49 protein-coding genes and 1 tRNA gene (1 of these 50 running past the window's edge) are annotated in these 57,671 nt (G+C 49.4%); 13 read left to right on the top strand and 37 right to left on the bottom strand.

What is annotated here, in order from left to right; all coding sequences use genetic code 11:
* Positions 1-1,298, top strand: partial view of a family 20 glycosylhydrolase gene (locus tag Q0V82_RS02630; RefSeq protein ID WP_297572395.1) — the 3' portion only. It extends 1,336 nt beyond the left edge of the window; 1,298 of the gene's 2,634 nt are visible here — the last part of the coding sequence; its start codon lies off the left edge, out of view; it ends in the stop codon at positions 1,296-1,298.
* 121 nt (positions 1,299-1,419) lie between these two features.
* Here the strand turns inward: Q0V82_RS02630 and nagZ are convergent, their stop codons facing one another.
* From nagZ to mltF, 3 genes are all read right to left on the bottom strand, one after another.
* Positions 1,420-3,018, bottom strand: a complete 1,599-nt coding sequence (gene nagZ, locus Q0V82_RS02625; RefSeq protein WP_297572392.1) for a beta-N-acetylhexosaminidase — start codon at positions 3,016-3,018, stop codon at positions 1,420-1,422.
* Positions 3,019-3,123: 105 nt separating this feature from the next.
* The gene (gltX, locus tag Q0V82_RS02620; RefSeq protein ID WP_297572391.1) at positions 3,124-4,512 is read right to left on the bottom strand and encodes a glutamate--tRNA ligase; all 1,389 of its coding nucleotides are present in this window, start codon (positions 4,510-4,512) and stop codon (positions 3,124-3,126) included.
* Between the two features lie 132 nt (positions 4,513-4,644).
* Positions 4,645-6,102 carry a membrane-bound lytic murein transglycosylase MltF gene (gene mltF, locus Q0V82_RS02615; protein WP_297572389.1) on the bottom strand — a complete coding sequence of 486 codons (1,458 nt, stop codon included), beginning with the start codon at positions 6,100-6,102 and terminating at the stop codon, positions 4,645-4,647.
* A gap of 404 nt (positions 6,103-6,506) precedes the next feature.
* Between mltF and Q0V82_RS02610 the strand changes: the two genes are divergently transcribed.
* Positions 6,507-6,596, top strand: a tRNA-Ser gene (locus tag Q0V82_RS02610).
* A gap of 51 nt (positions 6,597-6,647) precedes the next feature.
* Here Q0V82_RS02610 and Q0V82_RS02605 read toward each other — a convergent pair.
* From Q0V82_RS02605 to Q0V82_RS02590, 4 genes are all read right to left on the bottom strand, one after another.
* Positions 6,648-8,333 (bottom strand): GGDEF domain-containing protein, encoded by a 1,686-nt coding sequence (locus Q0V82_RS02605; protein ID WP_297572387.1) that lies wholly within the window; start codon positions 8,331-8,333, stop codon positions 6,648-6,650.
* Between the two features lie 196 nt (positions 8,334-8,529).
* Positions 8,530-9,789, bottom strand: coding sequence for a PTS ascorbate transporter subunit IIC (locus tag Q0V82_RS02600; RefSeq protein ID WP_297572385.1), 1,260 nt, complete (start codon positions 9,787-9,789; stop codon positions 8,530-8,532).
* Positions 9,790-9,804: 15 nt separating this feature from the next.
* Positions 9,805-10,074: a PTS sugar transporter subunit IIB gene (locus tag Q0V82_RS02595; RefSeq protein ID WP_297572384.1), complete on the bottom strand. Its 270-nt coding sequence runs from the start codon at positions 10,072-10,074 to the stop codon at positions 9,805-9,807.
* An 11-nt stretch (positions 10,075-10,085) separates the two neighbouring features.
* Positions 10,086-10,535 (bottom strand): PTS sugar transporter subunit IIA, encoded by a 450-nt coding sequence (locus Q0V82_RS02590; protein ID WP_297572381.1) that lies wholly within the window; start codon positions 10,533-10,535, stop codon positions 10,086-10,088.
* Positions 10,536-10,840: 305 nt separating this feature from the next.
* Here Q0V82_RS02590 and Q0V82_RS02585 point away from each other — a divergent pair, with 305 nt between their 5' ends.
* On the top strand, positions 10,841-11,875 hold the full coding sequence (locus Q0V82_RS02585; RefSeq protein WP_297572379.1) for a hypothetical protein: 1,035 nt from the start codon (positions 10,841-10,843) through the stop codon (positions 11,873-11,875).
* A 2-nt stretch (positions 11,876-11,877) separates the two neighbouring features.
* On the opposite strand, the gene Q0V82_RS02580 is transcribed toward Q0V82_RS02585, so the two are convergent.
* From Q0V82_RS02580 to Q0V82_RS02530, 11 genes are all read right to left on the bottom strand, one after another.
* The gene (locus Q0V82_RS02580) at positions 11,878-13,086 is read right to left on the bottom strand and encodes an acetate/propionate family kinase (RefSeq protein ID WP_297572376.1); all 1,209 of its coding nucleotides are present in this window, start codon (positions 13,084-13,086) and stop codon (positions 11,878-11,880) included.
* A complete protein-coding gene (locus tag Q0V82_RS02575) occupies positions 13,083-14,021 on the bottom strand; it encodes a phosphate acetyltransferase (protein WP_297572374.1) in 939 nt (312 codons plus the stop codon). The genes Q0V82_RS02580 and Q0V82_RS02575 overlap by 4 nt, the downstream gene beginning before the upstream one ends.
* An 85-nt stretch (positions 14,022-14,106) precedes the next feature.
* Positions 14,107-16,329 (bottom strand): DUF3141 domain-containing protein, encoded by a 2,223-nt coding sequence (locus Q0V82_RS02570; protein WP_297572372.1) that lies wholly within the window; start codon positions 16,327-16,329, stop codon positions 14,107-14,109.
* A gap of 137 nt (positions 16,330-16,466) precedes the next feature.
* Positions 16,467-17,249, bottom strand: coding sequence for an enoyl-ACP reductase FabI (fabI, locus tag Q0V82_RS02565; RefSeq protein ID WP_297572369.1), 783 nt, complete (start codon positions 17,247-17,249; stop codon positions 16,467-16,469).
* 245 nt (positions 17,250-17,494) lie between these two features.
* Positions 17,495-18,640: a glycerate kinase gene (locus tag Q0V82_RS02560; RefSeq protein ID WP_297572367.1), complete on the bottom strand. Its 1,146-nt coding sequence runs from the start codon at positions 18,638-18,640 to the stop codon at positions 17,495-17,497.
* Positions 18,641-18,738: 98 nt separating this feature from the next.
* The gene (locus Q0V82_RS02555; RefSeq protein ID WP_297572364.1) at positions 18,739-20,004 is read right to left on the bottom strand and encodes a GntP family permease; all 1,266 of its coding nucleotides are present in this window, start codon (positions 20,002-20,004) and stop codon (positions 18,739-18,741) included.
* Between the two features lie 209 nt (positions 20,005-20,213).
* Complete coding sequence (locus tag Q0V82_RS02550) at positions 20,214-21,365, bottom strand: sugar diacid recognition domain-containing protein (RefSeq protein ID WP_297572363.1); 1,152 nt, start codon at positions 21,363-21,365, stop codon at positions 20,214-20,216.
* A gap of 140 nt (positions 21,366-21,505) precedes the next feature.
* Positions 21,506-21,814 carry a hypothetical protein gene (locus tag Q0V82_RS02545; RefSeq protein WP_297572361.1) on the bottom strand — a complete coding sequence of 103 codons (309 nt, stop codon included), beginning with the start codon at positions 21,812-21,814 and terminating at the stop codon, positions 21,506-21,508.
* A 90-nt stretch (positions 21,815-21,904) separates the two neighbouring features.
* Positions 21,905-22,162, bottom strand: a complete 258-nt coding sequence (locus Q0V82_RS02540; protein WP_297572359.1) for a hypothetical protein — start codon at positions 22,160-22,162, stop codon at positions 21,905-21,907.
* Positions 22,159-22,992 (bottom strand): aminodeoxychorismate lyase, encoded by an 834-nt coding sequence (pabC, locus tag Q0V82_RS02535; protein ID WP_297572356.1) that lies wholly within the window; start codon positions 22,990-22,992, stop codon positions 22,159-22,161. The genes Q0V82_RS02540 and pabC overlap by 4 nt, the downstream gene beginning before the upstream one ends.
* Before the next feature lie 25 nt (positions 22,993-23,017).
* The gene (locus Q0V82_RS02530; RefSeq protein ID WP_297572354.1) at positions 23,018-24,331 is read right to left on the bottom strand and encodes an aminodeoxychorismate synthase component I; all 1,314 of its coding nucleotides are present in this window, start codon (positions 24,329-24,331) and stop codon (positions 23,018-23,020) included.
* Positions 24,332-24,380: 49 nt separating this feature from the next.
* On the opposite strand from Q0V82_RS02530, the gene Q0V82_RS02525 reads away from it, so the two are divergent.
* Entirely contained in the window at positions 24,381-24,905 is a 525-nt protein-coding gene (locus Q0V82_RS02525) for a lipocalin family protein (RefSeq protein WP_297572351.1), read from the top strand.
* A gap of 79 nt (positions 24,906-24,984) precedes the next feature.
* On the opposite strand, the gene Q0V82_RS02520 is transcribed toward Q0V82_RS02525, so the two are convergent.
* The 10 genes from Q0V82_RS02520 to Q0V82_RS02475 all read right to left on the bottom strand — a co-directional run bounded on the left by Q0V82_RS02520 (position 24,985) and on the right by Q0V82_RS02475 (position 33,415).
* Positions 24,985-25,296: a hypothetical protein gene (locus Q0V82_RS02520; protein ID WP_297572349.1), complete on the bottom strand. Its 312-nt coding sequence runs from the start codon at positions 25,294-25,296 to the stop codon at positions 24,985-24,987.
* A 311-nt stretch (positions 25,297-25,607) separates the two neighbouring features.
* Positions 25,608-26,768 (bottom strand): AAA family ATPase, encoded by a 1,161-nt coding sequence (locus tag Q0V82_RS02515; RefSeq protein WP_297572347.1) that lies wholly within the window; start codon positions 26,766-26,768, stop codon positions 25,608-25,610.
* A 137-nt stretch (positions 26,769-26,905) separates the two neighbouring features.
* The gene (fabF, locus tag Q0V82_RS02510) at positions 26,906-28,147 is read right to left on the bottom strand and encodes a beta-ketoacyl-ACP synthase II (RefSeq protein WP_297572343.1); all 1,242 of its coding nucleotides are present in this window, start codon (positions 28,145-28,147) and stop codon (positions 26,906-26,908) included.
* Between the two features lie 181 nt (positions 28,148-28,328).
* On the bottom strand, positions 28,329-28,568 hold the full coding sequence (acpP, locus tag Q0V82_RS02505) for an acyl carrier protein (protein ID WP_173532304.1): 240 nt from the start codon (positions 28,566-28,568) through the stop codon (positions 28,329-28,331).
* A 184-nt stretch (positions 28,569-28,752) separates the two neighbouring features.
* Positions 28,753-29,496 carry a 3-oxoacyl-ACP reductase FabG gene (gene fabG, locus Q0V82_RS02500; protein ID WP_297572341.1) on the bottom strand — a complete coding sequence of 248 codons (744 nt, stop codon included), beginning with the start codon at positions 29,494-29,496 and terminating at the stop codon, positions 28,753-28,755.
* An 81-nt stretch (positions 29,497-29,577) separates the two neighbouring features.
* The gene (fabD, locus tag Q0V82_RS02495; RefSeq protein ID WP_297572338.1) at positions 29,578-30,504 is read right to left on the bottom strand and encodes an ACP S-malonyltransferase; all 927 of its coding nucleotides are present in this window, start codon (positions 30,502-30,504) and stop codon (positions 29,578-29,580) included.
* A 69-nt stretch (positions 30,505-30,573) separates the two neighbouring features.
* Positions 30,574-31,530: a beta-ketoacyl-ACP synthase III gene (locus Q0V82_RS02490; RefSeq protein ID WP_297572336.1), complete on the bottom strand. Its 957-nt coding sequence runs from the start codon at positions 31,528-31,530 to the stop codon at positions 30,574-30,576.
* 18 nt (positions 31,531-31,548) lie between these two features.
* Positions 31,549-32,589 (bottom strand): phosphate acyltransferase PlsX, encoded by a 1,041-nt coding sequence (gene plsX / locus Q0V82_RS02485; RefSeq protein ID WP_297572334.1) that lies wholly within the window; start codon positions 32,587-32,589, stop codon positions 31,549-31,551.
* Positions 32,590-32,710: 121 nt separating this feature from the next.
* On the bottom strand, positions 32,711-32,890 hold the full coding sequence (gene rpmF / locus Q0V82_RS02480; protein ID WP_173532309.1) for a 50S ribosomal protein L32: 180 nt from the start codon (positions 32,888-32,890) through the stop codon (positions 32,711-32,713).
* A gap of 27 nt (positions 32,891-32,917) precedes the next feature.
* The gene (locus Q0V82_RS02475) at positions 32,918-33,415 is read right to left on the bottom strand and encodes a DUF177 domain-containing protein (protein WP_297572328.1); all 498 of its coding nucleotides are present in this window, start codon (positions 33,413-33,415) and stop codon (positions 32,918-32,920) included.
* Between the two features lie 94 nt (positions 33,416-33,509).
* Here Q0V82_RS02475 and Q0V82_RS02470 point away from each other — a divergent pair, with 94 nt between their 5' ends.
* Positions 33,510-34,115, top strand: a complete 606-nt coding sequence (locus Q0V82_RS02470) for a Maf family nucleotide pyrophosphatase (protein WP_297572326.1) — start codon at positions 33,510-33,512, stop codon at positions 34,113-34,115.
* A gap of 108 nt (positions 34,116-34,223) precedes the next feature.
* Positions 34,224-34,931 carry an SAM-dependent methyltransferase gene (locus Q0V82_RS02465; protein ID WP_297572325.1) on the top strand — a complete coding sequence of 236 codons (708 nt, stop codon included), beginning with the start codon at positions 34,224-34,226 and terminating at the stop codon, positions 34,929-34,931.
* Positions 34,932-34,980: 49 nt separating this feature from the next.
* On the opposite strand, the gene Q0V82_RS02460 is transcribed toward Q0V82_RS02465, so the two are convergent.
* The gene (locus Q0V82_RS02460) at positions 34,981-36,819 is read right to left on the bottom strand and encodes a sensor domain-containing diguanylate cyclase (RefSeq protein ID WP_297572324.1); all 1,839 of its coding nucleotides are present in this window, start codon (positions 36,817-36,819) and stop codon (positions 34,981-34,983) included.
* A 329-nt stretch (positions 36,820-37,148) separates the two neighbouring features.
* Here Q0V82_RS02460 and Q0V82_RS02455 point away from each other — a divergent pair, with 329 nt between their 5' ends.
* Positions 37,149-37,763 carry a hypothetical protein gene (locus tag Q0V82_RS02455; RefSeq protein ID WP_297572323.1) on the top strand — a complete coding sequence of 205 codons (615 nt, stop codon included), beginning with the start codon at positions 37,149-37,151 and terminating at the stop codon, positions 37,761-37,763.
* Positions 37,764-37,843: 80 nt separating this feature from the next.
* Here the strand turns inward: Q0V82_RS02455 and Q0V82_RS02450 are convergent, their stop codons facing one another.
* The 3 genes from Q0V82_RS02450 to Q0V82_RS02440 form a co-directional block, all read right to left on the bottom strand.
* Positions 37,844-40,894, bottom strand: coding sequence for an efflux RND transporter permease subunit (locus Q0V82_RS02450; protein WP_297572320.1), 3,051 nt, complete (start codon positions 40,892-40,894; stop codon positions 37,844-37,846).
* A gap of 132 nt (positions 40,895-41,026) precedes the next feature.
* On the bottom strand, positions 41,027-42,151 hold the full coding sequence (locus tag Q0V82_RS02445) for an efflux RND transporter periplasmic adaptor subunit (RefSeq protein ID WP_297572318.1): 1,125 nt from the start codon (positions 42,149-42,151) through the stop codon (positions 41,027-41,029).
* Positions 42,152-42,209: 58 nt separating this feature from the next.
* A complete protein-coding gene (locus Q0V82_RS02440) occupies positions 42,210-43,631 on the bottom strand; it encodes an efflux transporter outer membrane subunit (protein ID WP_297572316.1) in 1,422 nt (473 codons plus the stop codon).
* Positions 43,632-43,780: 149 nt separating this feature from the next.
* On the opposite strand from Q0V82_RS02440, the gene Q0V82_RS02435 reads away from it, so the two are divergent.
* The gene (locus tag Q0V82_RS02435; protein ID WP_297572315.1) at positions 43,781-44,398 is read left to right on the top strand and encodes a TetR/AcrR family transcriptional regulator; all 618 of its coding nucleotides are present in this window, start codon (positions 43,781-43,783) and stop codon (positions 44,396-44,398) included.
* Here the strand turns inward: Q0V82_RS02435 and Q0V82_RS02430 are convergent.
* Positions 44,395-44,838 carry a hypothetical protein gene (locus tag Q0V82_RS02430; RefSeq protein ID WP_297572314.1) on the bottom strand — a complete coding sequence of 148 codons (444 nt, stop codon included), beginning with the start codon at positions 44,836-44,838 and terminating at the stop codon, positions 44,395-44,397. The genes Q0V82_RS02435 and Q0V82_RS02430 overlap by 4 nt on opposite strands.
* A 153-nt stretch (positions 44,839-44,991) precedes the next feature.
* On the opposite strand from Q0V82_RS02430, the gene Q0V82_RS02425 reads away from it, so the two are divergent.
* Positions 44,992-46,590: an NAD+ synthase gene (locus tag Q0V82_RS02425; RefSeq protein ID WP_297572313.1), complete on the top strand. Its 1,599-nt coding sequence runs from the start codon at positions 44,992-44,994 to the stop codon at positions 46,588-46,590.
* A 172-nt stretch (positions 46,591-46,762) separates the two neighbouring features.
* The gene (locus Q0V82_RS02420; RefSeq protein ID WP_297572312.1) at positions 46,763-48,511 is read left to right on the top strand and encodes an EAL domain-containing protein; all 1,749 of its coding nucleotides are present in this window, start codon (positions 46,763-46,765) and stop codon (positions 48,509-48,511) included.
* 152 nt (positions 48,512-48,663) lie between these two features.
* Here Q0V82_RS02420 and Q0V82_RS02415 read toward each other — a convergent pair whose 3' ends face one another.
* Entirely contained in the window at positions 48,664-49,788 is a 1,125-nt protein-coding gene (locus Q0V82_RS02415; protein WP_297572311.1) for a diguanylate cyclase domain-containing protein, read from the bottom strand.
* Positions 49,789-49,936: 148 nt separating this feature from the next.
* Between Q0V82_RS02415 and Q0V82_RS02410 the strand changes: the two genes are divergently transcribed.
* Positions 49,937-50,302, top strand: a complete 366-nt coding sequence (locus Q0V82_RS02410) for a hypothetical protein (protein ID WP_226764774.1) — start codon at positions 49,937-49,939, stop codon at positions 50,300-50,302.
* A gap of 104 nt (positions 50,303-50,406) precedes the next feature.
* Here the strand turns inward: Q0V82_RS02410 and rpsT are convergent, their stop codons facing one another.
* The gene (gene rpsT, locus Q0V82_RS02405) at positions 50,407-50,676 is read right to left on the bottom strand and encodes a 30S ribosomal protein S20 (protein ID WP_226764775.1); all 270 of its coding nucleotides are present in this window, start codon (positions 50,674-50,676) and stop codon (positions 50,407-50,409) included.
* 156 nt (positions 50,677-50,832) lie between these two features.
* On the opposite strand from rpsT, the gene murJ reads away from it, so the two are divergent.
* Entirely contained in the window at positions 50,833-52,368 is a 1,536-nt protein-coding gene (murJ, locus tag Q0V82_RS02400; protein ID WP_297572310.1) for a murein biosynthesis integral membrane protein MurJ, read from the top strand.
* A 154-nt stretch (positions 52,369-52,522) separates the two neighbouring features.
* Here murJ and Q0V82_RS02395 read toward each other — a convergent pair whose 3' ends face one another.
* A complete protein-coding gene (locus Q0V82_RS02395) occupies positions 52,523-55,465 on the bottom strand; it encodes an HD domain-containing phosphohydrolase (RefSeq protein WP_297572309.1) in 2,943 nt (980 codons plus the stop codon).
* A 208-nt stretch (positions 55,466-55,673) separates the two neighbouring features.
* Between Q0V82_RS02395 and Q0V82_RS02390 the strand changes: the two genes are divergently transcribed.
* On the top strand, positions 55,674-56,876 hold the full coding sequence (locus Q0V82_RS02390; RefSeq protein WP_297572308.1) for an amino acid aminotransferase: 1,203 nt from the start codon (positions 55,674-55,676) through the stop codon (positions 56,874-56,876).
* 60 nt (positions 56,877-56,936) lie between these two features.
* Here the strand turns inward: Q0V82_RS02390 and Q0V82_RS02385 are convergent, their stop codons facing one another.
* Positions 56,937-57,500, bottom strand: coding sequence for a hypothetical protein (locus Q0V82_RS02385; RefSeq protein ID WP_297572307.1), 564 nt, complete (start codon positions 57,498-57,500; stop codon positions 56,937-56,939).
* Positions 57,501-57,671 lie beyond the last annotated feature (171 nt).

Here is a 57,671-nt window from a genome sequence, read left to right as displayed (position 1 = left end):
CACGCGCCGCCGTCGTTTCAATGGAAGCACGTTACAATAATCTAATGAAAGCCGGTAATAAAAAAGCCGCCGAGCAATATCGTTTATTAGATCCAAGCGACACTTCGCAAGTGACCACGGTGCAGTTTTATGACAAGAAAGGCTTTATGAATGTTTGCCTGCCTTCATCCAAAGACTTTGCTAAAAAAGTGATTGCTGAAGTTAATGCCATGTATACCGAAGCCGGTGTGCAATTAAGCACTTGGCATTACGGTGGCGATGAAGCGAAAAACATTATGCTTGGCGGTGGTTATGCTGGCGCAGCAGAGGCGAAACCGCACCAAGGTATTATTGATAAAAAAGCACAAAATTTCCCTTATGAGAAATCACCGGCTTGCCAAGCTTTGGTTAAAAACGGCACTGTAGGCTCATTTGATGAATTAACCACTTGGTTTGGTAAAGAGATTAATAAAGAGCTCGTGCCACACAAAATTAATTCATTCCAAAGCTGGCAAGATGGTTTGTCGCATTTAAAGAGCGCCAGCGAAATGACGGTTAAACCAACTGTTAACGTTTGGGATACTTTATTCTGGGGTGGTACTGAGGTTGTTTCTAAATTTAGTCAAAAAGGATTTGATATTGTTTTATCCAATCCAGATTATTTATACCTCGATATGCCCAATGAAATCGATCCTGCTGAGCGCGGTTATTACTGGGCAGCGCGGGCTAATCCATTGAAAAAGATTTTCTCTTTTGCTCCGGGTAATTTAGCGCAAAACGCTGAAACCAGCGTGGATCGCGATGGCAAGGCGATGAGTATTACTTCACCCGCCACCGCACCAAGCATTAAAGGGATTTCCGGTCATTTATGGTCAGAAACGCAAAGAACCGATGCGCAAGCTGAATACATGATGTATCCACGTATCTTTGCCATTGCCGAACGCGCGTGGAATAAACCAAGCTGGGAAAACTTTAAAGCCAACACAGTTTATTCAAACGAAAGCAAGCATGTGAACAAACAAGCACTCGATAATGATTACAATCATTTCGTGAATGCCGTTGGCGCGCGTGGTTTAGAAAAACTCGATGCGTATCAAATTCAATATCGTTTGCCAAAAGTCGGGGCGAAAATCATTAATGGCGTGTTAAATGCCAATACTGAAATTCCCAATGTGCAAATTCAGTATTCAAACGATGGTAAGCAATGGCTAGTTTACGATGCCAATAAAAAACCAGCGGTTACGGGCAGCGTTTGGGTGAGAACCAGCAACGCTGACCAGAAAAACCCACGTTTTGGTCAAGCGTCTAAAGTGCAATAAACAGTCAGCAAAACAAAACGCCCGCAAGGGCGTTTTTTTTTGTGCTGTAAAAATAGTCTTCGCTATCCGGTGGCATGCACTGTGTTTATTCCCCCCGACTTTGACTCCCGTAGTTTTATTGCTAGCCGCCCAATAATTTTTTTGCAATTAGCGCCAATACGGCGGGACGATTGCTGCAAGCGGCGATGCGAGTTTTGGCTTGCGGGGCGAGTTCAAGGTCATACGGATTACGTCCGGCGATCAGCAGTAATTTATCGGCCGCAATATGGCGGACTAATTCACTTTGCCGCGCAAAGCGAGTGGCGTTATAGCTTTGAAAAATCACTTGCGCTGCGCTCGCTTGTGCCGCGATCACTCGCGCCCATTCGCTATCGTTCACCTGCGGGGAAATAATCATTTCGCTGACATCAACGCCCGCTGCTTGTAGCGAGGGCAATAAAGTCCCGCGCGTGCTGCGCGAGGCGCCCAGAGCGACTTCGTCAATCTCGGTGCGCTGCATTAATTCAACCGTAACCAGTAAAGTCGCCGCGTGTTGATCCAGCGGCAAACCGTGCATTTCAATCGCTTGTTCTTGCACTTGCTGCGCCAATGCCATCGCGGCGGGCGCTTGCAACTGGGCTGGCGGCTGCACTAGATCACGCCATTGCGTCATTGCTGCGGATTGCTTAAGTAGGGTAATTCGATCTAGGCTTTGCTGTATCTGCTCTACATTGATATACCCTGTCTCTACGGCTTTAAGTAAAGCCTCGACGGCCGCTGCTTGGCGTGAATAGCTATGCGAAATCAAAGCAATATCGGCCCCAGCCGCAATCGCTTGCACTGCACCTTGTACGGTACCGGCAGCGCCGGGGCAGTCGCTGACCAGTGGGCGCGCGGCAATCGCATCCATTTCTAGGCAATCGGTAATAATCAGTCCGCCAAAGCCCAACTGTTGGCGCAGCAAACCTGTGAGTACTTTGCGCGATAAAGTCGCTGGCAAGGTGGTATCGGGTTCGATGGCAGGAAACACGACATGCGCCGTCATCACTGCATCCACGCCTGCAGCAATCGCCGCCTTAAATGGCAGCAGTTCTACCGCATTTAAGCGCGCTAAATCGTGTGCAACCAGCGGTAAAGCGTAGTGTGAATCAGTGGCGGTGTCGCCGTGGCCGGGGAAATGCTTGGCGGTTGCCGCAATGCCTGCGGCATGAATGCCGCGCAGCGCTGCTAGGCCATATTGCGTGACCGTTGCGGCGTCTTCACCAAACGAGCGAATGCCAATCACCGGATTGGCGCGGTTATTATTTATGTCTAAGCAAGGGGCAAAATTAATATTGATGCCCATTTGTCGCAATTCATCGGCGGCGATTTGGTGCAAAGCTTGGCAGGCCGCTATCGCATTCGCTTGCTGGGCTGGGCTGCTCACTGCGCGAGCGTAGGCCATCGCCGAAGGCATCGGGGTCACGCCTTCTTCGATGCGCATTACCATTCCGCCTTCTTGATCAATCCCAATCAACAGTGGCAAATCGCTGACCTGAGCATTAATCATTTGCAATTGCTGGCAAAGCGCCGCAACTTGCGCTGGCGTATCGATATTGCGGCGAAACAAAATCACCCCACCGATGCGCTGCTGGCGAATCAGGCTTTCGATCTCTGGATTCACCACAAAACCATCAAAACCGACCATCAGCAATTGGCCGATTTGTTCCCGTAATTGAATATGCGAAACAGCAATAGACATCCAAACATCCTTTGGCAATCGGCCCATGGCGATTGTTCAATCAGCAAAAAAAAAGGCCAAGATGGGCTTGGCCTTTTAACACTCAGTTAGCAAATCATTGCGGGTTTAAGCCACCAAACGACGCAGTACTTCTTCGCGACCGATCAAGGCCAATACCGCGTCCACCGATGGGGTATTGGTGATGCCACACACTTTGGCGCGAATCGGCATGCCCACTTGCGGCATTTTTACGCCTTGTTGCTTCACAAACTCTTTAATCAACGCGCCCAAACTCGCTGCATCCCATGTTTCAAGCGCAGCAGCCGCTTCGGCGAATAACTTCAGGCGTTCTTCATCGGTCGGCGTCAGATGTTTATCAGCGATCTCTTGCGTTGGCGTTAATGCGCTATAGAAATACGCCGCTTGATCGGCCATTTCAAGCAAGGTTTGGCAACGATCTTTTAGCAAGGCGCACACGTCAGCGAGCGCGGGGCCGCCTGCGATGTCCACGCCTTTATCGGCCAAAAAGCCAGTAACGCGCGCAGCGAGTTGCGCTGGATCGGCAGCTTTAATGTATTGCGCATTGGTCCACAGCAATTTGTCGCGATCCATCCGGCTTGGGCTACCGCTCACATCGTTTAAATCAAACCATTCAACAAATTGCTCTAACGAGAAAATCTCATCGTCGCCATGGCCCCAACCTAAGCGTGCCAAATAATTGAGCAGCGCTTCTGGCAAAATACCTTGCTTATCGTAATCAACCACCGACACCGCATCGCGGCGCTTAGACAATTTAACGCCCTGATCATTATGAATCATCGGTAAATGGGCAAACAAAGGCACCAAGGCGTCAAGCGCTTGGTAAATGACAATTTGACGTGGGGTGTTGTTCACATGATCGTCGCCGCGAATAACGTGGGTAATTTGCATATCCCAATCGTCAACCACTACGCAAAAATTATACGTTGGCGTGCCATCAGGGCGCGCCAAGATTAAATCATCGAGTTCATCATGGCTGATTTCGATCCGACCTTTCACTTGGTCGTACCACACCACCGAGCCGCCCATTGGGGTTTTAAACCGCACCACGGGGGTGATATCGCTCGGAATCGCTGGCAAGGTTTTGCCAGTCTCTGGTCGCCAAGCGCGGTTGTAACGGGGTTTTTCACCCCGGCTTTCGGCTTCAGTACGTTGCGCGTCGAGCTCTTCTTTACTGCAATAGCAGTAATAAGCATGCCCTGAATCGAGTAAATGCTGGATCACGGTTTTGTAGCGATCCATTCTTTGCATTTGGTAAAACGGGCCTTCGTCGTAATCCAAGCCCACCCAATGCATGCCATCCATAATGGCGGCAACCGATTCTGGCGTTGAACGTTCTAGATCGGTGTCTTCAATCCGCAAAACAAATTGGCCACCGTGTTTTTTGGCGAAAGCCCAAGAAAACAGCGCAGTGCGAACACCGCCAATGTGTAACAGGCCAGTTGGAGAAGGGGCAAAACGAGTGCGAACTTTCATGGGCGCAGATCCGGCGAAAAGCAAAAATACTATTGTACCGGAAATGCGCAGTAATACAGCCCCAAAGCCCTCTTTCAAAAGCTATACGATGGGCTGAATTATTTTGAAATTAATGCGGAAATATACGCCGAATTATAAGGCAGCAACTTGGCGTGGTTTAGCCTGACTGAGCTTGCTATTGATATCTAAAGTCAGATTGCCCGGGTTGTCGACCATCACCGTAGTCGAGAATTCTGGCGCAGTGATTTTGCTCGGCTGCTCAAAACGCACCAAAATATCGTAATAGGTTTTCAGTCTTTCAACATAAATCACCGGTGCACCGCCGCGCGCATAACCGTATTTTAAGGTACTAAAATGTTCGGCTTTACGTAGCAAAGGCAAAATGCCTTTTAGATCGGTCCAGCTATCAGGATTTTTATCTAAACGCTGCGCCAAGGTGCGCGCGTCCTCAACATGGCCCAAGCCAATATTGTAAGCGGCCAAGGCTTGCCAAGTGCGATCAGGCTCTGGCACCCGCTCAGGAATACCTTTACGCATCAGTTGCACATAACGCGCGCCGCCCAAGATGCTCTGTTGTGGATCTAGCCGATTCACCCCAAGCAAAGATGCCGTGTCGTTGGTCAGCATCATAATGCCGCGAACGCCAGTCGGTGAAACAGAGGCATTGTCCCAATGCGATTCTTGGTAGGCTAAAGCCGCCAATAAACGCCAATCAATGCCGGTTTCAGCTTCAGCTTTTAAAAAAGTCGCTTTAAATTTCGGCAAGGTCGATTTAATGCGTCCGAGATAAGTCAGCGCATCCACCGGATCGACTCGATTGATATGGCCATAATAACGGTCTTGCAAACGGCCTAACGAGCCATCAGCCATCGCTTGGCGGAAAAACGCCGACACCATCGTCGACAGTTGGTCATCGCCTTCCAGCATGGCCCACGATAATTGCTGAGCACTATCGCCAAAAGACTTGGAAATCGCCACATTGGGATAATAATTTTGCGCAATATCGGCCGCATGCGAATCCACCACGGCGTAATCGAGTTTGCCGGATGCGACCGACTCAATCAAATCTTCGTTATCGACTTGATCAACGGTATTCCAGAGTAAATTCGGAAACTTAACTTTATGTTGCTGCAGTGACGCGGTGTATTGCGGCAAGGTACTGAGCGTGCCTTGGCCTTGTTCGATCTGACGCAAAACATGGCTTTCATTGCGCGCTGCGGGATAAACCAGAACCGGCTTCACCGTTTGATAGCCTGGGCCAAATACCAAGCCCTCACCATCAATATCACGATGCACACCAACGGCCAAATGCGCTTCTTTACGCTTTAAACGCTGCACCACTTCGCCATACGTCGCGGCCATAATAAAGCGAACTTTTAAGCCATGTGCCTCGGCAAAACGGGTGACTAAATCGTATTCAATCCCCGCATAACGCCCTTCGGCATCCACGTATAAAGTGGTTGGACCATTTTGTACCAGCACGGTCAATTCTTTTGACTCCGCCCATGGTAATACACGTTGTGCTGTTGACGAAAGGTTGCCACAGCCCAAAAGTAAACACGCTGAGAGCGCAGTTAAGAATCTCTTCATGCCTAGCCTGTTGATCGTTAAGTTGAACGCATTGTGCCAAGAAATTTGAAAAACAACAAATTATTCAAGCACATCTGTGAAATGTACCTGCAAGCCAGCGCCAAGAAAAACGCCGCCAAGCAGCGCCAACGCAAGCGATGCGCAAAAAAAAGCGCCGTAATCATCAACTAAGAAATTACGACGTTTTTTTTCGCTGTTGCAGCAAAATTCCCACCACTCGGTGTCAGAAAACACCTTACCAAGCAAAAATCCATCTGATTTTTTTCGTCAACCGGCTTATTTTTCCACGCTCAAAACCCACATCATTTGCAGTACCGCACTCCGCCATTCTGAACGCGAATTCAGTAGCAAAAATGCGCCGCTTGGCAAATTGAACCACACGGCGTAAACTGCGCCCTCTTGTTGGAGAGGTGGCAGAGTGGTTGAATGTACCTGACTCGAAATCAGGCGTAGTAGCGATACTATCGGGGGTTCGAATCCCCCTCTCTCCTCCAAGCCCAATACCAAAAGCCCTGATGACATCATCAGGGCTTTTTTATTGACGATTAAGATTTTCGACTGGCTTTCTCTATATACATATCCACATCAGCAGTATGCAAAGCTTGCTGGATGTCGGAAAAAATCGGAGAGGCTCCATACGAAAAAGAAATCGCCAAGTCTTGCTGCTTAAAGTAAGCGTCGATGCGCTGTCGAATAAAATTCATGCGGTCTTTGATTTTTTGCAAATCATCACATTCAAATAATACAACAAACTCATCACCACCAAATCGAACTAGAGCATCCGCAGAGCGCATCAAAATGCTCATCTGTTGAGCAAAATCCTTAAGCACATCATCTCCTCTTCCATGCCCATAGCTGTCGTTAACCAACTTAAAGCCATCAAGATCAATAAATACTAAGGATTGATAGTTTTTAATTTCTTTGCCATCTAAAAACGAACGCATGAAGCAACCGGTCAGCGGATCAATCTTGATACTGCCTTTCAATTTATCTTCATACACACTGCAAATTACAAATGTCTGCCCGTGTGAAATGATTTTCTGTCTATAGGTATGAAATAATATTATGTTATCGCCATTTTCTATGGTTTCATCAGAAATCAAAAAAGCCGACTCGCCATCCAGTAACTCTCGATCTAAAGCAATGCACGTTTTATAGTCAGGGAATTTTTCAAGCACTTCAGCGATGGGCAAATCGACAAGATCCATACCCAAATACGCTTTATGGCTATCATTATTAAAGACAGCTTGACCATTAGAATCTCGAATAATCACCAAAGCGTCACTGCTATTAATTAAAGATGACGTTAGTATATGATTTTTATCGCTATCATTTGCCACCGCAGCCAAATAATTAAAATTAATATAATCTGCCCTATACTCACTCGGCAAGTCATCTAGTCTCAATATATTATATTTATCTATCAGCTTAATTTTTTCAATTGATAAAAGAACTTCACCCTCACCTTTACTTCGATTCAAATCATAAATAGCGCGATCTAGCACATGCAACAATCGTTCGCTTCGTACGCGATCAATATGGCAAACACATTTCTCGGTGGGCTTAACATTGATTAATGCTTCTGGTTTTGACAAAAAGAAACCTTGGCACTTTACACTTTCAAATTGTTTAACCAGATTAAACTGTTGCTCATTCTCTATATGCTGAATAACAACATCTTTATTTAAAATAAAAACAATCGATTCATACAAAGCTCTAAGCAATGAAAATGCAACGTAGTCATTCTCAATACCTTTAACTAAACTTCCATCTAGTTTGATAAAGTCTACATTCAAATCAGCCAATAGCTTTGTTCCCTTATCAACACCGTAGTTATTGATAGAAAATCTAATTCCAAGTAACTTTAATTTATTAATATTTATATTAATCAAATCTTTATCGCAAGAAAAATTCAAACCCATTATTTCAAGCGTAATATTTTTATGTACCAAGAAAAAAGGTAAACTTTTTTCCATAAAAAGGTCCGACTCTAAGCTGTCAGCTGAAATATTTATTGAAACTTGAATTTCAGAAAGATCGGCATTGCTTTTCAAATCTAAAACTACTTTTTCAATCACCAAGAGGTCAAACTCAACTTTATCTGCGACTGCAGCAACAAACTCTTCTACCGATTGATTTAGGCTTGGGTTGGGTCTTAATAACGCCTCATAAGAATAAATTTTCCCATTGCAATATGCGGCTTGATACTGAAAACTACTATTTGCTAGCATTGTGTTTTTTCTACTTTTACTGAGTAAAGCGAGTTTATGCAAGCGCAGCGCTACTGACAACTCTTGTTTTTAGTAAAAATAACTAAACTAGTTAACCAGAAAATTTAAGTGTAAAAATACACAAAATAAAAATTAAATACATAAAAAAGTCCTGATTTAATCAGGACTTTTTAAATAACTAGACTTGTGCTAGCCATTAATGGGTAATCGACATAAACCCTGTCAACAGTAATCCCACCACGCCAAAATCAGTATCGCCAAAAGTGGTACCGGCAAAGCCCAATGCGCCTAAGCTGCCTAATAGCAAGGCCGGCAAAAAGCTAATCAACAGACCATTCACAAACGAGCCGACGATTGCGCCACGTAGTCCACCGGTGGCATTGCCATACACGCCAGCCGTTGCACCGGTAAAAAAGTGCGGGATTAAGCCCGGAACAATCACCGCCAAACCGATGGCAGGGGTAATAAACATCGCCAACAAGCCGCCGATAAAGCTAAACAAGAAACCAATCACCACTGCATTCGGGGCAAATGGGAAGATCGCTGGGCAATCAAGTGCCGGTTTGGCGTTCGGAATTAATCGGTCTGAGATACCTTTAAAGGCGGGTACGATTTCAGAGATCAATAAACGCACCCCTGCCAAGATGATGTATACGCCTGCAGAGAACGTCAGCGCTTGCTTAAAGCCATATACTATGAAGTTTACGCCGCCAGATAAATTCTGCTCGATGTAATCACTGCCAGCGGCCATTGAAACGACAAAGAATAACACCGCCATGGTTAAGGCCATTGAAATCGAGGTATCACGCAAAAAACGCAGTGAATCAGGGACTTTAATGTCTTCAGTCGAGCGACCATTTTTGCCCACCAAGATGCCAATCCAACCGGCAGCCAAATAACCAAATGAACCAAAATGACCCAAGGCAAAGTTATCGCTACCCGTGACTTTGCGCGTCAAAGGTTGCAGCAAGGCTGGCATCACCACCATTAAGCAGCCCAATAATGCACCACCAAATAGCACCACACTCCAGCTGCTATAACCGCCGGTGCTGAGCACTGCCACAATCAAACACGCCATAAATAAGGTGTGGTGACCGGTTAAAAAGATGTATTTGAGTGGCGTAAAACGCGCCAGCAACAAATTAAACACCATACCCAAAATCATCACATAGGCCGTTTGCGAGCCGACTTCTTTTAAAGCCAGCGCGGTAATGCCTTCATTATTTGGAATCGTGCCCTTTAGTCCATAGGCGTGATCAAACACTTGGCGAAATACATCGAGCGAACCAATTAAGATTTGCGCGCCCGCGCCTAAAATCACAAAACCCAGAATGGTTTTAATTGTTCCGCCAATGACGTCCGAGATTTTGGCTTTTTGCAGCAATAAGCCCGACAAAGCAAAAATACCAATCAATATCGCGGGGTCAGATAAAACATCGAGTAGAAATTTAATCATCAGCTTGGCCTAGATTTATTGATTGAGTTTTAATTCAAGCGCGGCGCGCACTTCGGCTTTATCCATAATATTGCGCACCCCGGCTAATTGGCGGCTGCCATCATCGAGCTGACTCATAATTTCGTGCGAGCCGACAAATAAATCCGCCACTTCGCCTTTTGCCGAAAATAAATCGGTATGACCCACTTCAGCAATCACGCCCATTTCTTTAAGGACTGAATTCACCGTCATTTCCAGCATCATGCTGCTACCCAAACCATTGCCACAGACGATCATAATTTTCATGGTGATACTCCTTAATTTGAAACGCTATTAATGAGTGCCAATACGGCATCCACTGAATCGGCAGCAGCTAAAGCCGCAAATTTTTCTTCATCCATAATTAAATCGGCGAGTTGCTTTAAAGCGCGCTGATGGCTGCGGCTATCAATGGCAGAAAATGCAAATAGCATTCTGGCTTGCTCGTCGGGCTCACTACCAAAGGCCACAGGCTCGGTGAGTTTTAATAAAGACATCCCCATACCTAATGCACCGGCTTCTGGGCGGGCATGTGGAATCGCCACATCAGGGGCAATCACAATATAAGGGCCCAACTCAATGACATTGGCAATAATGGCATCGATATACGCCGGCTCAATTGTTCCTCGTGCTAATAAAGGTGCGCATGATTCACGAACTGCCGTTTGCCAATCTGGGCATGAGGTTTTAAATACGATGCTATCGGGGGTTAAAATTTCATTCAACATCTGGCATTCCTCGGTCAAGTCATTCAGCAAAATTCAATGACTTCATGCTACGCCCAATGAAAATGAATAAAACCAACAAAATACCCATAATTAATAAATTTAACCCAAGGGCATAGTGCGAATAATCCAAGTCAATAAAGTACAATCAATTAATAAATCAACTTAATTTACATAGACTTAATACCAATACATAAAAATATTATGCGTACATAATCGATTTATTTCTTTAATGCATAATTATTCATTGGAGCATAAAAATTTCCAATCCAAACCCATGGCACTATCCGCGCCAATCGCTGGCTGCAATGCTATTTCAACTCTGGGAAAACGAGCTGACTGACTGCATCACCTTGCTAGCACCGCGTGCTGGCGGCAAGAGCCATTTTTTGCAGAATGACCTTATGCCATGGCTAGAAAAACAAGGCTGGCGCACTCAGTATTTTTCTTGTGCCCAAGTCCCCAGCAAGTTTCTTGAGCTGCGCCTACGCGAAACGCTGACCGATTTTGCGATGAATGAGCATTGGCTAAGCCATCAATTGCAAAACCTATTGCGTAAAAATCCGGCCAAAGACTCGGCGGGCCCAATTGCCGCTTTATTTGCTCAGCTGCATAGTCAGAAAAAACCGGTGGCACTATTAATTGATGATGCGGATTTACTGCTGCAAAAAGAGCGCGGCATCGTCTTGCTGGCAGAAATCTTCCACGCCATGTCGCCGTATGGACAATTCATTAAAATCATTTTCACCTGCCAACAACGACACCATGCCGCGTTTCCCAGTTTGCTAGCACAACATAGCGCCTGCCTCACACTCCCCGAAATGGGCGCGGGCTATCTGGATCACTTACTCAATTTATATAAGCAGCTCACGCAAAACATCGGCCAATCCAGCGCCATGAGCGACAACTATGCAGGGATTACTTGGGGACAAATTGATCGCGCCAGCATCATGCCGGCATTTGAAAAACTACAGCGCTCGCCTGCCGCAATGCGCGCCATGATTGAAGAATTGGTGCTCGATCCGGTGAAATCACTACCGGAAGTGTTAGAGCGACAATTGCAGCGGCAACAGCAAGTGAGTATTGCGGCACTGGGTTGGGAAGATTTGGCGCGTTTGGATCGATTGCTATTGCTGGGCATTGCCGAAGGTCGGCAGCAATTTTATGAGACCAAATACCGGCTTTGGCTGGCTGAGCAAACAGGGAGTCAGAGTATTAGCGCCTCGCAAATACAAAGCAGCTTTAAAAAAATGCAAAGAAATCGGGTGATTGCGCAATTGGCGAATCAATGGCAAATCATTGATCCGCAATTGAGCAAACTATTGCGCCGCAACCCCCCATAAACTCAGTCAATCCGTGCTGACTCGGCATTAGCGCGAGTGCGGTGTAAAATCTGCCGGGTGTGTTGGGCAATCATCCATTCTTCTTGCGTAGGAATCTGCCATGCACTCACCGCACTGTCTGCGCGGCTAATACGGGCAGCACCAGCTTGATTGGCCGTTTCATCCAAATCAAGACCTAGCCAAGCCGCCGCTTGGCAGACTCGCTGCCGAATCAGCGGTGCATGCTCGCCAATGCCGGCGGTAAAGACCAAGGCATCGACGCCGCCCATGGTGGCGGCCAGCGCGCCCAATTCGCGAGCGATCCGATACACAAATAAATCCACCGCAAACTTGGCCTGAGGATCATCCGAATCGAGCAAGGTGTGCATATCACTAGATAGACCAGAAACGCCCAATAAACCCGATTGCTGATACAGCAGTTTTTCGATGGCGCGCACGTCCATTTTTAATTCATCCATCAAATACAGCACCACGCCGGGATCTAAATTACCGCAGCGCGTTCCCATCGGCAGGCCATCAACGGCGGTAAAACCCATGGTACTGGCTACGCTTTTTCCGTCTTGAATCGCGCACATACTTGCGCCATTGCCTAAATGCAGCACCACCACTCGGCGTGCTTGGGCAGCGTATTGTGGCAGCACCGACGCAATATATTCATAAGACAAACCATGAAAACCATAGCGCCGCACGCCTAGCTCAGTAATCTGCTGCGGCAGCGCAAAGGTTTGCTCTACCGCCGCTTGGGTGCAATGAAACGCCGTATCAAAACAAGCTACCTGCAGTAAATCAGCACGCTGGGCAAGTAAGATTGAAATCGGCTTGAGATTATGCGGCTGATGCAATGGCGCTAGCGCCGTGAGGCGAGTTAAATCTTGCACAATCGCCGCATTAAGCGCCACGGGCGCGGTATAAGTCATTCCGCCATGGACTACCCGATGCCCCACCGCCACCAATTGATGCTCACCCAATTGCTCGCGCAAAAAATCCGCCAAATGCGCTAACGCCCCTTCGTGGCCGAGGGCTTCACCATCAAGCCATTGTTTTTCGCCGATTAAAGCGCCCAGCGCGTCTTTGACTTTAAAGCGCGCCTCGGTATAAAGGCCTTCAAGTTGCCCAGTAAGCCATACATTAAGCGCATCGCCTTGCGCTAGAAATAGCGAAAACTTAAGGCTAGAAGAGCCCGCGTTCAATACTAAAATGGCTTCGCTCATACGGCCACCGCTTGTTTTAAATTCAGCCGCTGCGATTCGGCCACCAAGGCGGCCACCGCGCAAGACGCCAAGCGCGTCATCAATGAATCGGCGCGACTGGTCAAAATAATCGGCACGCGTGCGCCAAGTACGATGCCCGCAGCATCCGCCCCCGCCATAAAAGTCAGGCTTTTGGCGAGCATATTGCCCGACTCCAAATCCGGCGCGACCAAAATATCGGCCATGCCCGCCACCGGAGAATCGATCTTTTTGATTTGCGCCGCTTGTAGATTGATCGCATTATCCAGCGCCAATGGCCCATCTAAAATCGCGCCAGTGATTTGCTGGCGATCGGCCATTTTGCACAATGCCGCCGCTTCAACCGTTGACGGAATATCAGGGTTCACGGTTTCCATTGCCGATAAAATCGCTACTTTGGGCGCGTTAAACCCCAAGGCATGCGCCAAATCAATGGCGTTTTGTACGATGTGCACTTTGTCTTTGAGCGTTGGCAAAATATTAATCGCCGCATCGGTAATGATGATGACGCGATCTAAACTCGGTACATCCATAATAAATGCATGGCTAATTCGCCTTGCGGTGCGCAAACCCGTACTGGTACGCACCACCGCCGCCATTAACTCATCGGTATGTAAACTGCCTTTCATCAGCATGCTGGCTTTGCCTTGATGCACCAATTGCACCGCTGTTTCTGCCGCAGCTTGGCTATGCGCTGTGTCGATTAGCGTAAAGCCCGAAATATCCAATTTAAACTCAGCGGCAACCGCCGCAATTTTGCCGCGAGGTCCGACTAAAATCGGCAGCAAAATCCCAGCTTCAGCCGCCTCGACCGCGCCACGCAGCGAGCTCTCATCACAAGGATGCACCACCGCCGTGGCCACAGGGGTCAGCGCCTGACAGCGTGCGATCAAATTTTGATATTTTTCATGCGCCATATTGGGTCTCTAGAATCGATTAATCTTGGATTGAGCTACGGCGGCGGCATTGGGCCAACCAGACCCAAACCGCCAAGCACATGGTTTATTGCAGTGAATGCTGTGGCGTTTTTTCTGCCACAAATAGCGCTTCAATCTCATGTAGGCGTGCCGTCGCCACCGCGCTCATCTCTCCTGCGGCCCCTGCGATGCGCCGAATCACCTCCAATGCCGCCTGCCTTTTGGCTAAATCTGCGGGCAACATCTCCACCATGGTTGCCAAAGCGCGATCTGGATCTAAGCGCAATGAAAAATACTGCTCACGCAGCTGCTGCTTAAACTCAGACAATGGCAGCGCCTCATTTTGCGAGCGAATTAAGCGCAAAGCATTAAATGCCCGTTCATCCACGCCATCCCCGGCCATGCCGATATACAGCAAGGCGCGAATCACCGCTTCGCGCAAACCGCCTTCGGCCATATTGGCGTTAAAGTAGGCAATGCGCTGCTGGATAAAGGCGTGGCGCTCTGGCGTTATGGCTGGCATCGCCGGACAAGACGCCTCGGTAATGCCCAGCATCTGCTGCAATAGCGGCGAGCCATAAATCGAGATAAACAGCTGCTCCATCGCGCGATCGCGCTGATCTCGGTAACCATTGAGCGCGCTCATCATCTGCTCTGAGTACCACTCTTGCCATTTTAAAAATGGATTATCCGCAGCCACCGGCAGGCGATGCTGACGAACCCACTCAGCGCATTGCGGCAAAATCGACATCATTGGATTTTGATGCGAAAAAACCGATGCTGGCGCAAGCGCTGCAGAGCAGGCTTTAAAGTATTGATTAATCGGGGTATTGACCGCAAACTTAACCCAAGGCTGCACCCAACGCCGATACCCCTCTAAATTGATTTCAGACACGCGCGCCACCGTGGCAAAGCGCAATGCGTCATCTTGATTAGGCTGAACAATCTGGCGAATATCGGCCAAAGTTCGCGGCTCAAAACGCACAATCCAGTCGCCTTCAACCCATTCTGGATTAACGACCTCGGCGGTTTTGGGCGTCAGTACCGCTTCATACAAACCCGGCGGCAACACATCAATCAGATCAATATTGCTGGCAAATTCTTGATGCTCTTTTTTCGCCACGCTGCCCGAGACAAAAATACCTAGATGCCCCACATGATCGTGCACCGCATACACAATGGTTTGCCCGTACAGCCGCAGCTCATCATCACTGGCATACACATCACTAATCCAGCCCAGCGCCTGCTGTGGCGGGGTAATGTTGTCGCCTTTCGAGCAAAAACAAATAATCGGCGAGCGAATATTGCGTAAATCAATTGGCTCGCCCGCTTGCGTCACAATCTGCCCGCTCGAGAGGCGATTGCCGATAAACAGTTGATCAACAATCCATTGAATTTCTTCGCCATTTAAATTGACATGACCACCCCACCATTTTTCAAACGCCAGAAAACGTGCGCCGCCATGATCGATATCGGACCAAATCTCGTAATTTTTTCCCCACAGGGTATTGGCTGGATTGAGATTTTCAAAATTCTTCACCAAATTACCGCCATCAAAAATCCCACCCCCCAAATCGCTAGTGAGTGCGGTAATCCAACTGCCGCCGCTTAAACCACCGGTATAGCGCATTGGATTTTCACCCTCAACGCTGGCCCAATACGACAGCGGCGTGCCAGGCACAATCACCGGGCCACACAATTCAGGCCGCGTCGCAGCCAGCATCATCACCGCCCAACCGGCTTGGCAATTGCCGATGATGCACGGTTTGCCTTCGGCATCAGGGTGCAGCTCAATGACTTTTTCGAGGAATTTCGCCTCGGCATGCATGATGTCTTCTATTGTTTGCCCGGGCATCGGGTCGGGCGTAAAGCCAACAAAATAACAAGGATGCCCAGCCGCCATCGCCACGCCAATTTCACTATCGGCTTTAAAACCACCAATGCCCGGGCCATGTCCCGCACGGGGATCGACCACCACAAAGGGGCGTTTTTTGGGATCGATAACCTGCGCCGTAGTGGGCTTAACGCGAACCAATAAATAATTCACTGCAGTGGCAAAAGTGCGCGCATCCAAAACTAATTCAGCGTCAAAACTCAGCACATGCGGCACGGCCTTGGCTTGTTGCGCTTGGTTTTGTTCACTGCGCTGGCGCAGCAAATCAGCAAACAGCACCGTTCGCTGCATCGCATCAATCCAATATTCAAGCAAAGGATTTTGCGCGCAAGACAACTGTGGCTCGGCCTCGGCCGACTTGCTCACGCTGCTGGTCGAACGACGACGGGAACTATTACTTACAGATTTTGACATTTCACGACTCCACAATGGCGGTCACCCTTTTCGGGTGACTCAAACGGCAATTTGATTGTTCCGCAACAAATCGTATTCGGCATGGCCATCAACATCAGCGATTTCAAGCCGAGCGGGCGATGCGGTCGTTTTTTCATTCAGGCCATAATATGCACACCGCCATCGACATAAATTGTCTCGCCAGTTAGACGGCGCGCGTAAGGCGTTGCCAGATAAGCGCAGGTATAACCGACATCCATAATGTCAACCAACTCGCCCACGGGCGCGCGCTCTGCGGCCTCATTGAGCAATAGATCGAAGTCTTTCAGCCCAGAAGCGGCGCGGGTTTTGAGTGGCCCGGGAGAAATCGAGTGCACTCGAATCCCCTTGGGGCCCAATTCATACGCCAGATAACGGCATGACGCCTCCAGTGCGGCTTTCACTGGCCCCATCACGTTATAGTTGGGCACCACTTTACAAGCGCCGTGGTAAGTCATCGCAAATATCGTGCCGCCATCGGTCATCAAAGGCGCGGCCAATTTGGCCATGCGGATCAAAGAATGCACCGAAATATCCATCGCCAGTGCAAAACCATCGGCCGAGCAATCGAGTAAACCGCCTTGGATGTCTTCTTTTTTGGCCGAAGCAATCGAATGCACCAAGATGTCGATCTTGCCCCATTCTTTTTCTATCCGCGCAAACAAGGCCTCTAGTTCACCCGGTTTGGACACATCCAATGGTGCAAAGATCGCAGCGCCAAGGGCTTGCGCCAAAGGCTCCACATGCGGTTTAGCTTTGTCATTTAAATAAGTGATCGCCACATCCGCGCCAACGGCGCGAAAAGCCTGCGCGCAACCATAGGCAATCGAGTCTTCGTTAGCGACTCCTACCACCAGCGCCTTATAGCCAGCCAAAATAGGAGTTGGGTTTTCGATCGTCATTATGAGATTTTCCGTTAAGTTAATAGGGGCTGTTGCGCTGATCGTAGCGGCGATTTTACCCCTCAACATATTACGTCAAAATTTCAAAAAAATAACACCAAAAGTAACCATAAAACACAAATATGATGCACCGCAACAATAAAGCCCATAAGAATGGGGCAAAGTCTCAGCGTAGGCAAAAAAAATACCCCCAAATTTGGCGGTATTTTTTGCAAGCAGCGCACGCTAACACGTAGCGCAGTAAATTAAACCTGTCGATATTGCATCGCGACAATCGCCGCCACATTGCGCGCCACGCGATACAAATTATCGCTCGCGCCAGCGAGGGCTTCCTCCAGCGGCATGGCTTTATGCACGCAATCAAACACGGCATCAATGCCATAGTCATGCACAATATCCACGTCTTCCCGCAGGCAACCGCCAATGGCAATCACTGGCAGATTAAATTGCTTGGCCATTTGCGCCACGCCAATTGGTGTTTTACCAAAAATCGTTTGCCCATCCAAACGGCCTTCGCCAGTAATCACTAAATCAGCGTCTTGCAGTTGATCGGCCAATTTAGCGGCATCGAGCACAATATCAATCCCACGCCGCAATTGGCTATTGAAAAACGCCAAAGCGGCTGCGCCCATGCCACCTGCAGCACCCGCACCAGCAATCATCTCGACATCACGGCCAACTTGTTCACGAATCACCTGAGCAAACCGCGCCAATGCCGCGTCCAAGGTCTGCACCATTTCCGGCGTAGCGCCTTTTTGCGGGCCAAAAATACTCGATGCGCCATTCTCTCCAGTCAATGGATTATCCACATCGCACGCCACTTCAAACTGACATTGGGCCAAGCGCGGATCGAGCAAACTTAAATCTATCGTTGCCAAATGCGCCAAACTTGCGCCACCCGCTGGCAGGGCCTGGCCTTGTGCATTTAAAAATTGGGCGCCCAAAGCGCGCATCATGCCGGCACCGCCATCATTGGTCGCCGAGCCACCAATGGCCAAAATAAAGCGCCGAGCGCCGGCATCTAATGCCGCACGAATTAATTGCCCGGTTCCTTTACTGGAGGTAATTAATGGATTTCGCTGCGCGGCAGGCACCAAGGCCAAACCACTGGCGGCGGCCATTTCAATCACGGCAGTGATGCCATCTCCCATCAAGCCCCAAGTGGCATTCACCGGTTCGCCCAAAGGACCATGCACCGTGCATTGATGGCGACTGCCGTTGGATGAATCAATCAGCGCATCCAACGTACCCTCGCCGCCATCGGCAACTGGAATTTCAATCAACTCAACATCGGGTAATTGCGAGCGAAAAGCTTGGGCAATAATATGCGCTACCGCTTGGGCGCTGAGCGTTTCTTTAAATGAATCCGGGGCAATGACAATTTTACGCATTTCAATTTCTCCACAGCGCCGCAGCCGACGCCGTATTTGTTACTTCAACTTAGTCTCAATAAATACAACGGGTATAACCATGCAAGGCTTATTCAGCATTAACCAAGATTAAATACCCCATAAATTAATGTCGCAGTGATCGTAATACCCATACCAATGGCGGCTTCATACGGAATCATTTTCAGACGCTCTTTCATTTGCATGCCCACAGCACCAGCCGTGGAATGGAAGAAGCTACCGTGTGGCAAACTATCTAATACCGTCGCCCCCGAGTGAATCATCACCGCAGAACCCAAAGGCGCTACGCCTAAAGTAGTCAGCGTCGCGGCAAAGACTTGCGAAGCCACTGCCGTGCCTGCTGTAGTGGACGCGGTCGCCATCGACATCAAAATACCCGCCACTGGCGCTAACACATAGGCTGGCAAACCCAGGTTGGCAATGCCATCAATCAACACATTTTTGAGTTCAGAATTAGCGACAATCCCGGCCAAAGTACCCGTACCAAGCAGCATCACCGCCACCGGCAACATTCTTTGCAAACCAGCTGTGCTGAACTGATTTAATTGGCGAATTTTGCCCATCGCCAAAGTACCGGCAATCCCGCCCACCGGCAGCGCAATCAATGGATCTACTTTGATATCAAATAAAGGACGTAAAGCCAGCAAACCAATGGCCACACTCGGCGCCACGATGGCGGCGCCAAAACTTGGCAGCACTTTATTATGATCTTTGTCGTGCACTTCGCTGGCGTGCACCGCCGAACCAAAATTGCTTAAACGACGCGCCAATAGATAGGCGACCAATAGACCCACCAAGCCTGGAATCACCCCACCCATCATGACCGAGGTCAGCGATTGGTGAAAAGCATCGGCCGCAGCAATGGTATTGGGATTGGGCGACATCACATTGCCGGCCTTACCACCACCAATCATCGCTAGTAGCACCGCAAAACGCGAAATATTGGCTCGCTCTGCAATCAATAAGGCAATCGGAGCCACGGTAATCACCGCCACATCCACAAACACCCCAACCGAAGTCAGAATCATAGTCGCGACTGCCAACGCCAATAAGGCGCGCACTTCGCCGAGTTTGCCGACGATGGTATCGGCAATTCGCGCTGCGCCACCCGACTCGATCAGCACCCCAGCCAACACCCCAGCCGCCAAAATCCGCAATACGGCAGGAATAATATTTTTAGCGCCGCCCATCATTAATTCGACGGTGTACACCAAATCAGCGCCGCCAATCAGTCCGCCGATGAGTGCCCCGGCGACCATGCCATAAGTCGGCGAAACTTTTTTTAGGATCAGGCCAATGGCCACGGCCAAGGCGACAATCGCGCCCAGTGTGCTGACTAATTCCACAATAAGACTCCTTAAATCGGATGTAGCGCTTCAATAAGGACTACATTTTCTGCCGATTTAAAGCGGGAGTCATTGTGAAAACGCCCCAATATAAAATCAATTTATCATCAATTTTTGGGCGTTTTAACAATTACGGCTTAACCCTGCGGTTTTTCATGGCAATTTGCAGCAACACGAGGCCATGGCGTCAGCAAGGCGCTTTAAGCGATTTAATGCGGTAACTGATCCAGTTGCACGGCGATATACAGCTGCATCCGCTCTTCTAACTTATCTAAATTCAAGTGCGTTAATTCAGCGATTTTTTGCAAGCGATAATCCAGTGTATTGCGGTGAATATGTAAAGCAGCGGCGGTTTGCGCGTAATGCAAATCGTGCTCAAACCAGCGCAGCAAGGTGTGATACAGCAACTGATCTTTATCATGCTCAGCCAAGCGGCTTACTGGCAGGCGAAATAATTCGGCTTGCCAGCCACTAGCCAAAGGCGACAATAAAACCGGCAAGCGACGTTGTTCAAACGCTTGCAATAAAGGGCGCTGAGCTTGTGGCTGCAATAAAGTGGCTCGCGCAGTTTGATACGACAAAGCAATGCTGCCGTCCTGACTAAAATAATGCCCAAGCGCGGCATGAATATGCGCTACGCCATCGCGCTGGATATCTTCTAACCAACGATGTAATTCCAGACTTAAAGCGTTAGCATCCCACTGGCCGCGCCGATCCAGCGCGGGGTAGAGCACGACAAATTCATTGAGAGAGCGCCGCGCCGTTAACTGCCCGCGCCGATCTTGACTCAAACGCCGTTGCAAGATTTGTAATGCTTCTAGCCCCGACTCTTCATTTAATGCCATGCCACTGGTTTGTATCACCAGCGCCACCCGCGGTTTAAGTAAGTCCACATCCAGTCGCGCCGCCCATTGCTGCAAAGGCTCGTCTGGCGCGCTGGTGCGCTCAATCAACTGCAACACCAGCTCTTCACTCATGCGGCTATCACGCTCAATGGTTTGCAGTAATTGCCGCTGATCAAGCATCATTTCCGCAGTCATTCGCACCAACTCACCAAATTGGCGCACCTCATCGGGCTGGCCAGTAATACCAATCGCACCAATCACTTTGCCATCGTGATGCAGCGGCAGATTCACCCCCGGGCGCACGCCTTGCAAACGATGCGCGGTCAACTCGTCGATCTCAACGGTGCGCTCTTGGCTAATCGCTAATACCGCGCCTTCATGTCGCTCGCCTAAACGCATTGGGTCGCCACTGCCCAAAATAATGCCCTGCTCATCCATCACATTGATGTTTTGCGGCAAAATCGACATGGTTCTTTGCACAATCGATTGCGCTAACAACACAGAAAGTAAAGACATGCTGGTTCTCGTTTATCGTTGAATTTCATACGCACTTGATAACACGAACGCCAGTTACTGTCTTACCAGCGCATCAGCAAAGTTAAAAAAATAGCGCCCCATTGGGCGCTATTGAATCAATCACAGTGCGGCGTACAGACTTATTTGCGAAAACTGTCTTCGGTCCTAAGCGATGCGTCATAACCCCAAATCGCTGTGTCCTTATCCAGCCCCATCGCTTGCGAATGAATACCCTGAATCACAAACAGCTCATGCGCCACATTCGGGGCAAAGCCTTCTCGATCACAGCGCGAGTCAAATAAGATCTCGTCCAAAAAATTCGCTAATTCCGGACTACCCCATAAAAGGGTGATTTTTTCGATGATGCGTGGATGTTGCGCGATCAATAAGTGCGGCAAATTATGTTCGCCAATATATTGGACTAACTGGGCTTGCAGTTTGCTATCCATTACGATGCTCCAAAAGCAGGTCTATTTCAGCTATAGACCAGCGCTTGGCATTCAGCAAAAAACGCCGCTGAACAACAACGCTGCGCCGACTTACGGCAAGGATTTTTTACTGCAGTATTTAGCAAAGTCCGCTTGTAAGATTTGTTGTTTGTCTTTCATTCTTTGCACCTCATATGGCCGATTAGGCCCACCCAAACGGCGCTGAATCAATCGCTGCTCTTGCGTAATTTTGGTGCAACGCTGCGCCTCGAGCGCACGTAATTGATCTGGATCACCTTGGTAATATTCTTGAGCTGACGCCAAGTTAGCAAGCCATAAAACACTACTGAACAAAAACAACTTCATCATGCCGATTGATTTCCCAGGAATAGTAATGACGACCTAGCTCGCTGGCCAAGCCGCGCGGCGATCTCACCAGAAAGAAGCGGCCAAGATTGCTCACCCATTTGCCCTACTGGCACGCAAGCGGCCAGACTATTACACATAAATACCGCATCAGCGGCATACAGCTGAGACAGACTGATTTTGCGCTCAACAATGGGTATTTCATCGCAAGCTATATCATTTAATAGGATGGAGCGATATACCCCCGACACACCGGATTCATTTAATATGGGTGTGCACCATACGCCATCGATCAAAGCAAATAAATTGCTCATCACGCCCTCCACCACCCAGCCATCCCGATCGAGCATGACGCCATCAAACACCGCTGGATCAGACCATTCTTGCCGCGCCAATACGTTTTCTAAGCGATTCAGATGTTTAATCCCCGCCAACGCTGGTTGCCAGCTAGCCCGAGTCGCGCACAACACCAGCTTGGCGCCCTCAAGATATAAACGCTCTGCATACGCAGGCAAGGTCGCCAATTGCACAATCCGATTGGACTTAATCTCAGCCGGTAGCGCATAGCCCCGCGCCGATTCACCGCGCGTGATGATGATTTTTAAGCTGTGATCTACCGGCGCAAGCTGGGCGATATCGGCCAATAACGTTGCCTCGCTGGGCGCCGTAATGCCAATGCGCGCGCAGTCTTGGACTAATTTAGCGTATTGCTGCGGCCAAAATTCCAACTGCCCCGCACGCACTTTGAGCGTGCGAAATACGCCATCACCAAACTGAATCGCCCTATCGCTTAAATTTAAATGCTCGGCCAAAACGCCATTCACTAAACGCATCGTGATCTTCCTACTGGCAACGCCGTCATCCTGCGACACCAAGGGCGCGCAATAAACCACGCGCTTTATGCCGCGTTTCTTGCAATTCACGCGCCGCATCAGAATCGGCCACAATGCCAGCGCCAGCGCGGAAATACAACTGGTCGGCGCGTTGCACAAAGGTGCGAATTAAAATATTGCTGTCCATACTGCCGTCGCGATTGATGTAACCCAAGCTGCCGGTGTAGGCCAAGCGCGGCCGATCTTCGAGCTCGCGAATAATCTGCATGCAGCGCACTTTGGGGCAGCCGGTAATGGTGCCACCCGGAAATAAGGCGCGCAGCACGTCGGCGGTATTGAGGCCAGATCGCAATACCGCGCGGATATTCGATTCAATGTGATGCACAAAAGAATACGTCGCCACCGCCATTAATTCATCAACATGCACCGTGCCCGGTACGGCGATTCGCCCCAAATCATTGCGCTCTAAATCGACCAACATAATGTGCTCGGCGCGCTCTTTGGGGGTATTTAATAATCGTTGTTTGAGTTTTTCGTCTTCGATCGGATCGGTCGATCGGGCAAAGGTGCCAGCAATAGGCCGTGTTTGTACAATGCCGTCTTTGACTTGCACCAAGCGCTCAGGCGATGAGCTGATGATTTGTCCTGCGTCGCCCAAATCTAAATACGCTGAAAACGGTGCCGGATTGGCGGTGCGTAATGCCGCATACACATCGGTGGCCAGTCCTTGCGCCAACGTGACATCCCAACCGCGCGATAAATTCACCTGAAACACATCGCCATCGACAATATATTGTTTGGCGAGCTCAGCGCCGGCGATAAATTGCTGTGGTTCATCTTCCGAAATCGCCGCTACCACCACCGCTTGCGGCTGCCACACTGGCGCTTGCGCAAGCAAAGCTTGCAGTTGCGCTAAATCATGCTCGGTTTCAGCGAGCAAGGTCGCGGTTTGCGTTTCACGGTGCAGCAAGACCGCAGCCGGGCAACGGATTAAAGCGCCCAAAGGAAAATCAGCATACTGACCGAGGGTACGGGTCGCTACGCTAGGCTCAAAAATCTCTAGCAGCTCATACCCGGCATAAAAGAACCAGCCACCATGAAATGGCCACTCAGACTCTATGGTCGGGCCTTGTGGTAACGCGGCTAAATCACGCACTAAAGCCGCGCCTTCATCGGCGCCATAGCAGCGGATTTCGCTCGGCAAGGCAAATAAAATATCCCAACCTTGCGTTTGCGATGATTGCAATAGCGCGGGAAAATGCGCACGAGAATACGCCAACAAACCGGCTAAATCCGGAGCTTGTGGCAATCTATGGGTAAAATAGTTAAATTCTGACATGGCGCTATTGTAACAAGAGCCCAGCCCACTCACACCATCGAGAACCCTGATGCCAAAACTTTTACTGATAATTTTATGCAGCTTGATCAGCAGCGCCTACGCCGAAACCGCGCCGATTCGCAGTGTGCCGCAGCTGGATGTGGCGCGTTATCTGGGCACTTGGCATGAAATCGCCCGCTTTGCTATGTATTTTCAAAATCAATGTGTCGGTGAGGTGACGGCCAATTACACGCTGCAAGACAATGGCGATATCCAAGTGATTAACCGCTGCCGCATCGCCAATGGGGAATTTGACCAAGCTAAAGGCCGCGCCCAAGTCGTCGCTAACACCGGTAATGCCCAATTAAAAGTCAGCTTTTTTTGGCCGTTTAAGAGTGACTATTGGGTGATTGGCCTTGATCCTGATTATCGCTGGGCGGTGGTTGGTAATCCTAATCGCAAATATTTATGGATTTTATCGCGTACGCCAACCTTGAGTCCCTCCGACTTGGCGCTGGCCAAAGCCAGCGCTGTGGCGCAAGGCTATTCACTCCAGCAACTCATTTCAAGTGATCCAGCCAGCGTGCAGCCATAAAAAATCACCGCGCTGATTCAGCGGCGGTGATGGTTGATTCGCCAGTCAAAGACGGCAAAGCGGTCTTTGACTGAATATTTTATTTGTAATAAGCGCGGCGAATTTCACGTTTTGCTTCGCGCTTTTCTTGGCGCACTTCGCGCCCAGCTTTGCGTGTCGCTTGACGCACTTCACGGCGCCCTTCGCGAATCGCTTGGCGACGCTCTTGCGGATTTCTGGCGTTATAATAATCACGCGTCGCTTCGCGTCGCTCGTGCATCACTTCACGCGCACCGTCGATTTTGGCTTGGCGAACTTCACGCGCACCTTCACGCATCGCGTCACCGACACTATTGGCCATGGCGCCAGCGCTCGAAATCACGAGTAGCGCTGCAAGTAAAAAACGTTTCATGATGAATTCCTTGGATCAATTTAAGCTGGGGAGTGCTTTTGCACTGCAATGTCGCTATCTTAAAAGTACCTTCCTAAGTGCAACAGGCTTTGTGCGATTGTTCACAAGCGGTTTGCATCACAGTGCCAAGCCGCAATTCACAAAAAATTCATCATCAAATCAATGCCAAATTAAGTTTCAACACCACCCGCGAGACTGCATTCGCCTTGCTTAATGATTGGGCTGGCTATTTTTATTTTCCAATCCAATAAAAATATAAAGCTTAGGTATTACTATCTAAACCATATGCAATAAGGCATAGCTAGCAATACCTAGCGATTCAGCCACGACCAAGCGGGCTTATCTAATTGATGCTGCCCAGCAATCAATGTTTCGCCGCAGTCTTTTTGCAAAATAATCGAGTTGCAATCGACTTCACGCTCCAACGCCGCGACTAGGCGGCTGGCATGACTCACCACAATCACCTGACTACACCTTGCCGCCGCAGCAATTAAGCGGGCTAAAGCCGGTAATAAATCCGGATGTAAACTGGTTTCTGGCTCATTGAGCACCAATAATTCGGGTGGCCGTGGGCTTAATAAAGCGGCGACCAAGAGTAAATAACGCAAAGTGCCATCAGAAAATTCACTGGCAGACAATGGCCGCAGTAAACCATGCTGCCACATCACAACGCTAAATCGTCCTTGTTGCACCTCAATTTGAATCCGTGAACCAGGGAAAGCATCATCAATCGCCGCCGCCAGCGTTTCGGGCTCACCAATTTCAATAATGGTTTGCAAAGCAGCGGCTAAATTGGCGCCATCGTTGGCCAAAATCGGAGTGTAAGTGCCGATTTGCGGCTGCCGCGCAGGAGCGCCGGCATCGGTGCGTAGATGATCATAAAAGCGCCAGCGGCGCATCGCTTCGCGTAATTGCAAAACTTCAGGCGCATTGATTGGATCAGCGCACTGCGTAAAGACACTATCGTACGTTGGCACATGCTGATTGAGCACTTGCCAAGAACGGCCATCGCGAGTGCGCGCCACAGCGCCACGCCGATCAAGCAGTAGTGTCGCATCGCGCTGTAGTTGCCCCGCCCAAATCTGCTCGCGCTTGATTTCTGGATCAGCTGAAAACAACGATAAGCTTGGCATTGGCAGGCCTAAATCAATGGCGTATGAAAAATCATCCCCCGCAAATCCTAGCTTCAACGCCACCGTTGTTTGGCGAATCGCCCCTTGAATCGCCACCTCACCGCGGCGCATCGCTGGGCTGATTTGTTCTGGCCCCGCCCATAAAGTCGATGTAAAGCCACCCTCTTGTGCTAAATGCGCAATCAAGCGCCCTTCGGCGGCTTCGGCAGTTAAGCGCAAAGCGCGGTACAGACTGGATTTACCGCTGCCATTGGCGCCACTGATCACATTCAGCTGCGCCAGCGGCACGATCAAATCACGTAGCGAGCGATAATTGGCAATGGCCAGCGTATGTAGCATCGAATTTCTTCATCCCAAAAAAACCATCATAAAGAGAAATTGCTAGCTCGTACTGTGTTTTTTGCCAAGTGATATTCGGTAGTGACAGCGCAAAAAAAAAGCCACCCGAAGGTGGCTATTGTAGCGTGCTGAATCGCTTAAATCTTTTTGAACACCAGCGTACCGTTGGTGCCGCCAAAGCCAAATGAATTGGAAATCGCGACTTCAATCTTCATATCACGTGCGGTATTGGCACAATAATCAAGATCGCAACCCGATTCAAAATCTTGCTCATGCAAGTTAATCGTCGGAGGCGACACTTGATGATGCAAGGCCAAGATCGAGTAAATCGCTTCAACGCCACCCGCGCCGCCCAATAAATGGCCAGTCATTGATTTGGTTGAGTTAACAACTAATTTCTTCGCATGATCACCAAAAGCAATCTTCAAAGCATTAGTTTCATTGGCATCACCCAGCGGTGTTGATGTGCCGTGTGCATTAACATATTGCACTTGATCCGGATTTACACCGGCATCGCGCAATGCATTGGCAACGCCACGTGCAGGGCCTTCAGCGCTTGGTGCGGTGATGTGATGCGCGTCCGAGCTCATACCAAAACCAACCAGTTCGGCATAAATGGTTGCGCCACGCTTTTTAGCGTGCTCGTATTCTTCGAGTACCAAGACCCCAGCGCCCTCACCCATCACGAAACCATCACGGCCTTTATCCCAAGGACGAGATGCAGTTTTTGGATCGTCATTGCGCGTTGAGAGTGCTTTCATTGCACCAAAGCCGCCGATGGCCATTTTGCAAATCGTGCCTTCAGCACCACCCGCGACCATCACATCCGCATCGCCGTACTGAATAATCCGCGCCGCGTCACCGATGCTATGCGCACCGGTAGTACACGCTGAAACGATGCCATAACTCGGGCCTTGATAGCCTTTCATAATGGAAACGTGACCAGCGATCATATTGATCAATGAACCAGGAATAAAGAACGGGCCGATTTTACGCGTGCCACCTTCCAGATAAGCGGCATTAGTTTGCTCAATCAATTGCAAACCACCAATACCCGAACCGATATTCACACCAACGCGGGTTTTATCCAGATCGCTCATGTCATCCAAACCAGAATCAGTAATCGCTTGCATCGCTGCAGCAATACCGTAATGGATGAAATCGTCCATGCGGCGCGCGTCTTTCGGGCTCACGTACTGGCTAATATCAAAATCTTTGACTTGGCCGGCGATACGGCAACCCATATCGCTCGGGTCAAAACGGGTGATTAAATCAATACCGGATTGACCAGCAAGCAGGTTGGCCCAGCCAGTGGCAACATCATTGCCAACTGGGGAAACTTGGCCCAAGCCGGTGACAACTACTCTGCGTTTAGACACGGGGTGACTCCGCTTAAAACCGGACTGTGCCGGTTGCGCCATAAATCAATTCAAGAGCGTGTTTTAAAACTATGCCGCGCCTAGCCTTAAAACACGATCTTAAACACTGCTTCATCGCGCTAAATATGAAAAAACCCCCGCGACGACACGTAGTGCCGCAGCGGAGGTTGGATGTTCCTTCTTACTTGCTCAAATGAGCGCTGACGTAGTCAACCGCTTGCTGAACAGTAGTGATCTTTTCTGCATCTTCGTCAGGAATTTCGCACTCAAATTCTTCTTCAAGTGCCATAACGAGTTCAACGGTGTCGAGAGAATCGGCGCCGAGATCGTTTACGAATGATGAATCAATCTTAACGTCAGTTTCTGGCACGCCCAGTTGCTCAGCAACAATCTTCTTCACGCGCTGTTCGATGTTTTCCATGGATTTATCCCAAGCCTATTAAAAAGCAAATTTCGAAAAAAACGTCCGCATTCTACCAAAAAAATGGTGAAGCAAACAGTTTGGTGATGTTTTATTGCAAAAATACCTGCAATTCACATCATTAATAAAGACTACAAAAATAGGTCTATCGAGCAAAATGCAGTATCGCCGCTATTTTACTCGATTAATTCATAAACATGCCACCATTCACATGAATGGTATTGCCCGTAATGTAACCGGCTTTATCTGACGCCAAAAATCCAACCGCATCGGCGATGTCTTTTGGATCGCCCAAACGGCCCAGCGCAATATTCGCAACGAGGTGGGCTTTTTGCTCATCAGGTAAGTTACGGGTCATATCGGTATCAATAAAGCCCGGTGCAACGGCATTCACCGTTACACCACGGCTACCGATTTCTTTAGCCAGCGATTTGGTAAAACCAAATAACGCCGCTTTGGCTGCCGAGTAATTGGTTTGACCGGCATTACCCGTCGCCCCCACGACTGACGCAATATTGATAATTCGTCCCCAACGCGCTTTCATCATACCGCGCATCACGGCTTTGGATAATTTGTACACTGGCTTCAGATTGGTATCCATAATGGCATCCCATTCTTCGTCCTTCATGCGCATCAATAAGTTATCTCGCGTAATTCCGGCGTTATTCACCAAAATCGTAATCGGGCCAAATTCTTTTTCGATTTGGGCCACGATAGCTTCACAAGCACCGTCCTCAGTGACTTGCAAACGCAAACCAGAACCGGCTGCACCTGCAGCTTGCAGATAATCGGCAATCGCTGTTGCGCCTGAATCACTGGTGGCCGTGCCAATCACGGTTGCGCCTTGCGCTGCCAGCTCTAAAGCAATCGCTTGACCGATTCCGCGTGAAGCGCCAGTGACTAGCGCAACTTTACCTTGCAAACTCATTCCTCACCCCTAATCTAGGTATATATTGCCAAGGCATAGCCACAAATGCATTGCGGCATATACCCATATGAAATCAGCGAATTAAACCACTGATTTTAATTGATCCATACTGGCTGCGTCGACTAATGCGACGCCTTGAACGTCACTCGAAATACGCTTAGTTAAACCAGCCAGCACTTTGCCCGGGCCACATTCAGCCACAACAGTCACGCCATCGGCGGCCATTTTTTGAATGGTTTCAACCCAGCGCACAGGCTGATACAACTGGCGAACTAAAGCGTCACGGATCTGCTCGGCATTGTTATACGCGGCAACGTCAGCATTGTGCAAGACAGGGACGATGGGTGTATGAATTTCTACCACAGCCAATTTAGCGGCTAATTTTTCTGCGGCAGGTTTCATCAAATCGCAATGCGATGGCACCGAAACCGACAACAACATCGCACGCTTCGCGCCACGGGCTTTACAGCCTTCGCAGGCACGCTCGACCGCCGCTTTACTACCGGCAATCACCACTTGACCTGGTGAATTAAAATTCACCGCCTGCACCACGTCGCCCTGTGCCGCTTCGGCACAAGCCTCAATAATTAATTCATCACTCAAGCCCAATACGGCAGCCATTGCGCCCGTCCCTACTGGAACGGCTTCTTGCATTGCTTCTGCGCGTAAACGCACCAGTTGCAAAGCATCGCCAAAGCTCAAGGCTTCAGCAGCCACCAAGGCAGTATATTCACCCAAACTATGCCCAGCCATCACCGCTGGCATAGCGCCGCCTTGCGACTGCCATGCTCGCCACACGGCAACACCGGCAGTCAACATCAATGGCTGCGTATTCACGGTGGCATTAATCGCTTCGAGAGGGCCCTCATTGGCCATCGCCCATAAATCAAAACCGAGCACGCTAGAAGCTTCGTCAAATGTGGCTTTAACCACGGCTAAATCAGCCCAACCATTCATCATGCCGATCGATTGCGAGCCTTGACCTGGAAACACAAATGCTAATGACATTTCACCACCCCTTTCAAACCATCCAACAGTAAAACGGCGCTTCTAAGCGCCGTTTACAAACCATTAAAATCAATATTTAACCAACGCCGAGCCCCAAGCAAAGCCACCACCAATCCCTTCCATCAAGAGAGTTTGGCCGCGCTGAATCTTGCCACTGCGCACCCCTGCATCCAGCGCCAATGGAATCGACGCCGCCGAGGTATTGCCGTGCATATCCACCGTCACAATGACGTTATCCATCGACATATGCAGATGCTTAGCCGTTGATTCGATAATACGAATATTGGCCTGATGCGGCACCAACCAATCCACATCACTTTTTTGTAAGCCCGCTTTCGCTAAAGTACTTTCAGCGACTTCGGCCAAGGCTTTAACGGCGAATTTAAACACCGCATTGCCTTCCATATACACATAAGGATCGCCGACTAGCTCGCCTTGTTTTGGACGCGCATCGGTTTTTAAAATGCCACTATAGCGGCCATCCGCATGCAGTTGGGTGGCTAAAATACCTGGTTCTTCTGATGCTTTAAGCACCACGGCACCAGCGCCATCGCCAAACAAAATGCACGTGCCACGATCATCCCAATTAATGAGATTGGTGACGGTTTCTGCGCCAACCACAACCGCACATTTGGCTGCACCGCTTTTGACAAATTGATCGGCGATACTTAAGGCATAAATAAACCCTGCACACACCGCCTGTATATCAAAGGCAGGGAAACCATGCATCCCGAGTTTGTTTTGCAAAATACACGCCGTTGACGGAAAAATACTATCGGGTGTGGTGGTGGCGACGATCAATAAATCGATTTCGCTCTTATCCACACCCGCCGCTTCCAGTGCACGTTCAACGGCAATCAATGCCAAATCTGAAGTGCGCTGATCTTCAGCCGCAATATGGCGCTGACGAATGCCGGTGCGTGAAACAATCCACTCATCGGTGGTATCGACACGTTGTGCCAGCTCAGCATTAGTAAGAATTTTTTCTGGCAAATAAGAGCCAGTACCTGCAATACGGGAATACATGAACACCTCTGAATTAGATCAAGCCTCGGCAGCCTCTACCGCGGCGTTGAGATGCAGCAACTCTTGTTGCACCTGCTCTGTAATGCGCTGAATCATGCCGGAGCGCGCTTCCTCAACGGCTTGAGCCAAGGCCCAGTAAAACGCAATTTCATCCGCGCCGCCATGGCTTTTTACCACAATGCCACGTAAGCCCAAGAATGATGCGCCATTAAAACGACGTGGATCTAAACGCTTTTTAAAGCGATTCATTAATGGCAAAGCCAGTAATGCCACGCAACGCGTCAGAATATTACGGGTAAATTCTTCTTTCAAGAAGGTGGTAATCATTTTGATTAAACCTTCTGACGTTTTCAGCGCCACATTGCCGGTAAAACCATCGCAAGCGACCACATCCACCGTACCGCGATAAATATCATCGCCTTCGATATTGCCATGAAAATTCAGGCGTGTTTTGCGAATCATTTCTGCCGCTTCTTTAACGGCTTCATTGCCTTTGATGTCTTCCGAACCAATATTGAGCAAACCGACGGTGGGAGCGTCTACATGCTTGAGCGCTGAAAACATCGCCGAGCCCATAATGGCAAATTGCGTCAGCTGCAAAGGCGTTGAATCCACATTGGCCCCCAAATCGAGCATCGCGGTTTGCCCTTTCATTGTTGGCATCAGCTTTGCAATCGCAGGTCGGTCAATCCCTGGAATCGTTTTTAATACAAATCGAGCCGTCGCCATCAAAGCGCCAGTATTGCCCGCTGAAACACAAGCATTGGCTTGGCCAGATTTAACCAAATTAATGGCGACACGCATCGATGAATCTTTTTTATTTTTCATTGCCGATTGCGGTGACTCATCCATCGTCACCACTTCGGTGGCGGCATGAATACGCAAGCGCGTATTGGTTGCGGCGTGCTGTGCGGCCAACTCTGCAGTAATCACATCAGCCAAACCGACTAAAACAATATTGACGTCAGGATTATCTCGCAAAAAACGTAATGCAGCGGGCACCGTAACATGAGCACCATGATCGCCACCCATAGCATCGACTGCGACAGTAATATCCATTCAAACACCTAAAATGACGAACGGCGCAAGCGAGTTATTCTCAGAGAGACACTCACTTGCGCCGTAAAGCTAGCCAGCATGGCTAAAAATAACCCGCATAGCTAAAACAGCAAGGCGACGATTATTCGCCCTTAGCTTTGATCACACGACGGCCATTGTAAAAGCCGTTTGGAGAAATGTGGTGCGGGCGATGAACTTCACCAGTCGCAGCATCTACAGACAAAGCTGGTGCCGACAAGAAGTCATGAGCGCGGTGCATGCCACGTTTCGAAGGTGATTTTTTATTTTGCTGAACTGCCATGTGAAATACTCCTAATAACTCAGTTGTTTATTCCGCTTTCCTGGTTTTCAACTGAGCCAGGACTGCAAACGGATTCGGTTTTTTACTCGCCAATTTGGCCAGTGCATCGTCACCACCACACACATCGTGTACTGGTGCCACTGGTAAAGCGAGTAACAATTCGTCTTCGACCAGTGCTTCAATATCCAGCTCCGGATCGATCAAAATGCCATCAAGGTCTTCATCGATGGCTTCCGCTTCATCGATTTCTTCCTCAGTAGCAAACTGGGTCAACACGGTTTCGTCATGAATTGACCAATGCATGCCCGATAGGCAGCGCTGGCAAATCAGTTGCAAATCGCCTTTTACTTCTAAATAAAGCCAAGGGCGCTGCGTACGATCATCTACGCCACTTTCGATATGCCAAGCGATTTCGCCTGATGTATCTGCCAACAGGTCACTCAAACGTGAGAGCTGCGAAAGTGGGATAGAACCTTTTAGCTCTCGACCTTCTTGCGCAAATTCCGCGCTATGAATCACCGTCATGGAGTTGCCGCGTAGAACTGGAAACCGCGCATGATATAATCTCCGACTATCCTCTGTCAAAGTATTTTGCGCTTTTAAGCACGGTGAAATTCATATGCGAACCACTTCTACCTTCTGCGAGCCACGCCAACTGGTTCTGGCGTCTACATCGCTGTATCGAAAAGAACTTTTAGAACGGCTAGGTCTACCGTTTATCACAGCAGCCCCCAATCTGGACGAATCGCCACTGATCGGTGAGACTGCAGCACAAACCAGCGAGCGTTTGGCGATTGCCAAAGCGAAAGTGCTCGCCGATCAGTTCCCCAATAGTCTGATTATTGGTTCTGACCAAGTCGCTTTACTCAATGGTGTGCAATTGGGAAAACCGGGCACCCATGAACGAGCCGTCGCACAATTGAGCGCCATGCGTGGGCAAAGCATTGCGTTTCATACTGCGCTCTGCCTTTACAATACGGCGACCCAACAAGTGCAAAGCCATGTCGACATCACCACGGTGACCCTGCGCGATTACAGCGACGCACAAATCGAAACCTATTTACGCCGTGAGCAACCTTACAATTGTGCTGGCAGTGCCAAAACCGAAGGTCTCGGAATTGTGATGATTGCCGCCATTCACAGCACCGATCCGGCGGCGATTATTGGTTTGCCCTTGATTGAGTTGATTAATATGCTCAATCAAGAAGCGTATCCAATATTGTAATTCATGCCATCAATTTATAAAGGGTATAGCCATCAAGCTCTTTTAAATTAAAAGCTAGATCGATATACCCACAAAAAACCCACAACACACCTTATTTGGACAAGCACCATGACAGGCACTTTATATTTAATTCCTGCACCAATGGGCGGCGATACCATCAACGATATTTTGCCGGTCGATGTGATCGAAACCGCCAAGCGACTCACCCATTTTGTCGTTGAAAATGCCAAAACAACCCGCGCGCATTTAAAAATGCTCGGCACGCCACATGAGCTACGTAGCCTAAGCATGAGCGAATTGTCTGAGCACACCAAAGACCACGAAGTGGCGGCACTGCTTCAGCCCTTGCTCGATGGATTTGATGTGGGCTTAATGTCCGAAGCGGGCTGCCCTGGCGTTGCCGATCCCGGTGCACGTTTGGTGCATCTCGCCCATCAGCGAGGGATCAAGGTCGCCCCCTTGGTCGGCCCATCATCGTTGCTAATGGCCTTAATGGCCTCGGGGGCCAATGGGCAGAAATTTCGTTTTAACGGCTATTTGCCTTCTGATGCCGCAGGCCGAGTACAAGCAATTCGTCAACTCGAAGCGAGCTCAAGCAAAGAAGGGCAAGCCGAGCTGTTTATTGAGACCCCTTATCGCAATGGGGCGCTATTTCAAGCCTTGCGCGATAACCTCAAAGCCCATACCCGGCTCACTATTGCTTGCGACATTAGCCTGCCAAGCCAAGACATCGTGACCTTAGAAGTCGGCCAATGGAAGAAAAAAGCCGAGCCGCAAATCCATAAGCGCCCGACTGTTTTTATTATTCAAGCTTAAATCGCAGCGGCGATGCGCCGGCGGGTGTCGATCAACAACCCGCTCGCCATTAATGCGCCGACGTAATGGCTTGCATCGCCGTATCATAAAACACAGCGGTATTTCGCCCCGCCGCTTTGGCTTGATACATCGCGGCGTCGGCGTGCTTGAGTAAATCGTCCATTGAGACTTGTTCCGCCAAAAACAAAGCCACACCAATACTGGGCGTACTCACATGTGTATGCCCAGATAAATCATAAGCTTTTCGTAAGCACTGTAATACTTTATGGGCGACTGTTTGCGCTTGCTCAACAGCCAGCTCAGGCGCGTCGCTTAAAGACTCCAGCAAGACCACAAACTCATCACCGCCCAAACGGGCGACGCTGTCGTTTTCTCTCACACAAGACTGCAAGCGTGCTGACACCTGTTGCAGTAATAAATCACCCATGTGGTGACCATAATTGTCATTCAAATATTTAAAGTGATCGAGATCGAGAAACATCACCGCACCATGCAAGCCACTACGCGCCGAAGTCAGCATGGCTTTTTGGATTCGATCCATTAATAAACGCCGGTTCGGCAAACCCGTTAAAGCATCAAAAAAAGCCAAACGATGAATTTCCTCTCGGCGCTGATGATCCAAAGTATTGTCGCTGACTAAGCCAATAAAAATGGCTTGGCCTGCGCGGAAAATCTTGGACACCGACAAACGCATCGGAAACAAGCGCCCATCTTTACGCAAACCTTCTACCTCACGTGGTACGCCAACAATACTGGCCGAGCCCGCCGCTTGATGGTGTGATAAATAATCATCATGCTGACCGGCATACGGCTCAGGCATCAACATGGAGACATTTTTAAACAACACTTCTTCCGCTGAATAACCAAAAATACGGCTCGCTGCAGCATTAAAACTTTCGATCCGACCGGTAATATCAATGGTAATCACCCCGTCGGCCATATTATCGAGAATCGTCTGCGTATGCTGCACCGACTCTTGCAAAATCATCTTGTCTGCGGCCAGCTGTTTTTCGGATAACTCGTGCTCAATCACTAAACCGACCAAATAAGCGCCGCGCTTAATCGCTTGCAATTCCTTCGCTGTCGGCGAGCAAGGGTAGGCATGGTAATTGGCAAAAGTGCCCAAAACACGGCCTTTGGTCGACAAGATTGGAATGGACCAGCACGAGCGTAAATTATGCGACAAGGCCAAATCAGCAAAATTACGCCACAACGGATCGCTGGCAATATCGGCCACAATGGTGTCTTGGCCGGTATACGCCGCAGTGCCACAAGAGCCAATATTTGGACCAATTTCCACACCATGAATCGCTTGGCAATAAGCCTCGGGCAAGCTTGGCGCAATGGCATGCAATAAGTGCCGGCCTTCTGGATCAAGCAATAAAATTGAACACAAAACCCCCGGAAAATTCGATTCAAAGCTATGCACAAACTGCGTCAATAACTGCGTAAATGGTACATCTGCCGCCTGCATTTCGAGTAGTTTTAATTCAGTATCGATTTGCAGCTGAAATTGCTTTTGCTCTGAAATATCCAAAATTGAACCGACGATATATAAAGGCTGACCCGCGTCATCAGTAATCGTTTTTTGAATGACGTAGTCAGTTTGATAGCGACCCCGCTGGCTATTCCAGCGCATCTCTTCATGCGTGGCTATGGCTTCATCGGCGGGAGTCAGCGGCGTTTGTGATGCAAGTTGCGCCTTAGATTCATTCGCGCAGCGTCCATTGGCTTTGAGCGCTACGGGCTCAGTGCTGGCGTTTTGATAGGCGGTATTACTCAATACAATATGGCCATGCGCATTCTTAACAAAGCATTGCAGCGGCAACGCATCCAAAAATTCGCGAAAAAAATCAAAATCATCGGGTCTTAACGGGTTTAAGGCCATTTCAATCATCTACCTAGCAATAAAATCTAACTCGCCATCGCATCCACCCAAGATCAACCTCGGTTTCAATGGCGTTGGCCTCAAAATATCATGCACATGCAAGCTCGAAAGACATCGTCTTAATTTTCACTATGCTTTCACAAAAAAACAACATCTGTAAAATAAATACTAGATAGATTCAAACAAAGATGACAGTAATAAAACATCTTATGAAACAAGCATTAAGCGAAAACTAACCGTCTACCCCAAAAAAGTAAACATTTCACTACGCGTTTGGCGCTAGTTGTCGATATAAAACACAGATTGTGTCTTTATTGAGGGGATTCATTATGTCCATCAGCGTTTCTAGTCAGAGCAACCTCCCGCCGCTAGCTAACCGCTCGCAGCCGCCGCAAAACAACCGCGCTCGCAATGAATCGAATTCAGAAAACGCACCAGAAACGGTGAATCTAAGCACCAGTGGCAATGAATCACTCACCTATAGCAAGCCGCGCGCACTCCCCGAAAACTTGGCCGCTATGCTGGATGAATCCAATCGTAAAGTCGATGAGTTAATGAGCTTGATTCGGCCACTCATTGAGGGGCAAGGTTTGAATTTAGCCAAAGTGGCGCGTGGCGAACAAACGCTCAGTGTTGATCAAGCAACGATTGATAAAGCCAAAGCGGATTTGGGTGAAGACGGTGAATTTGGCGTTAAAAAAGTCGCCGAGCGGATTTTAAGCTTTGCCAAATTTGCCATGGGCGACGATCCGGCCAAATTGCAAAAAATTCGGGATGCGGTTGAATTAGGCTTCACCCAAGCCAAAGCCATGTTAGGTGGCAGCTTGCCGGACATCAGCCAACAAACCCACGACACCATCATGGCTGAATTTGATCGCTGGCAACAAGACGGCATTCCGAGTGGCGCAACCGTTAGCCTTGGGGCTAAACCAGCTCAAGCTTAAGTTGTGTTCAGACTACGGCGATTACCTGAGTCAAACCATAAAAAAACGGCGCAATGCGCCGTTATTTTTTTTACCGCAGTTTAATGCTGCACTTTTTTACGCTTGCGGCCCAACCATTGCACAAAATCATCGACAAAAGTAAACACCACCGGAATCACCAATAAACTCAAAAAGGTCGAGGTAATTAAGCCGCCGATAACAGCAATCGCCATCGGCGCACGAAAACTCGAATCCACGCCCCAACCCATCGCAATCGGCAACATCCCTGCACCCATCGCAATGGTCGTCATCACAATCGGTCGCGCGCGTTTGCGCCCTGCATCCATTAAGGCATCAAAGCGCGCCATCCCTTCTCGGCGGGCAACGATGGCGTATTCAACCAATAAAATCGAATTTTTAGTCGCGACCCCCATCAACATAATCAAGCCAATTAAGGTCGGCATCGAGAACGAACTATTGGTCAGCAATAAAGCCACAAAAGCACCGCCAATCGATAACGGTAGCGCGGCTAAAATCGTCACCGGCTGCATAAAATCACGAAATAACAGCACCAGCACCATATAAATACACAACACCCCTGTGAGCATCGCCAAACCAAAGCTGGCAAATAGTTTTTTCATTTCATCCGCGTCGCCAAATTCTGCGCGGGTGACCCCGGCAGGCAGGTTTTTTAAGCTTGGTAATTGATCGGCCTCAGCGCTGGCTTCGCCTAAAGTTCGGCCATTAAGCTCAACGTCAAAAATCACATTGCGCGCTCTATCGTAGCGGCTAATCACACTCGGGCCGCTGCCAATTTCAATGGTTGCCACTTGCCCGAGCATCACATTCCCCTGCGTTGACGGCACGCGCAAACGCTTGATTTGCTCAAGATCACTGCGAAATGAATCCGGTAAACGCACCACAATTGGGATTTGCCGCTCAGGGAGATTGAGCTTGGCCAAGGCGGTATCAAAGTCACCCACTGTTGCCACCCTAATCGTGTCGGCAATCGCCAGCGCGGTGACGCCCATCTCGGCGGCTTTACTCATATCAGGACGAATAATTAATTCAGGCCGAACCAAACTGGCGCTCGATGTAACCGCACCAATGCCGTTTAAAGTACGTAAGTCTTGCTCTACCGCTTTAGCGGCCACGGCCAAAGCCTCAGGATCATCCGACTTAATAATCATTTGCAGCTTTTCACCATTTTGCCCCAGCCCTACCGTTACCCTCGCGCCCGGAATCACCCGCAATGCCTCACGCAATTCTTGCTCCAGCAGCGTTTTTTTCTCCCGCTCAGTGCGCGAGACTAAAGTCAACGTTAGGCTGGCTTTATTCACGCCACTACTGCCACCCGCAAAGGGGTCGGCCCCGGCTTTACCATCGCCCACTGCAGTATAAATTCGGGTAATAAACGGCAACGTCGCTAAGATTTTTCGCGCTTGATCGGCGGCGGCATAGGTTTCATTTAACGTTGCGCCGGGCGGTAATTCGAGTTTGACTAAGGTTTGTGAGCGATTATCTGCCGGAACAAAACCCGTCGGCAACAAGGGCACCAAGGCTAAAGAGGCAATAAAAAAGACAATTGAACAAATCGCCGTGATTTTACGATGCCGCAAGCACCACGCGGCGCAGCGCAAATAAGCGAGTTTCAAACGCCCCTCTTGCTCGGCATGCGGCATCGGCTTGAGCAAATACGCCGCCATCATCGGCGTGAGTAAGCGCGCCACCACCAAAGACGCCATTACCGCTAGCGCCGCAGTCCAGCCAAAGGGTTTAAAAAACTTCCCCGGAATACCGCTCATAAATGCCGTTGGTAAAAACACCGCCACCAAAGCAAACGTGGTGGCCACCACCGCTAGGCCAATTTCATCAGCCGCCTCCATCGCCGCTTGATACGGCGATTTACCCATGCGCAAATGGCGCACGATGTTTTCAATTTCAACAATCGCATCGTCAACCAAAATCCCCACCACCAAGGCCAGCGATAATAAGGTCACGGTATTGAGGGTAAAACCAAATAAATACATGCCGATAAACGTCGGCAAAATCGATAAGGGCAAAGCAGCGGCCGAGACTAAAGTGGCGCGCCAATCGCGCAAAAAGAACCATACGACAATCACCGCCAGCAAAGCGCCTTCGTACAACAAGCCCATCGAGCCATCAAACTCATCTTGCACTGGCGCGGCCATATCATAAGCCGGCTTGAGCACCAGCGCGGGATGCTCTAATTGCAGTTGAGTGAGGGCTTTTTTAATCGCAGCAGCCACTTCGGTCTCACTAGCACCGCGCGCACGGGTGATTTCAAAGCCGACCACCGGCTGACCATCGAGCTGGGCGATAGCGCGGCGCTCGGCAATGGTGTCGTGAATGCTGGCGATTTGATCGAGGCGAATCCGGCGGCCATCGGGCAAAGTCAGCTCAGTTTGTGCCAACTCGGCCGCCGTCGTGGCCGCGACAATGGTGCGTAAAGCTTGCTCGGAGCCGCCCAAATCAGCACGGCCACCAGAAGCGTCTTTTTGCGTTCGCGCCAATTGCCGTGAAATATCACTACTACTCACGCCCAACGCAGCCATGCGCGCTGGATCGAGTTCAATTTGCACTTGCCGCGTGACCCCGCCAACGCGAGCGACTTTGCCCACGCCAGGAATCGCTCGAATCACCCGGGTAATTTTATTGTCGACCAACCAAGACAGCTGCTCTTCATCCAGCTGCGGATCGGTCACGGTATACACCAGAAACGGCACGCCAGAAAACTCGACCTTGCCAATAATCGGATCTTTTAAATCGGCCGGTAAATCACTACGCACATTGGAAACCGCATCGCGCACATCATCAACGGCTTCATTAATGGGTTTTTCCAGCTCAAACTCGACGGTCATGCCGACCACGCCATCGCTGATATTGCTGTAAACGTGCTTCACGCCTTGCAAGGCTGAGACTGAATTTTCTAGCTTTCGCGCCACCTCGGTTTCCAGCTGCGCGGGGGCTGCGCCTTCCAATACCGCAGTCACCGTCACCATCGGTAATTCGATATCCGGAAAGTGCTGCACCTTCATTTGGCTAAATGACCATAAGCCCCCCAAAGAGAGCAGCACAAACAGCATAATGGCCGGTATCGGATTTTTAATCGACCAAGCAGAAAAATTCATTGTGCATCCCTGGGTATATCAACGAAAAGCTTTAAAATTAATGTCTACATGCCAATACCTAATAGACAAGACGCAATACAAATTGGCGATACACGGCCAATCGATTAAGACGGTGAAGGCCGCCTGCTTGGCTTACTTAACGACCCGCACCACATCACCATCGGCCAAAAAGCCTGCGCCGCTGGCCACCACCGACGTCGTCGGCGCGAGTCCCTCGACTTCCATCATCCCGTTCGCTTGGCGGCCGAGCTTCACCCGAACTTGCTTCACTTTATTGTCGGTTTGCAACACAAACACATTGGCAAAACCATCACGCAATAAAATAGCACTGCCTGGCAGCGCCAATGCTTTACTGCTACCCAGTGCGATCTGACCTTTAGCAAACATGCCGGGTTTGGCGGCAACCAAAGGATCGCCCTCGGGTTTCAAATCGACAAACACCAACACATTGCGGGTTTTTAGATCGACCGTTGGCGCAATATTTCTCACCGTTCCTGCCACTGTTTTGCCGGTTGGCAAGCCCAACGATACGCTTTGTCCAGGCTGAATTTTGGCGCTTTCAGCCGCCGTCACCTCGGCCTGCCATTCCAAGCGGCCTTGCCGTACTAAACGAAACAACTCTTGCCCTGGCTGGCTGACCGCCCCCAAGCTGGCGCTGCGTGCTGAAATCACCCCGTCATCGGGTGCCACAATGCGCGTTTGACTTAAGCGTACTTGCGCACTGGCCACTTGCGCTTTGGCCGATTGCACTCGCGCCTTGGCCATCATTTCTTTGGTGAAGGCTTCGGTTTTTTGTTGTTCTGACATGGCGCCGGTATTGCCTAGTTGCCGTACCCGACTGGCATTTTGCTGGGCTTCACCTAAAGCGGCCTCAGTTTCCGCCAGCGCCGCTTTGGCTTGAGCCACTTCGGCTTGAATCGTCGCATCATTGTAGCGCGCCAGCACTTGGCCTTTTTTGACCCGATCACCAATGGCGGCATTGAGCTGAGTTAAGCGTAAGCCGCCCATTTCAGTGCCGATGGATGACTCTTGCCATGGCAAAACATTGCCATTGGCGGTCATTGTTTGCGCCCACTCGATCGATTTGGGCTGAATCATGCGCACCGTCAATACCGGTTTACTGCCCTCGGTTTTTTTGTCGACTGAATCGGCACGCACCATCGCTGCGGTCAAAGTCAAACCCGCGAGCACGGCCAATACGCTGATACTCAATACCATGCCACGTCGCAGCGGGAATCGCTTTAATACATCCTTCATTACCCTACTCCAGTATAAGTTCGTACTCATTATCTAGATTGACCTTGCAAGCAATACCCTACTTAGCAGCAACTTCATCGCCAATACCGTCCACCGGCCATTGCCCGCCAACGGCTTTGTAGAGCGCAATCCATAAGGACAATTGATCACGCTGCAACGCCATTTGCTTCACTTGCGAGCCCAGCAAAAAACGCCGCGAGACTTCCAAATCCAATAAGCTGGCACTACCGGCTTGCCACATCGCGTTGCTAGCGTCTTGCTGCTGCTGATACCCCGCCACCGATCGCTGCATGGCGGCAATGCGGCGTTGATTGCCATCCAGTTGCAGCACAATTTGCTCAACTTCCCGCACCGCAAATCGCACCTTTTGCTGATACGCTGCCAGTGCCTGATCGTAGCGGGCCACCGCCGCGGCCTCTTCCGACTTTAAGCGGCCAGCGTTAAAAATCGGCAGCTTTAATGTCGGGCCAAACGACCAAGCATTGCCATTAATCGACAGGCTGCCGACCTCTTGCTGACCCAAGCTAATTACGCCGAGCAAGCTCAGTGAGGGCAATTGCGCCACTTTGCTAATTCCGACTTCGGCGGCCGCCATATTGACGTTTTCAGCGGCAACGCGAATATCGTAGCGCTGCGTAATGACATTGGCTGGCAAAGCATCGAGCACAAAACCCACCGGCTGCGGTAAGCGCGCTGCGCCTTGCTCAAGCTGTGCGTTCACTTGCTGCGCCGACCAACCGGTTAAAGCCACTAAAACTTGCTTGGCCATGCCAATGCCTTCTTGCGTTTCGAGCCATTGCGCTAAGGCATCAGCGCTACTGGCATCAAGTAAAGCCACGTCCACTGGGCTAGCCAGGCCGACTTGTTCTTTTTCCTGCGTTAATTGCAAGCTGTGATCTCGCGACTTTAAGTCCTGCGCCACAATCTCAGCCAAAGCTTGATAAGCGCGTAATGCCACATAGGCATTGGCCACTTCGGCCGCTACGGTCGCTCGTGCATCTTGCCATTCGATGGTTTTGGCCGACAAATTGGCCAATAGATTTTTTTCAGCGGTGCGCACACCGCCCCATAGATCGATCTCCCAGCTGGCATCGAGCCCAACACTGCCCATATTGATCGGCTGCGCAGGCGTGAGCATCGTATTGTTATTGCGCGAGCCGCTGGCCGTTGCACCGACGGTGGGCCATAAATAGGCTTTCGTCGCGTAGGCTTTGGCGCGCGCTTCCCGAATCCGTGCTTCGGCCAATTCTAAAGTCGGATTGGCTTGTTGCGCAGCATTGAGTAAGGTATTGAGGACCGGATCTTGCCAAGATTGCCACCACACTTGCTGCTCGGCGAGGTGTGTCGCCATCGGCAATGGCGTCTGCCACACCGTTTCTTTGGGCACTAACTGCGCCAATTGAGGCTGCGGCAAGCTCACCGCACAGCCGCCAACGGTGCCAAGCAAACAGAGTAATAGCCAATTTAATCGATGACGCATACGGGTCGCAATTCCAGTCAGTGTGAAGCGCATTTCAACGAAAAATGCATGAATAGGACGGGTTAAATCGCTTGAGAGACGGCGAAGAAATGCTAAACTGACCGAACGGTTCGGTCAATGACCAATGAATATTTATTTTGGGTATCGATATGCCAAGCAACAATGACAAGATGAACTCGGCCAAACGCCAGCAAATTCTAGATGGCGCTCGGCGCGTTTTTATTGAATTGGGTTTTGCCCACAGCAGCGTAGAAAAAATCGCCAAAGCGGCCGGCGTAGCCAAAGGCACGATTTATAATTATTTCGACAGCAAAGAAGCGCTATTTGTCGCCTTAATTGCGGGCGAATGCGCCGGCGAAACGCAATTGCCAACGCTGGCCCAATTACTAGACACCCCGATTGAGGCGGTATTAGCGCGCTTTGCAAAACAATGGCTCAGCAGCCTATTGCAAGAAGAGCAAGCCGCATTATTTCGGATTGTATTGGCAGAAGTGATGCAGTTTCCGGCGCTGGGACAATTGATCGAATCGTCCGGTCCAGCGCAGGTCGTGCAACTATTGAGCGATTATTTGGCGCAACTGAACCAAGATGAAAGACTACAGATCGATGACGCGAAATTAGCTGCGGAACAATTATTGGCGCTCAGTGATGCCGGCATTATTCGCCAAATGCAACTCTCGGTACGCAACCCGAGCTCGGTACAGATCGAGCAACACGTCCATAGCGCCGTCACCGTCTTTTTACGCGCCTACCGCAAAGCCAATTAAGCAGCAGCTAAGCGCTGCATCAGTTGTTCGGCATTGGGGTCGTCCACCAGCACCAGCCTCACCTTATTAAATGCCGTGGCGGCTTCTTCGGGATATTTGCCATACGACACAACACTGGCGTGTCGCCATCCAGCTGCCGTGAGCACCTGTTTGGCAAATTTACTCCCCTCAACACTGCCACCGCCCAATTGCAATAAAGCTTGCTCAATCAACACATGTGGAAATGGATTGCGCGATAAGGTATTAAAATGCGTTGGAAATACTTCATCAAATGGCATAATTAGCTCGCTCAAACAAATGAAGAATGCACTGCTTGCTGCACCCACTGCAGCGGCTAAGTCACTCTCTTCTTTCATTTTTTTAGTGTTTTGCTTATCAAATAGCAAGTAATCACTGACAAAAAACACAATCTGCCAAGCGAAAATAAATAAGGCCAGCACGACGATTTAAAGCCAAAGCCATCACGGCCAATGCACTGCTGATTTTATCGCTGGCAATAAATACCCGCCATGCGCCGCAATACCCCGTCAATTTGCGCCCACACCGGCCAGCATCCCGCTAAAATAGCCTTTTTACCTTGCCCACAATCGCTCATGAAAATCGCCCTTGCTCAAATCAACCCTATTGTTGGTGATATTGATGGCAACACCGAGCTTATTTTTGCTGCGGCTCGCGAAGCTGCGGCGGCTGGTGCTGATATTTTGCTCACCCCGGAATTAGCCCTTACTGGCTATCCACCGGAAGATTTATTACTGCGCCCAGCGTTGTTACAGCAATGCCGCGAAAAAATTGCGCGTTTCATTGATGAACTTGACGGCATTACCTTGGTGCTGGGCTACCCATCGGTGAGTGGCGACGAAATTTTTAACTCAGCGTGCGTCATTCGGGATGGCAACTTCCTCGGTCGTTACGATAAATTATTACTCCCCAATCATGCCGTTTTTGACGAAGTGCGTTACTTCACGCCAGGCTGTGTGCCTTTGGTCTTTGAACAAAATGGCGTGCAAGTCGGCATCGCCATTTGCGAAGACTTATGGGATACCGAGCCGGCCGCCGCCGCCAAAGACGAAGGCGCCGAGGTGTTATTGGTGCTCAATGCGTCCCCTTTTCACCAAGCCAAACAAAGCACGCGCCGCGAAATTGCCCAGCAACGCGTGGAAGAAAACGATTTAGCGCTGGTGTATTGCAATATGATCGGCGGCCAAGACGAGCTGGTTTTTGACGGCCACTCTTTTGCTCTGAATAAATCCGGCGAATTGGCCTTGCAATTGCCGGCGTATCGCAGCCAAATCGGCTATTGCGATTTTATTGATGGCGACCTCCAAACTGCGAGCATTGCGGCGGATGAGTCGATCGAAGCCAGTATTTACGGCGCTTTGGTGCTGGGCGTGCAAGATTACATTGGCAAAAACCGCTTCCCTGGCGTGTTACTCGGTCTCTCGGGTGGGATTGATTCGGCGCTTACTTTGGCGATTGCGGTAGATGCACTGGGCGCAGATCAAGTCCACGCGGTGATGATGCCCTCGCGCTATACCGCCGATATTTCGGTGAACGATTCACGCGAAATGATTGAAATCCTTGGCTGCCAATATTCAGAAATCGAAATTTGGCCGATGTATGAAAGTATGATGGCCGGATTAAAAGACGAGTTCGCTGGCCGCGAAATGGACGCCACCGAAGAGAACTTGCAAAGCCGCATTAGGGGTATGCTGTTGATGGCCATGTCAAATAAGGGCGGCAAGCTGGTACTCACCACGGGTAATAAATCCGAAATGACCACTGGTTATGCCACCTTGTATGGCGATATGGCTGGCGGCTTTGCGGTATTAAAAGATATCGCCAAAACACTGGTGTATCGCCTCTCCAACTGGCGCAACACCCAAGGCTTGGTGATTCCTGAGCGCATTATTACTCGCCCTCCTTCGGCTGAATTACGTCCCGACCAAAAAGACCAAGACAGCTTGCCTGAGTACGAAGTGCTTGATGCGATTTTAGCGGCGTATGTCGAAGAAAACCTCAGCATCGCCGACATTATTGCGAAAGGCTATCCCGAGGCAGATGTGAATAAGGTGGTGCGTTTACTCAAAATCAACGAATACAAACGCCGCCAAGCGCCTGTTGGTCCACGCATTACTCAGCGCTCGTTTGGTAAAGATTGGCGCATGCCGATTACCCAGCGTTTTACGCGTTAAATCGTTTTTTCTATATGCAGTGAGCCCAAGCGATGTTTGCTTGGGCTTTTTCTTGCACAAAATGTGCCACTTTTTCAAAAAACCGCAATAAATAAGCGACTGGCATAGTTTGTAACAAAACATTCATCTCCCACTGTTACCTTACCGCCTCACACCAAACCATTGAGTTTGTATGATCCGCCACAGCAGCAATGAGCGCGCTTGCGCCGAACTCGCCGACATCATTCAACAGCAGCAACTGAGTGCCGTCTTTCAACCGATTGCGGCACTCAATCAAGCCAGCGCCTATGGTTTTGAAGGTTTGATTCGTGGCCCTAGCGATCATCCTTTACACGCCCCACAGCAATTATTTCAAGCGGCAGCGCAGAACCAATGCCTTGCCCAATTAGATTGGGCCTGCCATCAAGTCATTATCCAAGCGTTTATCGAACAGCAACTCCCCGGCAAGTTATTTATCAATGTCTGCCCACTGAGCCTGATGCAAGACCCATTTCGCGCGGATGCAATGCTCGATTTACTGCAAACAGTGGGTTTAGATCCTCACCGAGTGGTTATCGAACTGACTGAAACGCAAGCCACCAGCGACTACCCGCGCTTAGCTCAAGCGTTGCAACACTATCGAGAAATGGGTTTTCAAATTGCGCTGGATGATTTGGGCGAAGGGTATTCGAGTTTACGGCTGTGGTCTGAACTCAAGCCTGACTTTGTCAAGATTGATAAATACTTTATTCAAGGCATTAGCCGCGATCGACAAAAGCGCCAATTTGTTCGCTCAATCCAACACATTGCCCTCAGTACTGGCTGCAATGTGATTGCGGAAGGCATTGAAAATCATACTGAATTGGCGGTCATTGAGCGCTTAGGCATTCATTTAATCCAAGGGTTTTTAATCGGTCGTCCCGAAATACAGCCCAATCCGATGCTCGATATGCCCAAACACCGCACCGAACAGCCGGTCTACATCGGCCAAAGCAGCACTCACGCCGGTGCTTTGCTCCAAATGGTTCCTAGTGCCTGTCAAACCGATAGCAACGAAGCCGTTTGGCGACGTCTAACGCAACAAGCCGGCCTAAGCGCGATTCCGGTGGTCGACAACGAGCGTCCGATTGGACTAATCAAACGTAATGATTTATTAGAGTTATTTTCACGGCCATTTAGCCGTGAACTCTTTGGCGCACGCAGTTGTAGCACCCAAATGGATCGCCACCCTTTAATTGTTGAGCAAGCCACCAGTCTGACCGAGCTGGCACGTTTACTCACTTGTAGCGAGCGCAGCGATCTTAACGATGGATTTATCATTACCGAGCAAGGACGTTATTTAGGGATGGGCACTGGCCGCGACTTGATCCGCGCAATGACTGAATTACAAATTAGTGCTGCGCGCCACGCCAACCCGTTAACCGGCTTACCCGGGAATGCCCCCATTCAAAACACCATTAGCCAATATCTACAAACTGAATGCAACTTCACCGTGGTGTACGTCGATCTGGATCACTTCAAGCCTTATAACGACGTTTATGGCTACGCTCGAGGCGATGAGCTGCTGCAGCTGTGCGGGCAACTGTTACAAAGCAGCATCGATCCTCAGCTGGATTTTGTCGGGCACGTCGGTGGGGATGACTTTATTTTGTTATTGCGATCACCGAATTGGCGCTCGCATTGCGAGCAAATACTCAGTGATTTTCAACAACAATTAGCGCCATTTTTTAAACCCGCACACTGGCAAGCGCAAAGCTATTTGGCGCACAATCGCCATAATAAATTGCAATTAAACCCGCTGGTTTCGATGTCTTTAGGCGCAGTAGAAATTGTCGCCAGCGAGTATCAAAGCCACCATGAAGTGGCGAATCATGCATCGAGTGCCAAACATATGGCCAAAATGCAAAGCGGGCATAGCCTATATATTGCATCGGTTAAGTAGCGGTATTTGACTGGCAGCCTTGCTGTATAAGCTCTAGCTTTAAATACTCACTAAGTGGGTCGGCTCCAGATAGTTTGAATACAGAAAACAACAAGTCTATTTAAATCATAGACTTGCGTTGCCATCATTCAAACTGAGTGAGGCGACCATACTTAGGTTTTTAAATCATCATTCGCTTCAATTTGCGATAGATCCCAATCTAAAGCTAAATCTTGTTGAGCCAAGACCAATAAAGGCTGTAGATTTTTAAGTAAGGCGCGCAGATGTGGACGCAATTCGTCCGTCATCCCTTTATGCAGCATCACCAAGGCCTCGGCGATCAGCGGCGTGTGCGGCATGCTCTGGCGTTCGGGCATAAACACTTGGTTTGCCATCGGCGTGGCGTATAAACGATCTTGCGCGATGTGTAATATACGCTCGCATGAATGCGCCTCATCGTGCCAAGAATTGGCAACGGCAATACTTGCGGTCACTCGCAATAATTGTTCGCGATAATTAATGCGGGCATTGGCGACTCGATGTCGCAAACGCTCGGCGACAATTTTCGCTTCAGTTAATGGCGTGGCTGGGGAAATAATCGCAAACAGTGCACCTGTTAAATGCGCCAAGGTGTCTTCTTTACGCAAAGTGCTTTCGAGTAATTTGGCCAACATGCCTAACATTTGTCCACACACCCGCTCGCCGAGTTTGTCGGTTAACATTTGAAAATGATTCACCTCCAATAACAATAAGCTCACTTGGCTATTGTGTCGAAGCGCAAAGGCTAAGGCTTGTTCCAATTGCAAATTCAATAAATAAGAACTGGCGACGCCGGTTAACTCATCACTCGTAGCGTGCACTTGCATCGCACGTGCGGCGGCCAATTCGCGCCGGGTTGCGGCCAATTCAAGATTGGCCTGAACCCGCGCCAGCATTTCGGTGCGATCAGTCGATTTGGTGATAAAGTCATTGGCGCCACATTCCACACAGCGTAATTTGGTCGCCTCATCTTCTTCACCCGAGATAATGATCACCGGCAAATAATGCAAACGCGCATCACCCGAGCTGCGCACGCGCGCGAGTAAACCCAAGCCATCGAGCTCAGGCATGGTTAAATCTGAAATCAACAGATTAATCATCGGCTCAGCCAGCAACAGCTTCCAGCCCGCCTCGCCATCGGCCGCTTCAAATAAATCAAAATGCACGCTTAAATGCTTACGCACCGTCGCACGAACGATGCGAGAATCATCCACAATCAAGATTTGAGGTCGTGGATTTAATTCTTCACTTTCAATCATTGTCAACTCCAGCTCATGCAACGCAGGCTTTAGCCTAGCACATGCAATTAAACGACGAGAGGCCGAAATAAGGTGGGATAAATCGGTCTACAACGATTCAATTGTCATGTAAGCTATCAGCTTACTCGCCTGCATCTAGGATGTGATCATGTCCAAGACTTATCGTTTACAGCTCAGTGTCTCTCCTGTCACCCGCCGTGAAGCCGACTATACGCTTGGCGCGATTCAACGCGCTTGGTGCACGCCGTCATGGGCCAATAAGCAATCGCTAGGCAATGAGATTTTATTGCTAGAAGTACGTCACGAGGCAGAAATCAAAGTCGGAGAAAGTGCCGATTGGTTTATCGAGCGCATCGCTGCGGCTATTTGGCAAGAAACCGGCCGCTTTGTGCGAATTGCCATTGATCTGGTGGCTGATGAAGCCGCTGATGGGCAATTTATTATCTTAGATGAAGCCGCGTATTGGCGAATTATGCAAAATTTTCGCCTCTCATCGCCGCGCTTTCACGCTTGAAATCGCGCGGCGTCTCGCTTTAAAACCGACGCTTCGCCGATTGACAGGCACAAAAAAACCCGTTTACACGGGTTTTTTGCTTTAGAACCTGTTACTTACAAAGCTTAGGCAGCAGCCATTGCTTTGATCGCAGCAGACAAACGGCTCTTATGACGAGCTGCTTTGTTCTTATGGTAGATCTTTTTGTCAGCCAAGCTGTCGATGGTGCTAACAGATGCTTGGTAAACAGCTGTAGCAGCCGCTTTGTCGCCAGCCGCGATCGCTTTCAATACTTTTTTAACTGCAGTACGGAATTCTGAACGTTGAGCGCCGTTGTGTAGACGTGCAACTTCAGCTTGACGAGCGCGTTTGCGTGCTTGTGCGGTATTTGCCATGGTAATTCTCCAAAGGTATAAACGGGTCTACTGCTTCGCCGGAGACACGGACTTTCGGCAGCACACACACCCTAGAAAGGGGGCAATTTTATGCCTTCTTCACGGCAAGTGCAAGTAGGCGTTATCATGCGCGCTATCAGGGACGGAAAAATAACAATGAATCTACTCAAAGCACTGGCCGCGGTCAGCTCGATGACCTTGGTTTCACGCGTGCTCGGCTTTGCCCGTGATGCGATTATGGCGACTATTTTTGGCGCTGGCGCCATGATGGATGCGTGGGTGGTTGCCTTTCGCTTACCGAATTTACTGCGACGTATCTTCGCCGAAGGCGCATTCTCACAAGCGTTTGTGCCAATACTGGCAGATAAAAAAACCCGCGAAGGCGATGAAGCGGCCAAAGCCTTTATCGCGCATGTGGCCGGTTTGTTAACTTTAATTTTAGCGGTGATCACCTTAATCGGGATTTTGGCTGCGCCATGGATTATTTGGAGTACCGCCAATGGCTTAACTCATAATCCCAATCAATTTGCCGTCACCACCGATTTATTGCGCATTACCTTTCCCTATATCTTGCTGATTTCATTGTCCTCACTCGCCGGCGCGGTGCTCAATACATGGAATCACTTCTCCGTTCCGGCCTTTACACCCACGCTACTGAATATTTCATTTATTATTTTTGCGCTGTTTTTTGCCCCCTATTTTAATCCGCCGATTATGGCGCTCGCTTGGGCCTTGCTAGTGGGGGGCGTTGCTCAGCTGGCGTATCAACTACCTTATCTTAAAAAAATTGGCATGTTGGTTCGCCCGCGCTTGGATTTTAAAGACCCCGGCGTTTGGCGCGTCGTCAAACAAATGGGACCCGCAATTTTGGGGGTTTCAGTCAGCCAGATTTCGCAAATTATCAATCAAAGTTTGGCGTCATTACTCGTCGTGGGTTCGATGTCGTGGATATACTACGCTGACCGCTTAATGGAGCTACCGACTGGCTTATTGGGCGTGGCGCTTGGAACAATTTTATTGCCGTCGCTGTCTAAAACCTTGGCCAATAACGACACGGTCGAGTATTCCAAACTCCTCGATTGGGGCTTACGATTAGCGCTGTTATTAGCGCTACCCTCAGCAGTCGCTTTGGCGGTGATTGCCGAGCCGCTGACGATTTCATTATTTCAATACGGTAAATTTACTGCTCACGATGCGCAGATGACGCAATTGGCGTTAATGGCGTATGCAGTCGGCATTCCCGGCTTGATTTTGATTAAGCCTTTAGCGCCGGCGTTTTATGCGCGCAAAAACATTAAAACCCCAGTCAAGATTGCCGTATTTTCTTTAATTGTGACTCAAGGCTTAAACCTGATTTTAGTGCCCTATTTGCAACACGCTGGCCTCGCGTTATCGATTAGTTTGGCGGCAATTGCCAACGCGGGTTTGCTGTATTACCAATTGAGAAAACAAGATTTATATCAGCCTGAAGCGGGCTGGTTGGGCTTTTTGTTTAAACTAATTGTTGCGGTGAGCTTAATGGCATTGGCTTTATTTGGCGTAATGCAAATTATGCCGGAATGGGGTCTGGGCAATATGCCGTCTCGATTACTACGCCTCTCAGGCTTAGTCATCGTTGGCATCGCGGTGTATTTTTCCGTACTGGGTTTACTGGGATTTAGACCACGGCAATTCTCTCGCCGTAGCGTTTAAACTGCAAGGTAGGTATTTGCTGCAAGGCTTTTATATTAAAGCGCTGCAAGCAAATACCCTCTTGCTTATGCTGATATTCAGATTGAGTGCTGTGCCGCGCGCGTCGGTCTGGCGCTTAAAACCGCCACACCGAATCCAAACAGCAGTTAACTGATTACGCCGAACTCACTGGCGTCGATAAATAAGCCTCAATCGCCACCGCATCAATTTGCTCGGCTTGCATAAATTGTTTGGCGTATTTCAAATACACGCCCGAAGTTAAAAACAATTGAAATAGCTCACGATCGATATGCTGATTTTCCACCATGCTCTGCATAATGCGGATCGACTCCGAGAGTAATTTACCTTTTTTATACGGTCGATCCACCGCCGTGAGCGCTTCAAAAATATCAGCAATCGCCATCATTCGCGCCAATGGGCTCATTTGCTGTTGCGTGAGTTTGCGTGGATAACCCGTGCCATCCATTTTTTCATGATGGCCACCGGCAATTTCTGGCACTTGCTGTAAATGCCGAGGGAAAGGTAGTTTTTCCAGCATGATGATGGTTTGCACGATGTGCTCGTTGATTTTATAGCGCTCTTCTTCGCTTAAGGTGCCCCGCGCCACCGATAGATTATAAATTTCACCTCGGTTATATAAGAGCTCAGGCACCTTGAGCTGAAAGCCCCACGGATTAATTGCTGGCATTTGCTCGCGTGGCGGGCGACTAAATTGATGCTCAATTTTGTCGGCCAATAGCGACTCATAAACCGGCAGCTCAGTGGCTGGCTCATGCTCTTTACGACTTTTTTCTTCATGCGAAATACCGATTCTATCGTCCAAAGTACGTAACCACTGCCGCTGGGCAATGGTATTTAATCGCACAATTTTATCCTCGGCCATAAATTCACCGCCCTGATTACACTGGGCGATAAAGGCAAAGTCAGCGTCAAGCTGCGCCAATGCTTGGGCCAATTGCTGCGCTAATTGCTGCGGATCTGCACCCTCAATTTGGGCTTGTAGTGCTTGAATTTGCGCGTCGCGTTTTAAGACTTCAAAGCGCATCCGCACTTCATGCAGCCTATCGTAGAGCGTTTCTAATTTAGTGGCTTTATCCACCACATATTCTGGCGTCGTCACTTTGCCGCAATCGTGTAACCAGCACGCAATATGCAAAGCTTCGCGCTCGGTTTCGCTTAAATTGAAATCGGCATACGGGCCTACCGTCGTTTGACATGCGGCATTAGCGAGCATTTTGGTGAGTTCAGGAACCCGCTGGCAATGACCGCCGGTATATGGACTTTTGGCATCAATGGCACCAGCGAGTAATTGAATAAAGGCTTCAAGTAATACTTTTTGCTCTTCGATTAAACGCTGCGTATTAAGCGCCACCGCCGCAGTGCCCGACAAGGCCGTAACAAAAGACAAGCGCTTGGCACTAATTGCGGCCTCGGCGTTCAGCAATAAAGCCAACACCCCAAGTAATTGCCCAGTCTTATCCTTAAGCGGCACACAAACTAATTGATAAGCTGCCGGCTCGGCGATTACAAAATTAAAATAAAGCTGCACCTGCTCGCGAGTCAAAAGCATTGCGCTGGTTTGTTGCTGCAATAATTGCAATACCGGATGTGTCTGATCGGCGTCCAGTTTAAGGGTGGCCAATTCGCCAAAGGCTTCACGTACTTGATCGTTATATTGTGCTTGCACGACTTCCAGTGTGCCTTGCTTGGGTTCCGCTAAATATAAAATACCGCAAGGCGCTAAAGCGGCCTTTCGCATCTCACTGACAATCAACACCAATAATCGCTGGAAATTCGTTTCTGCAGCTAAGGCATTAGATAGATGTAAAAAGTCTTCAATCGTACCCTTCATTTGATCCATCGATTTAGCCAGCGCGATAATTTCGGTAATTCGTGCTTCAACCTGAATGGGCTGACTAAAATCAAAGCGCGCAATTCTTTGTGCTTCGCTATTGAGCTGAATTAATGGTCGCGATGCCATGCGTGCTAGCCACAAAGCCAAACTCACGCCAAAGGCTAAAAGTAGCGCAGAGATCAATAAAGCATGATTGCGAATGTCAATTGCAGGGCCCAATAATTCTGAATGCGGCGAAGCTAACCATAATTGCAACGGCGCACCACCCAGCACCGCAATGGATTGCTTGGACGCCTCCCAATTTTCATTATCCACCGCCATCGTTGTGCTTTGCCCAGAAGCCAGCTCAAGATGATCCTCTTTTAATTGGCTTAACAAATGGCCATTAAATTCCGTCAGCAAAGGCAGCCGCAATTGCCCTTGCCCTGCTGGCTTCATTTGGGTAAGTCCATCTTGGGTCAGCATCACCCCTTGCTCAGCCGTCACCAATAAAAACTTTGATCCCGGCGTTTCCTGATAATACGATAGGACTTGTTCAATCGTTTCTAAGCGAACATCAACCCCCACCACGGCGGCCTGCTGGTTTGCTGCTGTTGAAATCGTCACCCCTGCTTTATCCGTGGCATAAAAAACATACGGCAAACTGCTTTGCACGCCGGGTGTCGATACTGCCGCCTTAAACCAAGAACGCGTTCGCGGATCAAATTGATAATCAGGCTTAATTCGATTTTCAATTAAATTAAATTGCGAATCAAAAAATAAATAACGTCCAACAGAATGAGCAGCAGTGACTTCAATACTTTGCACCACCCACGCTGTATTTTTAGGCGGATTAAATCGTTGAATGAGCGAAGGCTCATTACGCCAAGGGCGTAACAAAAAGAAATCGCCATTTTGATAGCCCACATACACCGCCGCCAAAGCTGGTCGCGTTCGCAATGCGGTCAATAAATACGGCATGCTTTCAAGCCGTTGCTCAAGCGTTGTGGCACGCACAATCCGTTGATCGGCCATGAGTTCTGCCGTCACTGCCGCATTGCGATAGAGATTATCCAAATGATTGGTGGCCACTTTCGCAAAATTGTTCACTCGATTTTGGGCATTCAGCATTAATATTTTTTCGGTTGAATTTTGAAAAAACCAAGTCGTAATCGCGGCAAATAACAGCATTAAGCCGACAAAGAAATAACTAAGATGCAAATGAAATGGGATATGTTTCGACGTTTGTAACTGCGAGCGCATACCAGCGAGTCCCTTTGTTTTATTCTTTCTACAAAATTAAAACCAATGAAATTATAAATATCATATTAATACTTATCTCGAAAGAAAATCGAAATTAATCCCGCAAAGCCTGCAGCGCCACTGGCCAGAGTCATGCTAAAATCACCTTTAAATTGATAGCAATTTAAGGCAGAACTGGCCTTTTCTCTTTATTTGAATGGAGCACTGCATGTCGTCCTCGATTTTTGCCGCCGTTGAAATGGCGCCACGCGATCCGATTTTGGGTCTAAATGAATCTTTTAACGCCGATACCCGTGACTTTAAAGTCAACCTAGGGGTCGGCGTTTATTTTAATGACGAAGGCAAAATTCCTTTATTGGCAGCAGTCAAAGCGGCAGAGAAAGCACGCCTTGAAACACAGCCTCCGCGCGGTTATCAAGCCATTGAAGGTAATCCAGCTTACAACGCTGGCGTGCAAAATTTGTTGTTTGGTTTAGACAGCGAATTAACCGCAGCAGGCCGTGTGGTAACAGCACAAGCACTTGGCGGCACGGGTGCATTGCGCATTGGTGGTGATTTCTTGTATCGCCTCAACCCAAATGCCACCGTGTATATCAGCAATCCAAGCTGGGAAAATCACCGCGCTATTTTTGAAGCGGCCGGCTTTAAAGTAGCTGACTATCCTTACTATGATGCGGCAACGCGTGGCGTTGATTTTGCTGCTATGAAAGCAAATCTACTCACCTTGCAACCGGGCTCAGTCATTATCTTACATGCTTGCTGCCACAACCCAACGGGCGCGGACTTGTCAGATGCACAATGGGCAGAAGTGGTTGAGGTGTGTCGTGAACGCGGCTTAGTGCCTTTCCTTGACATGGCTTACCAAGGTTTTGCTGAAGGCATTGCTGAGGATTCAGTCGCAGTCAATGCATTTGCCGCATCGGGTCTGCAATTTCTGATTTCGAGCTCATTCTCAAAAAGCTTCTCTTTGTATGGTGAACGCGTTGGCGCGCTGTCGGTCATCACCGCCAACAAAGAAGAGTCTAGCCGTGTGCTCTCACAAGTAAAACGCGTGATTCGCAGCAACTACTCAAACCCACCAATCCACGGCGGCGCAGTCGTTGCGGCGGTATTGGCCAGTCCAGAGTTGCGGGCCATGTGGGAAGAAGAACTTGGCGGCATGCGCGTGCGTATTCGCAGCATGCGTTCAGGCTTGGTTGAAAAGCTCGCCGCACGCGGTGTGGCGCAAGATTTCAGCTTTGTCACAGCGCAACGCGGGATGTTCTCGTACACCGGTTTAACCGCAGTTCAAGTTGAAAAGCTCCAAACTGAATACGGTATCTATGCCGTATCGACGGGCCGGATCTGCTTGGCCGCACTGAATAACAAAAACATCGACTACGTCGCAGATGCGATTGCCAAAGTGCTCTAATACCGCGCTTAGCCATCAAAAAGCCCACGGTTTCGTGGGCTTTTTGATGCGCGGCTCAATTTAATGCGCCGCTGATGGCTGCTCTGCGGCGACTTTTTTACCTTTTTTCAAGCATTCCCGCCAATTGGCTGCCGTAGCGCCGGCGCTTCCTTCGACCAAGCAATCACCTGCTTTGAGGCGTAAATAATTTTCACTTTGCTGATCAACGCTACTTTCAGCAAGATTCGCTTCCGTTTTAACCGCCGTACTACCTTCGCCATTGGGTTTTAATTCCTGTCGGCGCGTAGTGCGCTCTTGCTCGGCGAGTTTGTCTTCTAATTCGGCAATATGGTCTTTTTTAGCGCGCAACTCGACTTTTAACGCGGTGATGTCGTGCTCTAATTCGCTGCGTTTCTCCAAAGAGCCCGATAGCGACTCTTTTAATTTTTCAATTTGGGTGAGGTAAAAACTTTTTTCGAAGTTTTTTTTCGCCATGCCAAGCGCAATGCCAACCATTAAAAAAATCAGCACCAAAAAAAAACCACACAAGCCAAAAATAATTAAACGATAGCGCGAAAAAAAGCTCACCGAATGAGCCGGCACTTCAGGCTCAGGTAAGTCAATGGCATGCTCTTCAGCAGACATCTCTACATCCTTCTTGATATGAGGGGTAATAGAGACAGCATAATCGTGAAAAAGCACAAATGGGAAGAAATAAAATCGAAAAAAAAGGGCTAGCTTTTCAGCTAACCCTTTTATATTTGGCTCCTCGACCTGGGCTCGAACCAGGGACACACGGATTAACAGTCCGTTGCT

Source organism: uncultured Deefgea sp. (assembly GCF_947072475.1).
GTDB lineage: Bacteria > Pseudomonadota > Gammaproteobacteria > Burkholderiales > Chitinibacteraceae > Deefgea.
This window is presented reverse-complemented; position numbering and strand designations above follow the sequence as displayed.

Coding starts and splice junctions, on each gene's coding strand:
- nagZ (WP_297572392.1), bottom strand. CDS start 3,018: ATGTCTATTGCTGTTTCGCATATTCAATTACGGGAACAAATCGGCCAA.
- gltX (WP_297572391.1), bottom strand. CDS start 4,512: ATGAAAGTTCGCACTCGTTTTGCCCCTTCTCCAACTGGCCTGTTACAC.
- mltF (WP_297572389.1), bottom strand. CDS start 6,102: ATGAAGAGATTCTTAACTGCGCTCTCAGCGTGTTTACTTTTGGGCTGT.
- Q0V82_RS02605 (WP_297572387.1), bottom strand. CDS start 8,333: ATGCTAGCAAATAGTAGTTTTCAGTATCAAGCCGCATATTGCAATGGG.
- Q0V82_RS02600 (WP_297572385.1), bottom strand. CDS start 9,789: ATGATTAAATTTCTACTCGATGTTTTATCTGACCCCGCGATATTGATT.
- Q0V82_RS02595 (WP_297572384.1), bottom strand. CDS start 10,074: ATGAAAATTATGATCGTCTGTGGCAATGGTTTGGGTAGCAGCATGATG.
- Q0V82_RS02590 (WP_297572381.1), bottom strand. CDS start 10,535: ATGTTGAATGAAATTTTAACCCCCGATAGCATCGTATTTAAAACCTCA.
- Q0V82_RS02585 (WP_297572379.1), top strand. CDS start 10,841: ATGCTATTTCAACTCTGGGAAAACGAGCTGACTGACTGCATCACCTTG.
- Q0V82_RS02580 (WP_297572376.1), bottom strand. CDS start 13,086: ATGAGCGAAGCCATTTTAGTATTGAACGCGGGCTCTTCTAGCCTTAAG.
- Q0V82_RS02575 (WP_297572374.1), bottom strand. CDS start 14,021: ATGGCGCATGAAAAATATCAAAATTTGATCGCACGCTGTCAGGCGCTG.
- Q0V82_RS02570 (WP_297572372.1), bottom strand. CDS start 16,329: ATGTCAAAATCTGTAAGTAATAGTTCCCGTCGTCGTTCGACCAGCAGC.
- fabI (WP_297572369.1), bottom strand. CDS start 17,249: ATGACGATCGAAAACCCAACTCCTATTTTGGCTGGCTATAAGGCGCTG.
- Q0V82_RS02560 (WP_297572367.1), bottom strand. CDS start 18,640: ATGCGTAAAATTGTCATTGCCCCGGATTCATTTAAAGAAACGCTCAGC.
- Q0V82_RS02550 (WP_297572363.1), bottom strand. CDS start 21,365: ATGTCTTTACTTTCTGTGTTGTTAGCGCAATCGATTGTGCAAAGAACC.
- Q0V82_RS02545 (WP_297572361.1), bottom strand. CDS start 21,814: ATGGATAGCAAACTGCAAGCCCAGTTAGTCCAATATATTGGCGAACAT.
- Q0V82_RS02540 (WP_297572359.1), bottom strand. CDS start 22,162: ATGATGAAGTTGTTTTTGTTCAGTAGTGTTTTATGGCTTGCTAACTTG.
- pabC (WP_297572356.1), bottom strand. CDS start 22,992: ATGCGTTTAGTGAATGGCGTTTTGGCCGAGCATTTAAATTTAAGCGAT.
- Q0V82_RS02530 (WP_297572354.1), bottom strand. CDS start 24,331: ATGTCAGAATTTAACTATTTTACCCATAGATTGCCACAAGCTCCGGAT.
- Q0V82_RS02525 (WP_297572351.1), top strand. CDS start 24,381: ATGCCAAAACTTTTACTGATAATTTTATGCAGCTTGATCAGCAGCGCC.
- Q0V82_RS02520 (WP_297572349.1), bottom strand. CDS start 25,296: ATGAAACGTTTTTTACTTGCAGCGCTACTCGTGATTTCGAGCGCTGGC.
- Q0V82_RS02515 (WP_297572347.1), bottom strand. CDS start 26,768: ATGCTACATACGCTGGCCATTGCCAATTATCGCTCGCTACGTGATTTG.
- acpP (WP_173532304.1), bottom strand. CDS start 28,568: ATGGAAAACATCGAACAGCGCGTGAAGAAGATTGTTGCTGAGCAACTG.
- fabG (WP_297572341.1), bottom strand. CDS start 29,496: ATGAGTTTGCAAGGTAAAGTTGCGCTAGTCACTGGCGCTTCACGCGGA.
- fabD (WP_297572338.1), bottom strand. CDS start 30,504: ATGTCATTAGCATTTGTGTTTCCAGGTCAAGGCTCGCAATCGATCGGC.
- Q0V82_RS02490 (WP_297572336.1), bottom strand. CDS start 31,530: ATGTATTCCCGTATTGCAGGTACTGGCTCTTATTTGCCAGAAAAAATT.
- plsX (WP_297572334.1), bottom strand. CDS start 32,589: ATGGATATTACTGTCGCAGTCGATGCTATGGGTGGCGATCATGGTGCT.
- rpmF (WP_173532309.1), bottom strand. CDS start 32,890: ATGGCAGTTCAGCAAAATAAAAAATCACCTTCGAAACGTGGCATGCAC.
- Q0V82_RS02475 (WP_297572328.1), bottom strand. CDS start 33,415: ATGACGGTGATTCATAGCGCGGAATTTGCGCAAGAAGGTCGAGAGCTA.
- Q0V82_RS02470 (WP_297572326.1), top strand. CDS start 33,510: ATGCGAACCACTTCTACCTTCTGCGAGCCACGCCAACTGGTTCTGGCG.
- Q0V82_RS02465 (WP_297572325.1), top strand. CDS start 34,224: ATGACAGGCACTTTATATTTAATTCCTGCACCAATGGGCGGCGATACC.
- Q0V82_RS02460 (WP_297572324.1), bottom strand. CDS start 36,819: ATGGCCTTAAACCCGTTAAGACCCGATGATTTTGATTTTTTTCGCGAA.
- Q0V82_RS02455 (WP_297572323.1), top strand. CDS start 37,149: ATGTCCATCAGCGTTTCTAGTCAGAGCAACCTCCCGCCGCTAGCTAAC.
- Q0V82_RS02450 (WP_297572320.1), bottom strand. CDS start 40,894: ATGAATTTTTCTGCTTGGTCGATTAAAAATCCGATACCGGCCATTATG.
- Q0V82_RS02445 (WP_297572318.1), bottom strand. CDS start 42,151: ATGAAGGATGTATTAAAGCGATTCCCGCTGCGACGTGGCATGGTATTG.
- Q0V82_RS02440 (WP_297572316.1), bottom strand. CDS start 43,631: ATGCGTCATCGATTAAATTGGCTATTACTCTGTTTGCTTGGCACCGTT.
- Q0V82_RS02435 (WP_297572315.1), top strand. CDS start 43,781: ATGCCAAGCAACAATGACAAGATGAACTCGGCCAAACGCCAGCAAATT.
- Q0V82_RS02425 (WP_297572313.1), top strand. CDS start 44,992: ATGAAAATCGCCCTTGCTCAAATCAACCCTATTGTTGGTGATATTGAT.
- Q0V82_RS02420 (WP_297572312.1), top strand. CDS start 46,763: ATGATCCGCCACAGCAGCAATGAGCGCGCTTGCGCCGAACTCGCCGAC.
- Q0V82_RS02415 (WP_297572311.1), bottom strand. CDS start 49,788: ATGATTGAAAGTGAAGAATTAAATCCACGACCTCAAATCTTGATTGTG.
- Q0V82_RS02410 (WP_226764774.1), top strand. CDS start 49,937: ATGTCCAAGACTTATCGTTTACAGCTCAGTGTCTCTCCTGTCACCCGC.
- rpsT (WP_226764775.1), bottom strand. CDS start 50,676: ATGGCAAATACCGCACAAGCACGCAAACGCGCTCGTCAAGCTGAAGTT.
- murJ (WP_297572310.1), top strand. CDS start 50,833: ATGAATCTACTCAAAGCACTGGCCGCGGTCAGCTCGATGACCTTGGTT.
- Q0V82_RS02395 (WP_297572309.1), bottom strand. CDS start 55,465: ATGCGCTCGCAGTTACAAACGTCGAAACATATCCCATTTCATTTGCAT.
- Q0V82_RS02390 (WP_297572308.1), top strand. CDS start 55,674: ATGTCGTCCTCGATTTTTGCCGCCGTTGAAATGGCGCCACGCGATCCG.
- Q0V82_RS02385 (WP_297572307.1), bottom strand. CDS start 57,500: ATGTCTGCTGAAGAGCATGCCATTGACTTACCTGAGCCTGAAGTGCCG.